The following is a 54,377-nucleotide window of genomic DNA, read 5'->3' on the forward strand; positions in this document are numbered from 1 at the left end:
GCTGAGTCCTGTGATGTACAGAACTCAGCCCTTAGCGGCCTAGCCCAAAACTGTCCAACTTTGCGGGGTCAGTTCAGTGCCGGGGTTTTTTCACATGGAGCGCCGTGGCGATATCACTGCGAGCCGTCGCCCGCCATCATGCGCGCCTTGACCGCCTCACCAAGCTGATACACCGCGAGCGCATAGAAGAAGCTACGGTTATAGCGCGTGAGCACGTAGAAGTTCTTGAGCCCGAGCGTATATTCGGTCGCGCGGCCGGGCGTCGGCAGATCGACGACGGTGAGCGGCGTCGGCGCTTCGGCTGCGATATTCAGGCCCGGCTCGTTGAGCAGCATGCCCGCCTTGGTCAGTTGCGCGAGCGACCATTTCGGTTCCGGCGATCCATCCGCGGCGGCTTGCGCAATACCCTGACTGCCTTCGTCCCCCGCGATACGCCACACGACCGGACGGCCCGGCGCCCAGCCGTTCTGCTTCAGATAGTTCGCGACGCTGCCGATGGCGTCCGCCTGGCTCGTGCGCAGATCGATGCGGCTGTTGCCGTCGAAATCGACCGCATATTGCACGATGCTGCTCGGCAGAAACTGCGGAATGCCGATCGCGCCGGTGTACGAACCGAGCACGGTGGAGGGATCGATCTGCGAATCGCGCGTCCACACGAGCAGATCTTCGAGATTCTTGCGGAATGTCGCCATGCGCTCGGCGCGGTTCGGCGTGTTCGGATAATCGAAGGTGAGCGTGGTGAGCGCATCGAGCGCGCGGAAGTTGCCCATGTACTTCCCGTAGATCGTCTCCACGCCGATGATGCCGACGATGATTTCCGGCGGCACGCCGAACTGCTCGGCCGCGCGCTGCAGCGTGGCCTGATTCGCGCGCCAGAACTTCACGCCCGCGTTGATGCGCACCGGCTCGATGAAGCGCGACTGATACGCGCGCCAGTTCTTCGTCTGCGGTGTCGGCGAGGGCAGGACCAGCTTCGCCGCCGTCGCCGAATAGCTCACGTGCGCGAACAGGTTATGGAGCGCGGCCGAGTCGAAGTCGTAGCGCGCGACCATGTCATTGATGAACGCCTCGACATTCGGATTGTTCGCGTAGCGCTGCGGCACAATTTCTTCTTCGAACATCTGCCCTTGCGGCGTCGCGGTCTGCGGCTGCTGCGACTGCGCAAAGGCACTGTTGCTGGAGAGAACGCCGAGCGCGTAGAGGAGGGAAACGAAGAGCGCGCGCTTTACCGGCTTGAAGGAGGCCGTGAAGTCGAACGGAGCAAACTGGAAAGTCATAGTGTGCGTGGTTGGGGACGGTTGGGGCGATGCCGGATTCGCGAGCGGCCGAAACGCCTGTGAAATCGAATCGATCTGCAACGATTCTCAACGGAACGCAACAGCCTGCAACATGCCGCGCGCAAACGCTCGGCCGGCAAGGCGTCGGGGCAGTATAACCGACGCTTCGCGCCCGTACTGCCCGTGCGGCCGGGCGAGCGCGGCCGTATCGAACGGTGTGGTAACTTAACGTCAAATGCGCGACACGCGGTCGCGTCTGACGAAAAAACACAAGACGAGAGCCGACGAAAGCGGCATTGCGAGACATCATGGCCACCGGCTTTTACTCCCACCCCGACTGCCTGCAGCACGACAACGGCCAGTGGCATCCCGAATGCCCGGCGCGTTTGCAGGCGATCGAAGATCAGCTCATCGCGAGCCGGATCGATTCGCTCATCGAGCGCGAGGAAGCGCCGCTCGCCGAGGAAACCGAGCTCGCGCGCGTGCACACGCAGGCGCACATCGATTACATCAAGAGCCGCTCGCCCGAGCAGGGCCGCAGCGAGCTCGATCCGGACACGTCGATGTGTCCCGAGTCCTACCGGGCCGCATTGCGCGCGGCGGGCGCGGCGATCGCGGCCACCGACGCGGTCATGGAAGGGCGTTACGACAACGCGTTTTGCAGCGTGCGCCCGCCCGGCCATCACGCGGAGCCCGCGCGCGCGATGGGCTTTTGCCTCTTCAACAACGTCGCGATCGCGGCGCGCCATGCGCTCGAAGTGCACGGCCTGGAGCGCGTCGCGATCGTCGATTTCGACGTGCATCACGGCAACGGCACCGAAGCGGCCTTCAGCGGCGACTCTCGCGTGCTGATGTGCAGCTTCTTCCAGCATCCGTTCTATCCGTTTTCCGGCGCCGAGAATCACGCTCCGAACATGGTCAACGTGCCGCTGCCCGCGCGCACGAAGGGCATGCAGGTGCGCGAGGTGGTCGACATGATGTGGCTGCCGCGGCTCGACGAATTCAAGCCGCAGATGATCTTCGTGTCAGCCGGCTTCGATGCGCATCGCGAAGACGACATGGCCAACATGGGTCTCGTCGAGGACGATTACGCGTGGATCACCGAGCAGATTCGCGCGGTCGCGAAACGTCACGCGCAAGGGCGCATCGTGAGTTGTCTGGAGGGCGGCTACAACTTGTCGGCGCTCGGGCGCAGCGTCGTCGCGCATCTGCGGGTGCTCGCGGAAATCTAGCCCAACGTGCTTTCCAGACGCGCTAGCCGCGCGCATGCGTGCGCGCGTGATCGGCGCGCACAAGCGTCCAGTCGATCAGCTCGCGAATCACGCGGTCGCGGTCGAGATCGTTGAGCGTCTCGTGGGCGCTGCCTTCATAAATGGCGAGCGTGCTGTCGGTCGAACCCGCGTGCGCTTCGAATTCGCGGCTGCCGGCGGGATCGCAGATCGTATCGTTCGAGCCATGAAAGACGTAGAGCGGCAACGCGATCGCGCCGCGCCGGGCCGCCACGCGCTCCATCCCGGCGAGAATCTGCGCGGCGGTGCGCGCGGGAACGGCGCCATGATGCACGAGCGGATCGCGCTGGTACGCAACGACGACGCCCGGCGCGCGCGAGAGCAGCGACGGACCGATGCGAAATGCGGCCACGCGCGGCGCGACCGTGCCCACGATGCGGCTCAGCTTCGCCTTCCAGCGCGGCGTGTCCGCGCCGATCTTCAGCGCGGGGCTCGAAAGAATCAGTCCGGCCAGCTTGGTGCCGGGCGCCCGTTCGGCGACGTAAAGCGCCGCGATCGTGCCGCCCATGCTGTGGCCCATCAGAAAGAGCGGCGTATCGGCGGGCGATGTCGCGGCGCAGGCTTCCAGCAGCACGTCCGCATCGCGCAAATAGTCGGTGAAGACGCGCACCCACCCGCGATCGCCTGACGACTTTCCGTGCCCGCGCAGGTCGATCGCGATCAGTTCGATGCCCGCCGCGGTCAGCGCGGTGGCGAGCGCATCGTAGCGGCCCGCGTGCTCCCCTAGACCGTGAACGAGCGCAATCCGCGCCTTTGTATCGACATCCGGCGCGCTCTGCCAGCGATGCAGGAACAGTTCGACACCCTGCCGCGTCGTGACGGCGCTCGTCGAATAAATAGTGCGTGACATGACCCGGTAAATATCTCCACGTTATTAGCCGATCCGAATTCATTATTAAACAGAATGTAACGCGTCCTGTAAAATCGCGGGCGACGGTACAACAGCTACAACCAACTACGATGAGCGGCGGCCGGCTGCGCGGGTGCTTCGACCCGGCGAGCCTTCCGCCGTTTGCATTTTCATGATCGAAATACGCAATCTCTCCCAGCGCTTCGCCAGCCCCCGGGGCTGGGTCGAAGCGCTGCACAACGTCAGCCTGACGATTCCCGCCGGCGAAGTGTTCGGCATCATCGGGCGCAGCGGCGCGGGCAAGAGCACGCTGGTGCGCACCATCAATCTGTTGACGCGGCCGAGCGAAGGCAACGTGATCGTCGACGGGCGCGATCTCATGACGCTTTCCAGCGACGATCTGCGCGCCGCACGCCGCGACATCGGCATGATCTTTCAGCACTTCAATCTGCTGAGCTCGCGCACGGTGTTCGACAACGTCGCGCTGCCGCTCGAACTCGCGGGCAAGAAGCGCGCGGAGATCGAAGCCGCGGTGCTGCCGCTGCTCGAACTCGTCGGCCTCACGACGCACAAGGACAAGTATCCCGCGCAGATCAGCGGCGGGCAGAAGCAGCGCGTGGGCATTGCGCGGGCGCTCGCGAGCAATCCGAAGGTGCTGCTATCCGACGAAGCCACGTCCGCGCTCGACCCCGAAACCACGCGGGCGATTCTCGACCTGCTGCGCAAGATCAATCGCGAGCTGGGCTTGACGATCGTGCTCATCACGCACCAGATGGAAGTCATCAAGCAGGTGTGCGACCGCGTGGCGGTGCTCGATGCGGGGCGCGTGGTCGAGGAAGGCAAGGTCGTCGATGTCTTCATGCAGCCGCATCACGAAGTCACGCGCGCGCTGATCGGCGATGTCATCGCGCACGAGTTGCCGCCCGCACTGAAGGCGCGCGTGATCGAGCGGCTGAAGACCGGCAGCGGCCATCTGCTGCGGCTCGCGTTCACGGGCTCGGGCGTCGATCAGCCGATTCTCTCCGAGACGATCCGCCGCTACGAGCTCGATTTCAACATCCTGCACGGCCAGATCGACGAGATTCAGGGGCAGGCGTTCGGCTCGCTCGCGGTGCTCGCGGGCGGTCAGCCGGTGAAGATCGCCGAGGCGATCGAATATTTGCGCACGCAAGGCGTGGTGGTGGAGGAGTTGTCCCATGTTGAGTGAAATGTTCGACATGTTCGTCCAGTCATTCTGGGAAACGCTGATCATGGTCGGCATCTCGGGACTCGTCGGCGCGGCGATCGGTCTGCCGCTGGGCGTCTTGCTGTATCTCACCGATCGCGACGGCGTGCTGCACAACCTTCCGGTGAATCGCACGCTCGGCGGCGTCGTGAATGCGGTGCGTTCGACGCCGTTCATCATCCTGCTCGTCGCGGTGATTCCGTTTACGCGGCTCGTCGTCGGCTCGTCGATCGGGACGGCTGCAGCCGTGGTGCCGCTGACGATCGCCGCCGCGCCGTTCATCGCGCGTCTCGTCGAGACGGCGTTGCGCGAAGTGGATCGCGGACTCATCGAAGCCGCACAGGCCATGGGCGCGACGACATCGCAAATCGTCTTCAAGGTGCTGTTGCCGGAATCGCTGCCGGGCGTCGTCGCGGGATTGACGATCACCTTCGTGTCGCTCGTCGGCTACTCGGCGATGGCGGGCGCGATCGGCGGCGGCGGGCTCGGCGATCTCGGCATCCGGTACGGGTATCAGCGCTTTCTGCCTGAAGTGATGATCACGGTCGTCGTGATCCTCATCGTTTTCGTGCAGCTCGTGCAGTCGTTCGGCGACTGGCTCGTGCGCCGCCTTAGCCATAAATAAGTCATCCATAAGAGACCACACCATGCAACGTCGATTCATTCTGAAGTTCGCCGCCGCGCTGCTGAGCGCTTCGCTGTTCAACGTCGCGCACGCCGAAGACGCCATCAAGTTGGGCGTGACGGGCGGCCCGCACGCGCAGATCATGGACGTGGTGAAGCAGGTCGCCGCGAAGAACGGCCTGAAGATCACGGTCGTCGAGTTTTCGGATTACGTGCAGCCGAATGCCGCGCTCGCCGCCGGCGATCTCGATGCGAACAGCTATCAGCATTTGCCGTATCTCGACGCGCAAGTGAAGGATCGCGGCTACAAGCTGATTCGCGTCGCCGATACCGTTACGTTCCCGATGGGCATCTATTCGAAGAAGCTGAAGTCGCTTTCGGCGCTGCCCAACGGCGCGCGCATCGCGGTGCCGAACGATCCGACCAACGGCGGGCGCGCGTTGCTGCTCCTGCAAAAGCAAGGTCTCATCAAGCTGCGCGCGGACGCGGGCCTGAAGGCAACGCCGATCGACATCGTCGAGAACCCGAAGAAGCTGAAGATCGTCGAACTCGACGCGGCGCAGATTCCGCGCTCGCTCGACGACGTCGACGCTGCCGCCATCAACACCAACTTCGCGATGGAAGCGGGCCTGAAGCCGAAGTCCGATGCCATCGCCATCGAAGATCCACGCGGCCCGTACGTGAACATCATCGCGATTCGCGCGGCCGACAAGGACAAGCCGTGGGTCGGCAAGCTGATCGCGGCGTATCACTCGCAGGAAGTGAAGCAGTTCGTCGAAGGAAAGTACGCAGGGGCGGTGATCACGGCCTGGTAAACGTTTTCTGGCGGCGGATTCGGGTTTTCGTGGATATAAATAGAACGACCGTTCGATAAAATAGCCGCATTCCTATTGCACGACGACCCGACCCACCCGCTTGTGGAGGGGCGAGCCGACGCGTCACTCGTATAATGACGCTGGGTTGACGTAATCGTAACTTTGGAGCGTGTGCATGAAAATTCTGGTGCCAGTCAAGCGCGTGGTCGACTACAACGTGAAGGTCCGGGTGAAGTCGGATAACACGGGCGTCGATATCGCCAACGTGAAGATGTCGATGAACCCGTTCGACGAGATCGCCGTGGAAGAGGCGGTGCGTCTTAGGGAAGCGGGTGTTGCTACGGAAGTGATCGCCGTGTCGTGCGGCGTGACGCAGTGTCAGGAGACGTTGCGCACGGCGCTGGCGATTGGTGCGGATCGCGCGATTCTCGTCGAATCCGCCGATGAATTGCAGCCGCTGGCGGTCGCGAAGATCCTGAAGGCGCTGGTCGATCAGGAAAAGCCCGAACTCGTGATTCTGGGCAAGCAAGCGATCGATGACGATTCGAATCAGACCGGTCAGATGCTGGCCGCGCTGGCGGGTCTGCCGCAAGCGACGTTCGCATCGAAAGTCGTAGTCGCCGATGGCAAAGCCACGGTGTCGCGTGAAGTCGATGGCGGCGCGGAAACGCTGTCGCTGAAGCTGCCGGCTGTTGTCACGACCGATTTGCGCCTCAACGAGCCGCGCTACGTGACGCTGCCGAACATCATGAAGGCCAAGAAGAAGCCGTTGACGACGGTGAAGCCTGCTGATCTGGGCGTCGATGTCGCGCCGCGCCTGAAGACGCTGAAAGTCACGGAGCCGCCCAAGCGCAGCGCCGGCATCATGGTGCCGGACGTGAAGACGCTGGTCGAGAAGCTCAAGACCGAAGCCAAGGTGCTGTAAAGGAGACGCGAAAAATGACGATTCTGGTAATTGCGGAACACGATAGCGCGTCGATCAAGGCAGCGACGCTGAACACGGTTGCGGCTGCCGCGAAGATCGGTGGCGATATTCATGTGCTGGTTGCGGGCTCGAACGCGCAAGGCGCGGCGGACGCAGCGGCGAAAATCGCGGGCGTGGCAAAAGTGCTGCTCGCCGATGCGCCCCAACTCGCCGATGGCCTCGCCGAAAACGTCGAAGGCACGGTGCTGAACATCGCGAAGAATTATTCGCACATTCTGGCTCCGGCGACGGCGTACGGTAAGAACATTGCGCCGCGCATCGCCGCGCATCTGGATGTCGCGCAAATCAGCGACATCACCGCCGTCGATAGCCCCGATACCTTCGAGCGCCCGATCTACGCAGGCAACGCGATCGCGATCGTGCAGTCGATCGATCCGATCAAGGTCATCACCGTGCGTGCGACGGGCTTCGATCCTGTGGCAGCGGAAGGCGGCAACGCAGCGGTCGAGAAGATCGAAGCGGCAGCCGACGCAGGCATCTCGCAGTTCGTGAGCCGCGAAGTGACGAAGCTCGATCGTCCGGAATTGACGAGCGCGCACATCATCGTGTCGGGCGGTCGTGGCTTGGGAAGCGGCGAGAACTACACGAAGACGCTGGAGCCGCTCGCCGATAAGCTCGGTGCGGCGCTGGGCGCATCGCGCGCGGCGGTCGATGCGGGCTATGTGCCGAACGACTTCCAGGTCGGTCAAACGGGCAAGATCGTCGCGCCGCAACTGTACGTGGCAGTCGGCATCTCGGGCGCGATTCAGCACTTGGCCGGCATGAAGGACTCGAAGGTCATCGTCGCGATCAACAAGGACCCGGAAGCGCCGATCTTCAGCGTGGCCGACTACGGTCTCGTCGGCGATCTGTTCGCGCTCGTGCCCGAACTGGTGAAAGAACTCGGCTAGACCGCGCCGTGTAGTTCGGACATTCGCCAATAAATAAAAAAAGGGCGCGACGCACGTTGCGCCCTTTTTTTGCGCCAATATTTTGATGGAGGAGACAGACAAATGACTTATCAAGCCCCAGTCAAGGACATGCTGTTCGTGATGAAGGAACTCGCGGACATCGACCGCATCGCCGCGCTGCCCGGTCACGAGGACGCGGGCTTCGATACGGCGCAGGCCGTCGTCGAGGAAGCCGCGCGTTTCTGCGGCGAAGTCATCGGGCCGCTGAACGTGGCGGGCGACCGCAATCCGAGCGCCTGGGCGAACGGCGAAGTCACGACGACGCCCGGCTTCAAGGACGCGTTCCGCCAGTTCTCGGAAGGCGGCTGGCAAGGCGTCGTGCATCCGGCGGATTTCGGCGGCCAGGGCTTGCCGAAGCTCGTCGCGACGCCGTGCATCGAAGCGCTCAATTCGGCGAATCTCGCGTTCGCGCTGTGTCCGCTCTTGACCGACGGCGCGATCGAAGCGCTGCTCACCGCGGGCAGCGACGAGCAGAAGGCGCTTTATCTGCCGAAGTTCATCGGCGGTGAATGGACCGGCACGATGAACCTGACCGAGCCGCAGGCAGGCTCCGATCTGGCGCTCGTGCGCACGCGCGCCGAGCCGCAGGGCGATGGCAGCTACAAGATCTTCGGCACGAAGATTTTCATCACGTACGGCGAGCACGACATGGCGAAGAACATCGTGCATCTGGTGCTCGCGCGCACGCCCGACGCGCCCGAAGGCGTGAAAGGCATTTCGCTCTTTCTCGTGCCGAAATTCCTCGTCGGCGACGACGGCTCGCTCGGCCCGCGCAACGACGTGCATTGCGTCTCGATCGAGCACAAGCTCGGCATCAAGGCGAGCCCGACGGCCGTGCTGCAATACGGCGATCACGGCGGCGCGATCGGCTATCTGATTGGCGAGGAGAATCGCGGCCTCGAATACATGTTCATCATGATGAACGCGGCGCGTTTTGCCGTGGGCATGCAGGGCGTCGCGATCGCCGAGCGCGCGTATCAGCAGGCGGTCGCGTATGCGAAAGAACGCGTGCAGAGCCGCCCGGTCGATGGCAGCGCGAAAGAGCCGGTGACGATCATCCATCATCCCGACGTGCGCCGCATGCTCGCGACGATGCGCGCTTACACCGAAGGCGCGCGCTCGCTCGCCTATGTCGCGGCGTCGCACAGCGATCTCGCGCACGGTCTTGCGGACGAGGACGCGCGCCAGAGCCATCAGGCGATCTACGAGTATCTGGTGCCGATCGTGAAGGGCTTCAGCACGGAAATGTCGATCGAAGTCGCGAGCCTCGGGGTGCAGGTGCACGGCGGCATGGGCTTCATCGAGGAGACGGGCGCGGCGCAGCACTATCGCGATGCGCGCATTCTGACGATCTACGAGGGCACCACGGCGATTCAGGCGAACGATCTCGTCGGCCGCAAGACGGTGCGCGACGGTGGCCGTGCGGCGCAGGCGCTGCTCGCGCAGATCGACCAGACCATTGCGGCGCTCGCCGAAGTGGACGGCCAGGCGTTCAAGTCGATGCATCGGCACTTGAGCGCGGCGAGCCTGTCGCTCGCGCGCTCGATCGAGTTCGTCGTCGCGAAGTTCAAGAGCGATCCGAATGCCGTGTTCGCGGGCAGCGTGCCGTATCTGCGGCTTGCGGGCATCGCGCTGTGCGGCTGGCAAATGGCGCGCGCGATGCTCGTTTCGCACGCGAAGCGCGCGGAGGACGAGCGCTTCCACACGGCGAAGATCGCGACGGCCGAGTTCTTCGCGGAGCACATTCTGTCGCTCGCGCCGGGGATCGAAGCGTCGATCGTCAGCGCGAAGGGCAACGAAGGCGTGCTCGCGCTGAGCGAAGATCAGTTCTGAAAACGACAAACGGCGCCTCGCGGGCGCCGTTTGTCATTGAACGGGGACGAACTCAGGCGTTCGCGTATCCCGGACGGCGATTCACGCCGACATCGCCGAAATAGCGATGCACCGACAGATCGTCCGCGCGGATGGCCGGCTGCTTGCCCGACATGAGATCCGCGAGCAACTGGCCCGAGCCGCACGACATGGTCCAGCCGAGCGTGCCGTGGCCGGTGTTCAGGAACAGGTTCGGCACCGGCGTGCGGCCGACGATCGGCGTGCCGTCCGGCGTCATCGGGCGCAGGCCGGTCCAGAACGTGGCGCTCGCGGTGTCGCCGCCGCCGGGGAACAGGTCGTTCACGCACATTTCGAGCGTCTCGCGGCGCGCCGCTTTCAGCTTCTTGTCGTAGCCGACGATTTCCGCCATGCCGCCCACGCGGATACGGTCGTCGAAACGCGTGATCGCGATCTTGTAGGTTTCGTCGAGCACGGTCGATACCGGCGCACGCTTCGCATCGACGACTTGCGCGGTGATCGAGTAGCCCTTCAGCGGATAAACCGGAATCTTGACGAGATCGCCGAGCAGTTTCGGCGAGTACGAGCCCAGCGCGACGACGTACGAATCCGCCGTCACCAGTTCCTTGCCGCACTGCACGCCCGCGATCCGGCCGTTGGCGACGGCGAGCGCGTCGATCGACGTGTTGTAGCGGAACTTGACGCCGAGCGCTTCGGCCATCGCGGCGAGGCGCGTGGTGAACATCTGGCAGTCGCCGGTTTCGTCGTTCGGCAGGCGCAGGCCGCCCGTCAGCTTGTGCGATACCGCGGCGAGCGCGGGTTCGGCTTGCTTCAATTCATCGGCGGTGAGCAGTTCGAAGGGCACGTTGGCGTCCTTCAGCACGGCGATGTCCTTGCCCGCGCCATCGAATTGCTGCTGCGTGCGGAACAGTTGCAGCGTGCCGCCGGTGCGGCCTTCGTACGAAATGCCGGTGTCGGCGCGCAGCGCCTGCAGGCAGTCGCGGCTGTATTCGGCCAAGCGCACCATGCGGCCCTTGTTCACCGTGTAGCGGTCTTGCGTGCAGTTGCGCAGCATCTGCCACATCCACTGCAACTGGTTCATCGTGCCGTCGAGGCGGATGGCGAGCGGCGCGTGCTTTTCGAACATCCACTTCACGGCCTTGAGGGGCACGCCCGGCGCGGCCCACGGCGACGCATAGCCCGGCGAGATCTGTCCGGCGTTCGCGAAGCTCGTTTCGAGGGCGGGGCCGGCTTCGCGGTCGATGACCGTGACTTCGTGGCCAGCGCGAGCAAGGTAATACGCACTCGTTACGCCGACGACGCCGCTTCCAAGAATAACGATTCGCATGAGATCTCCGATTCGATTTCGCTGGACAGTCCACCGATGCTGCGGCAGCTTGTCCGTCTAGTGTTATCGCCTATAGTATTGATATCGAGCCAGTTTTAGTTATTGTATTTGGTCGATTTTCAGGAAAAACCAATGAGAACACAGCGAAATCCGGTCCGCGCGCTCGATAAGCTCGATCACAAGATCCTGAACATCCTTCAGGACGACGGCCGCATCGCGATGAAGGACCTGGCCGAGCGCGTTGGACTGTCTGTTACGCCTTGCATCGAGCGCGTGAAACGCATGGAGCGGGATGGCGTGATCACCGGCTACTACGCGCGGGTGAACCCCATGGAATTGGGCGCGGCGCTGCTCGTATTCGTGGAGATCACGCTGGATCACAAGAGCGGCAACATGTTCGAGCAGTTCCGGCGCGAAGTGCAGAAGATTCCCGAAGTGCTCGAATGCCATCTGGTTTCGGGCGACTTCGACTATCTGATCAAGGCGCGCATCGGCGAAATGGCGGACTACCGCAAGCTGCTCGGCGACATCCTGCTGCAACTGCCCGGCGCGGTGCAGTCGAAAAGCTATGTGGTGATGGAGGAGATCAAGGAGACGCTGAGGATCTTCGTCGAGGCGTGATTTTTCGCTTGCGACGACGCGGCGATACTGTATATTTATACAGTATCGAACGTAGGATTTCGTCGCAATGTCATCGTCTGATCGTGAGTTTCCCGTCGCGCCGCCCGCTCCGTTGAAGGGGCGAGGCGCGGTCACGAACATTCAGGGCCGCTACGAGAAAGACGAGCGCGAACGCGTCGACGACGGCTGGCTGCATGCCGGCGATCCCGACGAGGAAGGCGCGCCGCCGCTGCGCACGCAAGTGTTCGAGGAGCGCGCGAAGAGCATCCTCACGCGCAATAGCTCGCCGGACATTCCGTTTTCCGTTTCGCTCAATCCGTATCGCGGCTGCGAGCACGGCTGCATCTATTGCTTCGCGCGCCCGACGCACAGCTATCTCGGTCTGTCGCCGGGGCTCGATTTCGAAAGCCGCATCTACGCGAAGATCAACGCGCCCGAGTTGCTCGAACGCGAACTGGCGAAACCGAATTACGAACCGGAGCCCATCGCGCTCGGCGTGAACACGGACGCGTATCAACCCGTCGAGCGCGAACTGCAAATCACGAGGCGCGTGATTCAGACGCTGCACGACTGCGGCCATCCGTTCGCGGCAATCACGAAGTCCTCGCTGATCGAGCGCGATATCGATCTGCTCGCACCGATGGCCGAGCGCGGGCAGGTGATGGCCGCCATCACCGTCACGACGCTCGACGCCGAGATCGCGCGCACGCTCGAACCGCGGGCGGCCACGCCGTCGCGGCGCCTGCGCACGATCCGCACGCTCGCCGAGGCGGGCATTCCGGTGGGCGTGAGCATCGCGCCGGTCATCCCGTTCGTGACGGAGCCGGACATGGAACGCGTGCTGGAGGCGTGTGCAGAAGCGGGCGCGACGAGCGCGAGCTATATCGTGCTTCGCCTGCCATGGGAAGTCGCGCCGCTTTTCAAGGACTGGCTCGCGGCGCATTTCCCGGATCGCGCGGATCGCGTAATGAGCCGCGTACGCGACATGCGCGGCGGCAAGGACTACGACTCCAACTTCTCCACGCGCATGAAAGGCGAAGGCCTATGGGCCGACATGCTGAAACAGCGCTTTCAGAAAGCGACGAAGCGCCTCGGCCTCAACGCGCGGCAGCGCGGCATTTTGGACATGTCGGAGTTCAGGCAGCCAGACACGCGCGCCGCGCCGCCGCCTGCGAATCCGCAACTCGACTTGTTCTGAATCTCACTGAGACAGCGTCTTCGCCGCTTCGATCTGACTCTCGAAATACGTCTGGAACGTGAGCGCGAGGCCGGTCATCAGCAAGAACGCGCCGATCAGCAGCGAGAAAATCACGACGAAGATGATCGTCCAGCCGGAGCGGCTGTTGCGGCCGGTATGCGCATTGAACTGCGTGTCCCATTTGGCATCGGGGCGCAGCCCGTAGACGATCGCCGAGAGAAAGGCGGCGAGCAGGGAGATCGCGCCCGGAAAGGCCAGCACCCAGCCGAGCATCGACGTGCGCTCCGTCTCCTTGAGCAGAAGATAGCCGAACGCACCCAGAATGATGCCGACGATATGCGCCCAGCCGTACTTGTCGCGGATTCCATACAGATAGAAGCGATGCAGGCCGATGGAGCCGAACAGGAACGCAAGCGCCGCGGTGAGCGTCTTCGAGCGGAAATAGGGCGGGGCCTGCTTGCCGGCCGGCTTCGAGCCGGGTTGCGTGGCGACGGACGAGGAAGTCATCAGCGAAAGCGGTGGTGGAGGGAGGCGGCCGTGAGCCGGACGCCGGTATCTCATTTTACGCCGACGACCCGGTGCTCCACCAAGGTCACGTTGCCGCGGCGGGACAATACCCGGTATGCGCGAATGCGCGCGCCCGTGTCACGAAAAACGCCTTTCATCCAAAAAATGCGTTAAGTGTTTGTTCGGGCGTCTGATTCCAGCTATAATCGCCTGTTCTCGTTGTTCCGAACCCCGGTTTTCAAGGATTTCAGCATGGTCATCATCCGCTTGGCTCGTGGCGGCTCGAAGAAGCGCCCGTTCTACAACATCGTCGCAACCGATTCGCGTAGCCGCCGTGACGGCCGCTTCATCGAGCGCGTGGGTTTCTACAACCCGGTCGCGACCAAGGGCGAATCGCTGCGTATCTCGCAAGATCGCCTGACGTACTGGCAAGGCGTTGGCGCGCAACTGTCGCCGACGGTCGAGCGTCTGGTCAAGCAAGCTCAGCAAGCCCAGCCGGCTGCTTGAGCGCGCTGAGTCGACGCTGCAACAAACGCTCGAAACCTGCCCAAAGGTTCGCTGATGTCTTCGCGTGATCCACAAAACGGCCGCGACGGCGCCATCAGCCGACCGAAGCCGGGGCAAGACGAAGGTGCCGCCACGTTTGGCGCGTTTGTCCGCAAGCCGGGCACGCGTCGCGTGGCGGTCGACGTTTCGAGCGCGACGAACGAAGACGCCATCGAGGCGGTCGATAAGTTGCCCGAGGACGCGGTCGAAGTCGGCTATATCGCCGACGGATACGGTCTCAAAGGCTGGGTCAAGATCATGCCGCACGCGAACGGCAAGCAGGGCGGCGACGCACTGCTGACGGCCAGACGCTGGTGGCTGACCAAGGGCCGCGAACGCAAGTCCGCGCGCTGCGTGCAGTCGAAAACGCATGCGGACACCATCGTGGCGCGCTTGGGCGGCTGCAACGATCGCAACGCGGCCGAGGCGTTTAAAGGCTACGCGGTGCATATCGCGCGCAGCGATTTCCCGAAGCTCGACAGCGAAGACGAATTCTACTGGGTCGATCTGATCGGCCTGGATGTCGAAAACGAGGCGGGCGTGGCTCTGGGCCGCGTCGCCGACCTGATCGACAACGGCGCGCATTCCATCCTGCGGATCGAGTATCCGGCAAGCGACAAGGATGGCAAGCCCGTCACCGGCGAGCGGTTGATTCCGTTCGTCGGCGTGTATGTGAAAACGGTGGACCGGGCGGCGAAGCGTATCGTCGTCGACTGGGACGCCGACTATTAATTGGCATCGAAGCGAGGAGAGAGCACGATGCAGTTCGATGTCGTGACGCTCTTCCCCGAGATGTTTCGCGCGCTGACCGACTGGGGCATCACCAGCCGGGCGGTGAAGCGGGAGCGGTTCGGTCTGCGCACGTGGAATCCGCGCGATTTCACCACGGACAATTACCGCACCGTCGACGATCGCCCGTACGGCGGCGGCCCCGGCATGGTCATGCTGGCCCGCCCGCTCGAAGACGCGATCCACGCGGCGAAGGCTGCGCAGCGCGAGCAGGGCATCGCGTCGACGCGCGTCGTGATGATGTCGCCCCAAGGCGCGAAGCTCGACCACGACCGCGTGATGCGGTTTGCGCAGGAACCGGGTCTCGTGCTGCTGTGCGGCCGTTACGAAGCGATCGACCAGCGCCTGATCGACCGCGAAGTAGACGAAGAAGTGAGCCTCGGCGACTTCGTGCTGTCCGGCGGCGAGCTGCCCGCCATGGCGCTGATGGACGCCGTAGTGCGCCAGTTGCCCGGCGTTCTAAACGACGCGCAATCGGCGGTGCAGGACAGTTTCGTCGACGTACTGCTCGATTGTCCGCACTACACGCGGCCGGAAGAGTACGAAGGCGTGCGCGTGCCCGATGTGCTGCTCGGCGGCCATCACAAGGAAATCGACGCCTGGCGCAGGCGCGAAGCCTTGCGCAATACGTTCGACAAGCGGCCCGATCTGATCGAGCGGGCGCGCAGAAACAAGATGTTGAGCCGTGCCGACGAGGCGTGGCTCGCAGAACTCGCGAAAGACGCGTCGAAGCCTGCATAGGTTTTGGGCGGACGAGCGGGAAAATGGGGGCGTCGAGCCGTATCGGCGCCTGAAGCAAACCCATCCTCTACCGGGGCCTGACTCAGTTCAAGGCACACAACTCCGGCAAGATGGCACAAGGAGTCAGTAATGAATCTGATTGAACAACTCGAGAAGGAAGAGATCGCACGCGTTCTGGGCGAGAAGACCATCCCCGACTTCGCGCCGGGCGATACCGTCATCGTCAACGTGAACGTGGTCGAAGGCACGCGTAAGCGTGTCCAGGCTTACGAAGGCGTCGTCATCGCGAAGCGCAACCGTGGCCTGAACTCGAACTTCATCGTCCGCAAGATCTCGTCGGGCGAAGGCGTCGAGCGTACGTTCCAGACCTACTCGCCGCTGCTCGCAAGCATCGTCGTGAAGCGCCGCGGTGACGTTCGTCGCGCGAAGCTCTACTACCTGCGCGAGCGTTCGGGCAAGTCGGCTCGAATCAAGGAAAAGCTGGTGTTCAAGGACAAGTCGGCTGCTTCGGCCGAGTAAGTCCACTGAACAGGCAGGACGGAAAAAGCACCCATGCGGGTGCTTTTTTCTTTGGTGTGGTCAAATTGAGACTTCCATAGCCCGCAATCCGACCGTGTCCACCGGCAAGACTTCAACTCCCCGCATCCTCGAACCCGAAAAGATGCCCGTCCTCTCGACGGGTGAGACTCTCCCGCCCGTTCCGCCCGAGCGCCTCACGCCCGACGGCCTGCGTGCGCGCTTCAAGCTGGAGCTCGACTGGACGCAGGAAGAGCGCGAGCAGCGCATCAAGGCGATTGGCGGCGATCCGCGCGTCGCGTCCGTGCTCGTGGCGCTCGTCGTGCGCGAAGGCGGGCTGACCGTGCTGCTGACGCAGCGCGCCGATCATCTTTCCGACCATGCGGGGCAGATCAGCTTTCCGGGCGGGCGCCGCGAGCCCGAAGACGCCGATGCCGCCGCGACCGCCTTGCGCGAGGCGCGCGAGGAAGTGGGCCTGGGCGCGGAGCATTGCGAAGTGATCGGCGCGATGCCCGACTATCTGACGGGCACCGGCTTCAAGGTGACGCCGGTCGTCGCGCTCGTCCATCCGCCCTTCGAACTGCAGGCCGACACCTGCGAGGTCGCCGATATCTTCGAAGTGCCGCTCGACTGGCTGATGAATCCGGCCAATCACGAAGTGCGCGTATTTCGCTGGGAAGGCGGCGAACGTCGTTTTTTTGCCATGCCGTATTCGCCGGGTGAACGTAAGGCTCCTTATTTCATCTGGGGTGCAACGGCCGGCATGTTGCGCAATTTCTATCGCTTTCTCGCAGCTCGTGCGTGACGGCGCGGCAAGTGCGCGTGGCCGCGATCGCATGCGCAATGGCTTCGTGCGCAAAACGGCACAGGCGCTGTGCTATCGTTACGCGAAACTCGAAATAAACCGACCGTTTCGGCGCTTCGCATGACTTTCTTCTCCGTATTGCTGGCTCTCATCATCGAGCAAGTTCGCGCGCTGTCGCCGCATAATCCGGTTTCGGCGTTGCTTCACTATCATGCGGAATCCGCCGCGCACGGGTTCGACGCCGGCAAGGAAAAGCACGGCCTCGTCGCGTGGCTCGTCGTCGTGCTGCCGTGGACGCTCGCCGTCGGCCTCGTCTATTACGTCCTGTACCAGATCAACTTCGCGCTCGCGTTCCTGTGGAACGTGGTGATCGTGTACTTCACGCTCGGCTTTCGCCAGTTCAGCCACTATTTCACCGACATCCATCTCGCGCTCAATAACGACGACGTGCCGCGTGCCCGCGAAGTGCTGACGGAATGGACCGGCATGGATACGGTCGACATGCCCGTCAGCGAGATCGTGCGGCACACGCTGGTGCATGCGGTGGTCGCGTCGCATCGGCACGTGTTCGGCGTGTTCTTCTGGTTCCTGATTCCGATCGGCCCGGCGGGCGCAGTGCTGTATCGCATCGCAGAATATCTGGCGCGCGCGTGGTCGAAGCCGAATCCCGAGCGCACCGCCGAGTTTTCGTCGTTTGCGCAGCGCGCGTTTTTTTACATCGACTGGGTGCCCGCGCGTCTCACCGCGCTCGGGTTTGCGATCGTCGGCAACTTCGAGGATGCGATCTACGCGTGGCGCAATCACGCGCGCCAGTGGCCTGACGCCAACGAAGGCGTGCTGCTCGCGGCGGGCAGCGGCGCGCTCGGCGCGCGCCTCGCGGGGCCGCTTGCCGAGCCGCTGTCGGTCGAAGCGCTTGCCGTCGGCGATGCGAGCCCGCTGCCGGTCGGCGACGACTGCACGCCGCGCACGCTGCAATCCGCCGTCGGCCTCGTATGGCGCGCCGTCATTCTGTGGATGTTGCTGCTGCTCATGCTGACCATCGCGGTCTGGCTCGCGTGATCAGTCGTCGAGCGGATCGCGCGCTGTCTGACACTGCCAGCAGACGGTGAACTGCGGCTCCAGCCATTCTCCGCATTGCCTGCATTTCCACGGCCGGGCGTTCGCGTCCGGTCCGCTTCTCGCGCGCTCGATCAGGCGCATCGCCAGCGCCTCGTCGCGATCGTCGACGATCCATATCTCCGGCGCGCATTGATCCGCCGGAATCTCGCCCAACGCGCCATTCAGATAGCGATTGTGCAACTCGCACGGCACGCCCGCGGTGGTGAGGACGTTCACCCAGTGCTGCGCCGTGATCAGGTTGGGAGCGCGCGTGAGCCGCTTCATCGAACGATCTGGCTGGCTTCGTGCACGAGTTGCGCGTAGAGCGCATGACGCTCGCGGCGGATCTTGCCGCTCTCGACGGCTTCGAGCACGGCGCAGCCCGGCTCGTGCAGATGATGACAGTTGTAGAAGCGGCAATGACCGAGATACGGCCGGAAGTCCGCAAAGGCGCGTTCGAGCTGGCCTTCGGACAGGTGATGGAGGCCGAATTCCTGAAAACCCGGCGAATCGATCAGCGCGCCGCCGCCGGGCAGCGCGTAGAGGCGGGTGAACGTGGTCGTATGACGGCCACTGTTGAGCGCCGATGAAATCTCGCGCGTCGCGGCGTCCGCGTCGGGGACGAGCAGATTCACGAGCGTCGATTTGCCCATGCCGGACTGGCCGAGCAGGATCGTCGAACGGTCTTTGAGGCGCGCGTCGAGTTGCGGATGGACATCGCCGGGCGCCCGCTTCGCCGAGAGTTCGATCACCGTGTAGCCGAGCGCGCGATAAGGCGCGAGGCGTTCGCGCGCAAGCGGCAACGCGCTTTCCACGTCGATTTTGTTGAGCACGATGAGCGATTCCAGCCCGTGCGCCTCCGCCGCGATCAACGCGCGCCCGAGCAGGTCTTCGCTGAAATGCGGTTCGGTCGCGAGCACGATCAGCAACTGATCGAGATTCGCGGCGAAGAGCTTCGACTTGAACTGATCCGAGCGATAGAGCAGATTGCGCCGCTCGCCGATCCCGACGATCACGCCCTGATCCACCGACGACTGCTCGTAAATCACGCGATCGCCGACGGCGACTTCGCTCTTCTTGCCGCGCGGGAAGCACTGAAGCATCGCGCCGCCGTCTTCCGGCGTGACGAGATAGTGCCGCCCGTGTGCCGCGATGACCGTGCCTTCGAGACGCGCGCCCGCGTCGGAACCCCTGAAACCGCGCGTCATGCGGCGTGTTGCATCAGGCGATCGATGCGCTGCGAGGCGGGGGGATGCGAGTAATAAAACGCGGTGTAGATCGGATCGGGCGTGAGCGTGGACGCGTTGTCCTCGTAGAGCTTCACGAGCGCGTTCACGAGATCTTTCGGATCGGTCTGGCTCGCGGCGAAGGCATCGGCTTCGAACTCGTTCTTGCGCGAAGTCAGGCTGCCGAGCGGCGTGATGAAGAACATGAACACGGGCAGCACGAGCATGAAGAGCACGAGCGCGAGCCCGTTGTTGCTGCCCACGAGCGACGGCCGCACGCCGAGCCCTTCGTAGAACCACGTCGTTTGCACGAGCCAGCCGAGCAGCGCGAGCATCGCGAGACTGATGCCGAACATGACGATCATCAGCTTCAGCACGTGACGGCGCTTGAAGTGGCCGAGTTCGTGCGCGAGCACCGCTTCGATTTCGCTGCCGGACAGACGCGCGAGCAGGGTGTCGAAGAACACGATGCGCTTGGCCGCGCCGAAGCCGGTGAAATACGCGTTGCCGTGCGCCGAGCGGCGGCTGCCGTCCATCACGAACAGGCCCTTGGCCGCGAAGCCGGTGCGCGACATCAGGTTCGTGATGCGCGCGACGAGCGCTTCGTCTTTCAGCGGCTCGAACTTGTTGAAGAGCGGGGCGATGAAGGTGGGATAGATGACCATCGCGAGCAACTGGAACGCGACCCAGACCATCCACGTCCAGAGCCACCAGTACGTGCCTGCGCGGTCCATCAGCCAGAGCGTGAGCAGCAGAAGCGGCGCGCCGATCACGATCGCGAGCACGGCGCCCTTCACGAGATCGACGAAAAAGAGTTTCTTCGACATGCGGTTGAAGCCGAACTTTTCTTCGATCACGAAGTGCCGAATGTAGTCGAAAGGCAGATCGATGACGCTCGTGATGACGATGACCGACGCCACCAGCGCAATCTGCCCGAGATAGCCGCGGCCGAGCCAGTCCGTGATGGCGAGATCGAGCGCCTGGACGCCGCCCAGCAACGTGAGCGCGACGAGCACGACCGCGCTCGTGACGACTTCGATCATCGTGAGACGCGTGCGCTCGACGGTGTAATCCGCGGCGCGTTGATGCGCGGTGAGCGGAATGGTGCCGGAAAACTGCGCGGGCACGCCGTTGCGATGCGCGGCGACGTAGCGGATCTGCCGCGACGCGAGCCAGAGCTTGGTCGAAACCATGGCGGCCAGGGCGACGACGAAGATCGTCGAGAAGGCGAGAGTGAAGTTGGTCATCCGGGAATTCCGATTGGACTATGCGAGAATTATAGGTTCTTGGCTGTGCCGCCGTCGTCAGATCCTGCAATGGCGCCGATAGCGGCTTTTCCTATTTCTCAGGTTTCTCACATGACCGATATCTCACCATCGCCCGAACCCGCCGAAACTGTTTTGGTGCGCAGCGACATGAATCTCGTGTGGCTCGACATGGAGATGACCGGTCTCGATCCGGACAACGACCGCATTATCGAAATCGCGGTGGTGGTGACGAATTCCACGCTCGACAAGATGGTGGAAGGCCCGGTGCTCGCGATTCATCAGACGGACGAGGCGCTCGGCCGCATGGACGAGTGGAACCGCAACACGCACGGCCGCTCGGGGCTGACGGAGCGCGTCAAGGCATCGACCGTGGACGAAGCCGAGGCCACGCGCCAGATCCGCGATTTCCTCGGCCAATACGTGCCGCCCGGCAAGTCGCCGATGTGCGGCAACTCCATCTGCCAGGACCGCCGCTTCATGGCGCGCTGGATGCCGGAACTGGAAACGTTCTTCCATTACCGCAATCTCGACGTGAGCACGCTGAAGGAACTGTGCCGCCGCTGGCAGCCGGCCATCTACAAAGGCTTTCAGAAGCGCGCGATGCACACGGCGCTCGCCGATATCCACGAGTCCATCGACGAGCTCAAGTACTATCGCGAGCACTTCCTGATTCCGTCGGCGCCCGCTGTCTGATCAGCTTTTCGGCGGGCGGATCGCGCTTTTCGGGCGAAACGCGGCGACCACGTCCGGCCGCGTTTCGATATACGGCCCGCCGATCAGATCGATGCAGTACGGCACCGCCGCGAAGATGCCCGGCACGGTCGTCCTGCCGTCCGCGTCTTTCAGGCCTTCGAGCGTTTCGCGAATCGACTTCGGCTGCCCCGGCAGGTTGATGATGAGCGCGGCGTGATCGTCCGTTTCGCGGATCACCGCGACCTGGCGCGAGAGAATGGCCGTCGGGACGAAATTCAGGCTGATCTGGCGCATCTGCTCGCCGAAGCCGGGCATCGGCTTCGTGGCGACGGCGAGCGTCGCCTCGGGCGTCACGTCGCGGCGCGACGGGCCGGTGCCGCCGGTCGTCAGCACGAGATGGCAGCCGAGCGTGTCGACCAGCTCGACGAGCGTCGCGGAAATGGTCGCCGCGTCGTCGTGGATCAGGCGCGTTTCGGCGCGGAACGGTGTCGCGAGGGCCGCGCCGAGCCAGTCTTGCAGCGACGGCAAGCCCTTGTCCTCGTACACGCCGGACGACGCACGGTCGCTGATCGACACCAGTCCGACCACCAGCTCATTGCCCGTCGTCATCGCGCTCGTCCTCGTCGTCTTCGATATCGTCTTCGTCCGCACCCGCCGCGTTCTTGATCCACTGGAACAGCTCGCGATAGTAGCGCGGCGGCTTTTGCTGCTCGCGCTCTTTACGCGCATTGCGGATCAGCGTGCGGCCTTCCTGCGGATCGACGCCCGGATGATTGCGGATGAATTCGGTGAGCGCGGCGTCGTCGGCGAGCAACTGTTCGCGCGTGCGCTCGATCCAGTGCAGTCGCGCGGTTTCGCTCTTGTTCACGCCGCGATGCGTATCGAGCGCGGTGCGCAGCGCCGCGACTTCCTCATCGACGAGCGAGCGCATCAGCTTGCCGACGTATTGCAACTGACGGCGCTTGCCTTCGTGATCGGTGATGCGGCGCGCCTCGCGCACGGCGTCGCCGAGATGCTCGGGCATCGGCATCTTTTTCAGCGCGTCTTTCGGCAACGCGATGAGCGCTTCGCCCAACTCCTGCAGCGCGTGCATGTCGCGCTTGAGCTGGGATTTGCTCGGACGGTCGTAGCCGTGTTCGTCGGTCTCGCGCGCGTCGTCGCGGCCGGAATCGATCGGTTGAATGCGGGTTTTACGGTTCATCCCGACATTGTAGCTTGCGGGTGCATCGTGACCTGTGCATCGCGCCCGGCGATGCGACAAAGCTTGGCGGGTGAATGCACGCCGTCCTTGCTATGATCGCGAGACAGGCCCATCCCGCTGGTTCGTGCCCGATCGCGGGCGCATCGGCCGGAATTCCGAAGCAACCACGACATGCGCGGGCGCCCGCCGCCCGACTTCCAAAGGCAACCCAAAATGGCAGCAGACATGGACGTCAAGCAACGCTACTTCCCGCATACGCAGGACGAGCTGAAGGAGATCGCCTCCGACATCCTGCGCTACGCGAAGGAACTCGGCGCGACCGATGCCGCCGCCGAAATCTCCGAAGGCGATGGCCTGTCGGTGAGCGTGCGGCGCGGCGATGTCGAAACCATCGAGCACAACCGCGACAAGATGGTCGGCGTGATGGTGTTCATCGGCAAGAAGCGCGGCAACGCGAGCACGGCCGATTTCACGCGCGAGGCGCTGCGTGACACGGTCGCCGCCGCGTATAACATCGCGCGCTTCACGGCCGAGGACAACGCGGCCGGTCTCGCCGACGAAGACCTGCTGGAGAAGGCGCCGCAGGATCTCGATCTCTATCACCCGTGGGACATCGACGCGGAAGAAGCCGCCGAGATCGCGCGCCGCGCCGAGGCCGCCGCGTTCGCCGTCGACAAGCGCGTGAGCAACTCGGAGGGCGCGAGCGTCTCCGCGCAGCATTCGCAGTTCGTGCTCGCGACTTCGCGCGGCTTCATGGCGGGCTATCCGTACTCGCGCCATTACATTTCGTGCGCGCCGATCGCGGCGGCCGGCCGCGACATGCAGCGCGACGACTGGTACACGTCCAAACGTGACGCCGCCGGTCTCGCCGCGCCGGAAGCGGTGGGGCGCTACGCGGCCGAGCGCGCGCTCGCGCGTCTCGGTGCGAGAAGCCTCGACACGCGCAAGTGCCGCGTGCTGTTCGAAGCGCCGCTCGCGGCCGGCATCCTCGGCTCGTTCGTGCAGGCGGTGAGCGGCGGCGCGCTGTATCGCAAGACCTCGTTTCTCGTCGACAGCCTCGGCAAGCCGGTGTTCGCGCCGCATATCCAGATCGTCGAAGATCCGCACGTGAAGGGCGGCATGGGCAGCGCGCCGTTCGACGAAGAAGGCGTGCGCACGCAGCGGCGCAACGTGGTCGAAGACGGCGTCGTGCAGGGCTATTTCCTGTCGATGTATTCGGCGCGCAAGCTCGGCATGAAGACGACCGGCAACGCGGGCGGCTCGCACAATCTCACGATGAAGAGCGCGCACACGAAGCCCGAGGACGATTTCGAAGCGATGCTCAAGAAACTCGACACGGGCTTGCTGCTCACGGAACTGATGGGCCAGGGCGTCAACTACGTGACGGGCGATTATTCGCGCGGCGCGTCGGGTTTCTGGGTCGAGAACGGCAAGATCGTGCACGCGGTGGAGGAAATCACGGTGGCGAGCACGTTGCAGGAAATGTTCCGCCATATCGAGGCCATCGGCGCGGATACGGTCGTGCGCGGCACGAAGGAAATCGGTTCAGTGCTGATCGAGCGGATGACCGTCGCGGGGCAGTAATCGGCGCAGCACGCACCGCGTGAAACGCAATGGCCCCGGACGCGTCCGGGGCCATTTTCTTTCAGACGCGAATGCGCTCGTAAGCGACGAAGGCGAAATCGAATGCGTTCGGCGGCGCGGCGCGGTGCGTCTCGCGCGACACCTCCCGCCAGTGCGCCGGATCCGGCGCGGGGAAACGCGTGTCGCCGTCGAAGTCCGCGTCGATTTCGGTGACGATCAGCTTGTCCGCGCGTTCGAAGCCGTCGCGATACAACTGCGCGCCGCCGATCAGAAATGCTTCGTCGGCCGGAGCCAGCGCGAGCGCGGCGTCCAGGCTCGTGACGACATCGCAACCGTCGTAGCGCCGCGACGCATCTCGGGACACGACGATATTGCGCCGCCCGGGCAGCGGCCGGCCGATCGATTCGTGCGTCTTGCGGCCCATGATGATGGGCGCGCCCATCGTCGTGCGCTTGAAGAACGCGAGGTCTTCGGGCAGCCGCCAGGGGAGTTGGTTGTCGCGTCCGATCACGCCATTGCGCGCGCGGGCGACGATCAGAGTCAGCGTCGTCATCGAAAAGAGGTCGGGCAGATGGGCGCGCGGGTCGCGCCGCCGGGGCCTCGATTCTAACCGACACGCTCGCCGGAGCCGCCGCGCAGGGTCACGCCTCGGGCGAGTCGTCGTCGAGCGGCGGCGGCCCGTGGGCGTGCGTGGGTGCGACCTCGTCCCACAGCGTGACGCTGATCGCCGATCCCGCCGGACGCGCGGCGGATGCGCAGCCGGCTTCGTCGGCGGTCTCGCCTTTTTGATGCGCGTCGGATGCATCGCCGCGGCTTAATGAACTGTCGAGAGCCATTCTGACTACATAATCCGAGGTAACTATTCCCGGAACGGAAAAATCCGGAAATAAAGTGATCGCGCAGCCGGTAAGAAAGAATAAGCAAAACCGAATGCGACGCTAAAACAGAACGCTCGTTCTGCTCGGAGAATTTCTTACCTTCTGATGCGCTAAAAATAGCGAATTATGTGCCACCGCGCTGGAACCATTGCCAGGCAAAGGCCCTTCGTTTTCAGGGGGGACATAGGTGCGGCAATCCGGGCAAAAACGTTTCACCGTTGAAACACAAAGGCAGAAAAGCATGAACTTCTCGCGAAAGCGGTATAAGATTTTGTCTTATTAAATTGTGCGCAAAGTTTTTAATAACCGTGTGAGAAATTCACGTCAGCCCCGTCCTGTCAAGGTTTTGTGGCTAATAGGGCGGTTCCCGCGATATTTGTTTCCGGGGCTTCTGGGTTATAGTAGTCTCTCAAAAACAGCACAGAATCAGACATAAAGGGTTTCGTGGAAGGGTGCGCGACGTTTCGCGCCGTGTCCCGGGGGCGACGTATCGAATGGCAAGTCCCTCTCCAGACGTTTTCCGCAAACGTGCGAGGGCAACGAAGTCTGCGATGTAGCGCGAGCCTAACTACGTGACCTTTTCAACGAATGTTGAACAAAGGATCTGAATAATGGACGTCGCTCGGCGGCAACTCATCTATGTGACTCGCGATCCAAGCGAGACGCTATGCGCGCGATTCGAGGAGCGCGGCTGGCACATCGAGATCGTCGCGAGCGCGCGCGACACGCGCAAGGCATTGCGAAACGATCTGGCGACCGGGGGGTTGCTGGATCTGTCGAGCCATTTCGAATCTCATGAACTGGCGGCGTTCGAATCGTCGCTGACGATGACCAATGTGGGCTGGGTCGCCACCACCGTTGCCGGACAACTCGAAGACGCCGCCGTGCGGCGGCTGATCCGCGACTACTGCTTCGATTACGTGACGTTGCCGACGTCGAACGACCGCATCGTCGATTCCGTCGGTCATGCATACGGCATGGTGGCGCTGCACGACGCCGCGTCGAACGACGCGCGCAGCGAAGGCCGCGCCGAGGGCGAAATGGTCGGTTCGTGCGACGCGATGCTCGCGCTCTTCCGCTCGATCCGCAAGGTCGCGATGACCGACGCGCCCGTGTTCATTTCGGGCGAATCCGGCACCGGCAAGGAACTGACGGCGGTCGCCATCCACGAACGTTCCGCGCGCCGCGATCAGCCGTTCGTCGCGATCAACTGCGGCGCGATTCCCGCGCATCTGCTGCAATCGGAGCTCTTCGGCTACGAACGCGGTGCCTTCACCGGCGCGAATCAGCGCAAGATCGGGCGTGTCGAAGCGGCCAACGGCGGCACGCTGTTCCTCGATGAAATCGGCGATCTGCCTCTGGAAAGCCAGGCGAGCCTGTTGCGCTTCCTGCAGGAGCGCAAGGTCGAGCGGCTCGGCGGACACGGCTCGACACCCGTCGATGTGCGCATCATCTCGGCGACGCACGTCGACATGCAGACCGCGATGATCGAAGGCCGGTTCCGCGCGGACTTGTATCACCGCCTGTGCGTGCTGCAGATCGACGAGCCGCCGCTGCGCGCGCGCGGCAAGGATATCGAACTGCTGGCGAAACACATGCTCGACCGCTTCAAGAAAGACGCGAGCCGGCGTCTGCGCGGTTTCTCGCCCGATGCGATCGCGGCGATCCACAACTACGGCTGGCCGGGCAACGTGCGCGAGCTCATCAACCGCGTGCGGCGCGCGATCGTGATGTCGGAAGGGCGTCAGATCACCGCGCGCGATCTCGAGCTCGGCGAGTATGTGGAAGTCGCGCCGGTGTCGCTCGCGCAGGCGCGCGAGGCCGCCGAGCGGCAGGCGATCGAACTCGCGCTGCTGCGGCATCGCGGGCGGCTGGGCGATGCGGCGCAGGAGCTCGGCATTTCGCGCGTGACGCTGTATCGCCTGCTGTCGGCGCACGGCATGCGTCATATCGAGGTGGATGCGCCGTCGGAGCACGCCACGCGCGGCTGACGCATTCATCAGCCGAATTTCACCCGGACGGGCGCTTGCAGGCGCCCGTTTTTTCGTGCCGTTGCGTTAGAGCGCCCAACTCCGCTGCTTGCTAAAATCTCCCGTTTACGCCTTCCGTTCGCGAGGGCGCGCAGCATACCCAGGGAACATTGAATGAAACAGTATCTCGAGCTCGTCCAGACGATCCTCGATACCGGCACTTGGCAGGAAAACCGCACGGGTATCCGCACGATCAGCATTCCCGGCGCGATGCTGCGCTTCGACTTGCAGCAAGGCTTCCCCGCGGTGACGACGAAAAAGCTCGCGTTCAAATCCGCGATCGGCGAGCTGGTGGGCTTTCTGCGCGCGTCGAAGAGCGCGGCGGACTTTCGCGCGCTCGGCTGCAAGGTGTGGGACGCCAACGCGAACGAGAATCCGCAATGGCTCGAGAACCCTTACCGGCAAGGGCCGGACGATCTCGGCGACGTCTATGGCGTGCAGTGGCGCAAGTGGCCCGCGTACAAGCTGATCGACGCCAGTGCGAACGACCAGATTTCCGACGCGACCAATCGCGGCTTTCAGCTCGTCACGAGCTTCGTCGAAAACGGGCGCGAGCAGGTGCTGCTCTACAAGGCGATCGATCAGTTGCGCCAGTGTCTCGACACCATCATCGAGCGCCCGACCGACCGGCGCATTCTGTTTCACGCGTGGAATCCCGCGAAGCTCGACGAGATCGCGCTGCCCGCGTGCCATCTGCTGTACCAGTTCATCCCGAACGCGGTGACGCGTGAAATCTCGCTGTGTCTGTATATCCGCAGCAACGATGTCGGGCTCGGCACGCCGTTCAATCTGACCGAGGGCGCGGCGCTGCTGCATCTCGTCGGCAGGCTGACGGGATACACGCCGCGCTGGTTCACGTATTTCATCGGCGATGCGCATATCTACGAGAACCAGCTTGGCATGCTTGAGGAGCAGTTGAAGCGCGAGCCGTTGCCGTCGCCGCAGCTCATCATCTCGGACCGCGTGCCGGATTACGCGGTCACGAAGCGCTACGAGCCGGAATGGCTGGAGAAGATCGAGCCGAAGGATTTTGCGCTCGAAGGGTACAAGCACCACGAGCCGCTCACCGCGCCGATGGCGGTGTAGCCACGCCGCTAGCGCACCGGGCGCGCAGACAGAAAGTCTTCGAAATGCCGGTGCCCGGCGGGCGTCACGCGCAGCACGCGGCGCTTCGCCGTGTGCTCGATCCAGCCGTGCGACTCGCACGCTTCCAGAAACGCCGCGCCGAGCGCGCCGCCGAGATGCGGCCTGCGCTCGCTCCAGTCGATGCACGTACACGCGAACCGACGGCGGCGTGCGCGCTGCGCTTTCATATCGATGCCGAGTTCGGCGAATGCCTGCGCGCCTTCGGGCGTCGTGTCGAGCGCGGCGGGGCCGTGGGTTTGCGTCTGCGTCTGGGATTGCGATTGCGTCCGATCGTCGGCCGCCGCGAGCCAGTTGCGCGCGATCATCCGGTCGAAAAGCTGCACCGCAAGTTCGCCCGCGAGATGGTCGTAGCACGTGCGCGCGAAGCGCATCTCCACCGGCACGGCGGAAGGCGGCCGCTCCGGCGTGCGCTGCGGCGCGCTCGCCCGCGCGAGATTCGCGAGCGCTTCGATGGCGGCGGCAATGTCGGGCGTCGCGATGCGGTAGTAGCGATGCCGTCCGCTCACTTCGAGCGCGAGCAGGCCGCCTTCGGTCAGCCGCGCGAGATGCCCGCTCGCCGCCGAGGGCGACAGTCCCGCGATCATCGTCAGCTCGCCGGCCGGGCGCGCGGTGCCGTCCATCAGCGACCAGAGCATCGCGGCGCGGCCCGGATCGGCGATCAGCGCGCCGATGCGCGACAGGCCGGGAAAATGGCGGACGCGCGAGTCCGTATCGTCGAGCAGCGAGTTCATGGCGATGTCCTTTTTGTCGATGCGTTCATGCTAGCGCGCCATCGCAACCGATGTTTCACCGTGCGCCGAAATGTCGATGCGCGGGGCCGGCGCTAGAATGGCTCTTTGCGTTTGAATGCGGCCGAGGTCATCACATGTCCAGATTCCTACTTGCCAGCGTGCTCGGCGCGCTGATGCTTTGCGCGGGATGCGCGGGCGCACCGTCGTCATCGGCGGGCGGCGGCGGCAGCATCACGATGTACGGCACGATCGATCAGGGCATCACCGTGCACGACTAGGGTCTGTTCACCTATAAAACGTGCATGCGAACGCCCGAAATCGGCTGCAGTGCAAGGAGCGCGGCGCGCCGTTTGGCCTTCCCAAACAAGCGCCGCGCGACGCCGCAATGCGGCCGATTTCGGGCGTTCCCCTGATTGGAATTTATAGCTAGGGGTTGCCCCGTAAAGGGCCGCTCGCCGCGTCATGCTCCTCGCGAAGACGCCCGGTCTTAGCTTCGTCGCATTCCTTGCGATCGGCCCTTTACGGGGCAACGCATGCACGTTTTATAGGTGAACAGACCCTAGGCTTTCTCGCTACTTATAATCGGCGTCACATTCCCCAAAACGATGACGCCCCCATGAACACGCCAGCCTCGTCTCCCGCTCCCGCTGCGCCGAAAAGCCGCGCCGAAACCACTTTCCGCTTTCTTGCCGAGCCTACGTCGGTGAATTTCGGCGGCAAAGTGCACGGCGGTGCGCTGATGAAATGGATCGACGAAACCGCCTACGCCTGCGCCGCGATGTGGTCCGGCCGCTATGCGGTGACGGTGAGCGTCGGCAATATCCGTTTTCGCCGGCCGATTCTCGTCGGCAATCTGGTCGAATTGCGCGCCCGCGTGGTCACGACCGGGCGCACCAGCATGCACATTCACATTTCCGTGCACGCGGGCGATCCCAAAGTCGGCGAATTGCAGATGACGACGGATTGCCTGATGGTTTTCGTCGCCGTCGACGAGAAAGGGCAGCCCACGCCCGTGCCGTCCTTCGTGCCCGAAACGGACGAGGAAAAGCGCCTCGCCAAATATGCGATGGACGTGAAGGACGCGCTCGACGCGATCGTCGAGCTGAAGCCGGAAGAGGTGGCGGCGGGGAGGGTCTAGGCCCGCCGCGTCAAGCGGGACCTACTTCTTCCCCACCATATCCCCCGGCTTGACCCACTCGTCGAACTGCTGCTCGGTCACGTGCCCGAGCGCGAGCGCGGCGGCCTTGAGCGTCGTGCCTTCCTTGTGGGCCTTCTTCGCGATCTGCGCGGCCTTGTCGTAGCCGATGTGGGGATTCAGCGCCGTCACCAGCATCAGCGATTCGTTGAGCAGGCTGTCGATGCGCTTCTCGTTCGGCTCGATGCCCACCGCGCAGTTGTCGTTGAAGCTCTGCGCGCCGTCCGCGAGCAGGCGCGCGGACTGCAGCACGTTATGCGCGATCATCGGCCGGAACACGTTCAGCTCGAAGTTGCCGCTCGCGCCGCCGAAGTTCACCGCGACGTCGTTGCCGAAGACCTGGCAGCACAGCATGGTCACGGCTTCGGACTGCGTGGGGTTCACCTTGCCGGGCATGATCGAGCTGCCCGGCTCGTTCTCCGGAATCGACAATTCGCCGAGCCCGCAGCGCGGTCCGCTCGACAGCCAGCGGATATCGTTGGCGATCTTCATCATGCCCGCGGCCACAGTTTTCAGCGCGCCGTGCGCGGCGACGAGCGCGTCGGCGGCGGCCATGACCTCGAACTTGTTCGGCGCGGTCTCGAAGGGCAGACCGGTGAGCTTGCCGATCGCGGCCGCCACCTTCGCGGCGAATTCCGGATGCGCGTTCAGGCCGGTGCCGACCGCCGTGCCGCCCTGCGCGAGCTGGTACAGATGCGGCAGCGTCGCCTCGACATGCCGGATGCCCTGATCGAGCTGCGCGACGTATCCCGAAAATTCCTGGCCGAGCGTAAGCGGCGTCGCGTCCTGAAGATGCGTGCGGCCGATCTTCACGATCTTGTCGAAGGCCTTGGCTTTCTTGTCGAGCGTATCGCGCAGCGTCTTGAGCGACGGAATCAGATGCTTGACGATGGCGTACGCCGCCGCGACGTGCATCGCCGTCGGGAATACGTCGTTCGACGACTGCCCGCGGTTCACGTCGTCGTTCGGATGGACGAGACGCTCCTCGCCGCGCGGTCCGCCCAGGATCTCGCTCGCGCGATTGGCGATCACCTCGTTCAGGTTCATGTTGGTCTGCGTGCCCGATCCGGTCTGCCACACGGCGAGCGGAAATTCATCGGGATGCTTGCCGTCGATGATTTCCTCGGCCGCCTGCATGATCGCGCGGGCCTTCTTCGAATCGAGCACCTTCAGCCCTTCGTTCACCTCGGCGGCGGCGTGCTTGACGATCGCAAGCGCGGTGATGAGTTCGGGCGACTGCTTTTCCGTCGAAATCTTGAAGTTCTGCAGCGAGCGCTGAGTTTGCGCGCCCCAGAGCTTGCCGTTCGGCACGGCGATCTCGCCGAACGTGTCCTTCTCCATCCGTACGCCGTCCTTCGCGTTCTGTGTCATGGCCTGAGATTCCCTCGAAATTGGATCAGAGCTGCTTGTCGACGGGCAGCAGCGTGAAGATGCCCGTCATCAGATTGCGATAAAAACCCGCCTCGGGATCGAAGTTCCAGGTGACGAGGCTGCCGTTTTCCTCGGCGGTCCAGACGAGGCCCGACCGCGGCGCGCCCGTGCGCCGCATCTCTTCGTCGACCGCCGCGCTCGCGAGTTGCACCCGCCAACTGACTTTCGGCGAAATGGCGTCGGCAAAAAGGCCGGCGGCTTCGCTGGCGATGGCCTTGTCGTGAATCACGAGCGCGAGCTCGGTGTTCAGCTTCGACGAACGCGGATCGAGATTCATGGAGCCGATCACGAGGATACTCCGATCGATCACATAAGCCTTCGCATGCAGGCTCGCGCGCGATTGCGAACCGAACAGGCCCGCGCGCGGACTGGCTTCGCCTTCGGCCTGGATCGGCTTGAATTCGTACAGCTCGACACCGTTTTTCAGCATCGGCACGCGATACGGCGCGTAGCCCGCCTGCACGGCGACGGCGTCGGTTGCGGCGAGCGAATTGGTCAGCACCGCGATCTGCACGCCACGCTTCGTGAGATCGCCGAGCGCTTTCACGCCCGCGTCGTGCGGCACGAAGTAGGGCGAGATGATCAGGAATTCGCGCTGCGCATCTTTCAGCAGATCGACGAGGCGCGTCATCGGCGGGCTCTTGTAGTCGTCGCTAGGACGTTCGATCTTCGACGGCGAATCGACCCAGAACTCCGTCGGCGCCCAGACGAGGCCCATTTCCCCGCGCGCGATCTGCTGCGCGAGCGGCGTCGCGTTGAGCGGCTTCGCGTTCAGCGGATCGGCCTGCTTGCGCCAGTGCGCGCGCAGATCGTCGCGGGTCTTGTCGAGCTCGGACGGATCGAACTTCTGCTTGTTCAGCCCGCGCAACGGATACGCGAGCGAGCTGTTCCAGTAATCGTCGAAGCTCGCGGAAATCTTGTGCGTGACAGGGCCGGCGGCGAAGACGTCGAGATCGCGGAATTGCAGCGTGGGGCTTGCGCTGAAGTACTCGTCGCCGAGATTGCGCCCGCCGACGATCGCGATCTGGTTGTCCGCGATCATCGCCTTGTTGTGCATGCGGCGCGTGAAGTGGCTCAGGTTCGTGAAGACGTTCTGCGTGCGCTCGGACAAGCTGCGCTGCGCGCTGCCGAACGGGTTGAACACGCGAATCTCGATCTTGTCGTGCGAGTTGAGCGCCGCCATGATGCGGTCGATGTCTTTGAAATTCAGATCGTCGACGAGCATGCGCACGCGCACGCCGCGATCCGCCGCATGGAGCGCGGCACCGAGCAGCAGCTTGCCGGTGTTGTCTTCCTCGGCGATGTAGTACTGCATGTCGAGCGTCTTGGTCGCCGCGCGCGCGAGCGCGACGCGGGCCTGCAGCGCGTCCGTGCCGGTGCGCAGAAGGCGCACGGCGGACTCGTCCGGATGCTGCTGTTCCAGCGGCGCGAGCGCGGCCGCGAGCGGCGTCGCTTCGTTCGTGGAGAGCGCCTGGCTCGACGGACGGTCGAACGCCGTCGCGGGCGGTCGCTCCGCGCAGGCGGCGAGCGCCGCCATCATCATGACGATGGCCACATTGCGCACGGCGGCGCGAAATCTTCCTTCGATGCTTGCGCGCGTCCCGTCACGCCCGGCCGCTTCCCACATCCCCCGGCTTTCCGACACTTCGATCCCTCTTTTTAGTGGTCGCGACCCGTACGTCGCGACGCGTTTTCAGGACGACACCAAGCAAGAAGCGTTCTCGCGCGGCGCGTCTCAAATTTATTGTATGGGAAATCGGGAAATGGCCGTGCGCGACACCGCGCGGTAGAGAGCAATGAACCGTAGGGACGAAAAAAAGCCCGCTTGGCTGAAGCGGGCTGACAACCCCTGTCACAGATGTCTCAAGGAGGAGACGGGTTCATCCTAGCAATGCGCCTCGCGCGCACCAACCAAGCATTCCTGCTATGCATATCGGCGCGCGGCTCGGGTGCTTATCAAACGTGGCCGTGCGGCGCGGCGTCCGGGGCGCCGGCGTCGTCGGTCGTGGGCGCGACGCCCGTTTCGATGAACCGCCGGCTGATGCGATGGAACCGCAAGGTCATCAGCGCGGCGACGCTCGCGAGGCCCGCCGCGAGCCCCCACCACAGGCCCTTTGCGCCAAGCTCGAAGTGAAACGCGAGCACGTAGCCGGTCGGAAAGCCGACGCCCCAGTAGCCGAACGCGGCGGCGAGCATGGGGATGCGCGTGTCCTTGAGACCGCGCAGGCAGCCGGAGCCGACCGTCTGCATGCCGTCGACGATCTGGAACACCGCCGCGACGCTGAGGAGCGATGCGGCGAGCGCGACGGTAGACGCGTTGGCGGGATCGTCGAGATTCAGATAGAGGCCGACGATCGCATGCGGCACGGTGATCAGCACGAGGCCCGAGCACATCATGAAGCCGACGCCCAGCGCGATCGCGACGAAGCCCGCATGCCGCGCCGCGACGGACACGCCCGCGCCGACCCAGTAGCCCACGCGCACGTTCGCCGCCTGGCCGATCGCAAGCGGCACCATGAACGCGACCGACGCGACGTTGAGCGCGATCTGATGCGCGGCGAGGGGCGCTTCGCCGAGCAGGCCGACCATCATGCCGGTGGCGAGAAAGAGCGTCGATTCGACGCCGTACGTGATCGCGACCGGCCAGCCGATGCCGAACAGTTCGCCCATCAAGGGCAGGCGCGGGCGGGCGCGTACGACGAAATGCTTGTAGCGCGGCCGCAGATGCAGCACCGCGACGAGCGCCGCCGCCGTCAGCCAGACCGTGATGGTCGTCGCCGCCGCGGAACCGAGGAAGCCTTCGCGCGGCAGGCCATACGCGCCGTGAATGAGGCCGTAGTTGAGAAAGCCGTTGACGAAGACGCCGCCGATGGAAATCCACAAGAGTCTGCGCGCCGCGCCGATCGCGGGAAGGAACGCGCGCATCATCCCGATGCCGATGAGACTGCCGGGCGTCCCCCAGCGCAGCACCGCGCAATACTCGCCGACGTTCTTCGCGAGCGTCGCGGGCTCGTGGAACGCGAGCAGGATCGGTTCGGCATAGCTCAGCAGCACGAACGCCGGCACGGCGAGCAGCACGGACAGCACGAGGCCCGTCCAGTAGATGCTCGGCACGCGGTCATCGGCATTCGCGCCGCGTGCATGCGCGACCGACACGGACACCGAGGTCAGCACGCCCTGCAAAAGCGTCACGACGACGAAGAAGAGATTCGCGCCCAGGCCGCCCGCGGCGAGCGCGTCCGGGCCGAGCGAGCCGAGCAGGATGGTGTCGGTGACGCCCATCGCCATCTGCGAGAGTTGCGCGATGGCGAGCGGCGCGGCGAGGCGCGCCGTATCGACAGCGTGACGCGAGAGGCTCGGCGGTCCTTGATGCGCGCGTGTGGCGCGCGTGGCTTGCGGTTGCATGGTTGACCGGATCGAAACGATGACGGCGCATCAGTCAGTGCACTGAGCGCCGTGGACTGGAAAGCGAAGGGGCAAAGATCGAAGCGCAGACGCGCTGACGGGAACCGACGCTGAAACCAGAACGAAAGACGACTAGCTTATTGCGTCGCGCGCGCCGTGTCGATGACGCGTTCGCTTATGGCCGGGTTTTGGCAAGCGCGCGGCGTGTGCGCGCAAGTGCGCGCGACACTATTTGGGCGCGCGAACGTGGATGGTCTGGCCGTCGATCTTCACTTTCTGGCCCGCGCGGATCTTGCAGGTCTTGCGCATCTCGACCTGGCCGTTGACGGTGACATCGCCCATTGCGACGCGCGCCTTCGCCGAGCCGCCGCTGTCCGCGAGACCCATGATCTTGAGCAGGTTGTGAAGTTCGATGTAGTCGCCCGTGAGGGTGAAGTGCAGTGCAGGCATGGAGCGGGTGAAACAGGAAAGGCCTCCATGATAAACCACGGCCGCCGCCGCTTCGGGCATGCGCCGTGCTGTTCGCTGTGCGGACGCCGGTAATCCGGTCGCAAGCGGGTCGATTGGCAAATGTAGCCAGATGAAACGGTCGGTAACAATGACTGGTTTTCGCGAACTCGCCCGATCGCACGCCGGTCCGACCTGTTGATCGATGCAGCTTCGGTCATCTTGCCAATCGACAAAAGTCGCGCGGACGCCTGCTTCACGTCGTTCGGGCGCCGCCGACGCCAACTAAAGAGAGGACTAGCTCATGACTCGCGCACGAATTCTTCTGATCGGTTCCGCCATCGCCACCCTCGCCGCGTCGGGCGCTTACGCGCAGACCGCGACGCAACCCGCGCCGGTGCAGGCGCAGACGCAAATGCAGGCCCAGATGCAGCCCGCGCCGGATGCCGCGGCAACCGGGCAGATCGCGGGCCAGGCGCCTGTGACACCGCCGCAGCACAACGTCGTCGCGCCCGCGCCGACCGATCCGCTCGTCCAGCGCCGCAACGCGAACGCGGAGGCGAACGCCGAATACAGCGCGTCGAAGAAGGCGTCGAAGGCCGAACTGAAGGCGCAAAACCAGCAGGCCAAGGCGCAGTACAAGGAGGAAGTCAAGAACGCGAAGATCAACCGCAAGGCGGACAAGGACGCCGCCCGCGCGGAACTGAACGCGACGGAGCCGCGCGCGCCGAAGGACACGGGCCTGCAGCACTGAGCGTGAAGCGCCGCGAAGCCGTCATGGCTTCGCGGCAATGCATTGGGAAAGGGAGGACATCATGAATCGAAAAGCACATGCACTACTGGCCGCGCTGATCGCGGGAACGTTCGCGAGCGTAAGCGTGGCATCGATCGCGCAGACGACGAGCGACGCCCCGACGAAGGCGGATCAGAAGGCCGCGAAGAAGCAGGCCGAAGCCGACAAGGACGCCGCCGTCGCGCAGGCCAAGGCCGACAAGAAGAAGACGGAGGCGCAATCCGAAGCCAACGAAGCCGCCGCCGACGCCAAGGTGAAGAACGCGAAGAAGGCGCAATAACCCTGTTTGCGAGAACGATGCGAGCCCGGTTCCCCTGCGGACCGGGCTCCTTGCATTTGGGGCCAAAAGCCTAGCCAAGCCAAGGACTTGCGCGCGCGGGTTGTATGGATATACAGTGTGCGTCACCTTTTCCCGCCGTCTCTCTCCGTGCTCACGCTTCCTGACACCGTTGCCGAATCCGCCGCACAGCAGGCCGCCGACTATCTTGCCAAGCTCAACGAGGCGCAGCGCGCGGCCGTCGAATTCGGCGTCGATGAACCCGGCCATCGCGGCGGGCCGCTGCTCGTCATCGCCGGCGCGGGTTCGGGCAAGACGAACACGCTTGCGCATCGCGTCGCGCATCTGCTGGTCAAGGGCGCGGACCCGCATCGCATCCTGCTGCTCACGTTTTCGCGGCGCGCGGCGCTCGAAATGACGCGGCGGGTGTCGCGCATCGCCATGAACGCGCTCGGAAAGAGAAGCGCCATCGCGCAGGGTCTGACGTGGTCCGGCACCTTCCATAGCGTCGGCGCGCGGCTGTTGCGCGATTACGCCGATCTCGTCGGCCTCGCGCCGTCGTTTACGATCAACGACCGCGAGGATTCCGCCGATCTCATGAATCTCGTGCGGCACGAGCTCGGCCTGTCGTCGAAGGAAAAGCGCTTTCCGGCGAAGTCGACGTGTTTCGCGATCTATTCGCGCGTCGTCAATACGGGCGCATCGCTTGGCCGCGTGCTCGACCAGTCGTATCCGTGGTGCCGCGAGTGGGAAGCCGACCTCAAACGCCTTTTCGCCGCCTATGTCAGCGCGAAACAAGCGCAAAGCGTGCTCGATTACGACGATCTGCTGCTCTACTGGTCGCATCTCGCGGCGGAGCCATCGGTGGCCGCGGATCTCGCGAGCCGCTTCGATCACGTGCTCGTCGACGAATATCAGGACACGAACCGTCTGCAGGCGTCCATTCTTCTCGCGATGAAACCGGACGGCCGCGGCCTCACGGTCGTCGGCGACGACGCGCAGTCCATCTATTCGTTTCGCGGCGCGACGGTGCGCAACATCCTCGATTTTCCCGGCCATTTCGATCCGCCCGCCGCGACTGTCACGCTGGATCGCAACTATCGCTCGACGCAGCCGATTCTCGAGGCGTCGAACGCGGTCATCGGCATGGCGAGCGAGCGCTACACGAAGAATCTGTGGACCGACAAGGCATCGGCGCAAAAGCCGCGCGTCGTCTCCGTCGCGGACGAGGCCGATCAGGCGCGCTATGTCGTCGAGAAAGTGCTGGAGGCGCGCGAGGCGGGCATGAAGCTCAAGGCGCAGGCGGTGCTTTTTCGCGCGGCGCATCACAGCGCGACGCTCGAAATCGAGCTTACGCGCCGGAACATTCCGTTCGTGAAGTTCGGCGGGCTGAAGTTTCTCGATTCGGTCCACGTGAAGGACGTGCTTGCGGTGCTGCGCTGGGCGGAGAATCCGCGCGATCGCGTAGCGGGCTTTCGCGTCGCGCAACTGTTGCCGGGCGTCGGTCCCGCCATTGCCGGGCGCTTGCTCGATAGCGTGAGCGCGCCGGACGCGGTCGCATCGAGCGCCATTGCAGCGTTCCAGGCGCCTGCACGAGCGAGCGACGACTGGCCACGCTTCGTCGGCCTGATGGCGAAGCTCTGTGGCCACGCGACGGGCTGGCCCGCCGAGTTCGAGATGATCCGGCGCTGGTACGAGCCGCATCTGGAACGCAATCACGAGGACGCGGCGATCCGCATCGGCGACGTCTTGCAGATGGAAAGCATCGCGGCGACGTATCCGACGCGCGAGCGCTTTCTCACCGAACTCACGCTCGATCCGCCCGATGCGACCAGCGACGAATCCGGCGTGCCGCTGCTCGACGAGGATTATCTGATTCTCTCGACCATCCATTCGGCGAAGGGTCAGGAATGGCGCAACGTGTTCGTCCTGAACGGCGTGGATGGCTGCATTCCGTCCGATCTCGGCACGGGCAGCGACGAGGAAATCGACGAAGAAAGGCGTCTGCTCTACGTCGCGATGACGCGCGCGAAGGAAGATCTGCACATCGTCACGCCGCAGCGTTTCTACGTCCACAACCAGACGCATCTCGGCGACCGGCACGTGTGGGCGCAGCGCACGCGCTTCATTCCGCCGCATCTGATGCAGAACTTCGAGGCGGCGGCGTGGCCGCCGGTGATCGCGCCCGCCGCGCCGACGGCGGCGGGGCTCGCGGCGGCCGCGAAAGCGAAGCTCGATATCGCGGCGCGCCTGAAGGGAATGTGGGACTGAAAAACGAGCAGCGCTTACCGCTGCGCCCGCGACGTGCTCGGCGCGCGCGGCGCCGGCGCGAAGATGCTGCGCAGCCACGCGGCGAAGCGCGTGAAGCCGTCGTGAGGCTCTTCGACGAAAAGCTCGGGCCGCAGCGAGCGCAGATATTCCAGCACCTGCTGCGCTTCCTGCTTCTGAATCGAACCGTAGACGATGCCCAGACGCAGCAGGCAGCGCAGTTCGCCGAGCTTCTCGCGCGCCGTCGAGCCCACGCTCGTTTCCACCGAAATCTTCGTTTCGTACACGCGCTGGCGCAGCGAATCGGCGAGACGCCATGCGGGCGTCTGCATCTTTTCCTCGACTTCGCGGATATCCGCCGCCGCCGACTTGATTTGCGAGGCGAGCATGTCCACTTGCGACAGGTCGCCCTTCGCTTCGGTGACGATCGCCGTCGCCCATTCGCGCGACGCCTTCACGAGATCCTCCGCGGTCCAGTCGGCGCGGATCGCGAACGCGAAGCCGTGCTCGGCGGCCTGACGGATCAGGATTTCGACGACGTCGGGAAACTCCTTGTCGAGCGCGCGCTTGGCCCAGGCGTACTGGCCGTGCGTGAGCATGCGCTGCACGGCCTGCTCGGTGAGCGGCGTGTTGTTGTCGAGCAGCTTCGCGCGCAGGAAGTCCTCGAACGACGGCGTGACGAATTGTGGATCGAGCTTCAGCGACAGACGCAGAAACGCTTCGAAGTCGCGTTCCAGCGAAGCGATCGTCTCGTCGCGAAGCGACAGGGTGATTTGACGCATGTTGGTTCCCGGTTCCGCTCTCCAGTGTCCCGGAGGCGGGAAATGCTGGCGGCGCCGCGTTTCAGGCGGAGTCCATTCGTTTCTGATATCGGCGCGATTTCCGGGAACTTGAGGCTTCTTCGAGGCTTTTTGAAAGCCGATCGGCAGTGGATCGGCGGAAAACGTTTAGCCCAGCACGACGAACTGCCACAGGAAAAATACCGCGAGCGACACCGCAATCGTCACCAGCGGCCGTTTCGTGAACACGCAAACGATAACCGCGACGAGCGCCGCCACGAGCTGCGGATTGCGCCATGTGATTTCGGCGCCGTCGCCGTGCGGCGAGACCGTCATCGGCACGATGATCGCGGTGAGCACCGTCACCGGCACGAACGAGAGCGCGGTGCGCACGACCGGCGGAAACGGCAGGCGCTCGCCCAGCACGAAGACGGCGGCGCGGATCACGTACGTCACCAGCGCCATGCCCAGGATCAGCCAGACGTAGTTCATTGCGTGCGCTCCTTGGCGTTCTTGAGGCGCTGCTTCGTCTGCGGCCGGTTTTCCATGAGCGAGAGCACCATGCCGACCGCGACGCCCACGAACACGGCGGCGAGCAGCCCGAGCTTGTACGGCCAGCCTTGCCACGCGAACGACAGCACGCCCGAAGCCGCCGCCGCCGCGATGAAGCGCACCGCGACGAGCTGCGGAACGATGATGGCGATGAACGTCGCGACCATCGCGAAGTCGAGGCCGAGCGACTTCAGGCCGGGAAACGCCGCGCCGAACAGCAGGCCGGCGAGCGTCCACAACTGCCAGTTCAGATACATCGCGACGCCGGAGCCGAGGAAGTAGTGCGGACCGGTTTCGCCCGGCGCGCGCTTCTGATAGTGCGCGTAGACGACGGCAAAGACTTCGTCCGTCATGAGGCCCGCGAGCGCCCAGCGCCAGCGGCGCGGCAGATGCGCGACATACGGCGAGAGCGTCGCCGAATAGAGCACGTGACGCAGATTGACGACGAGCGTCGTCGCCCAGATGACGGCGAAGCTCGCGTGCGATGCGATCAGCCCGACCGCGATGAACTGCGCCGAGCCCGCGAACACGGCGAGCGACATGAGCTGGCCGTGCCAGAGCGTCAGCGGGCTCGCGGTGACGAGCGTGCCGAAGATCACGCCGAAGGGCGCGGCGCCGATCATCATCGGGATGGTGTCGCGCGCGCCAGCGGCGAATTCGCGCAAAGGTGATGCGTTCAAGATGGTCCTCCTATGAAAGCGGAGGATACGCAACGCGCCGCCTGGGACGCTTGTACGTTCTTGCGCTCATCGGGTTCAGGGTGTGAATTCAGCGCCAGCGGCCGGGCGGCACGCCGAACGTGCGTTTGAAATGCCGCGTGAAATGGCTCTGGTCGGTGAAGCCGCTCGCCGCGGCGACGTCCGTCACGGATGCGCCCGCGCGCAAGGCGGGCAACGCGCGCACGATACGCATCTGATTGCGCCACGCGTGCGGCGCGAGGCCGGTTTCGCGCGTGAAGAGGCGCGCGGCGTGGAAGGTCGAGAGACCGACGGTTTGCGCCAGATCGGCGAGCGTGAGCGGTTCGAGCAGATCGTCGGCGAGGCGCGATTTCATCGTTGCGACGCGGCGCGCGTCGGCGGCGAGCGGCGCGACGGCCGGACGTTCGAGCGCGTGGCGGGCGAGCAGCGTGCTCGTGGCATCGACGAGGGCCAGTTCCGCGGCGAGCGGGTCCGCGCCGTTTTCCAGCAGCCGGTGCGCGATCACCAGACGCCGCGCGAGATCGGGATCGCGAATGATATCGACCGGAAACCACGGCGACGCGGCCTTCTGCGCCGACATCGCGTGCGCGAGATCTTCGACGAACGGCACCGGCAGATAGAACACGCGATAGCGCCAGCCCGCATCGACCGCCCGCGCGCCCGTGTGCAGTTCGCCCGGATTGATGACCGGCACAGAGCCCGCTTCGGCCACGTGATGCGCGCCGCGATAGTCGTAGCATTCCGCGCCCGCCTCGATCACGGGCACCGTATAGGCGTCGTGCCAGTGCGGCGTGAATTCGTGATCGTAGTATTCGGCCGTGACCATGTCCGCGTCCGGCACGAGCGGCGAGCGCCAGTAGCGTGCGGCATTGCGGAAGCGGGCGGCGTTCATGGTTCACGAATTTCGGGACGGGCGGAACCGCCTAGTTTACAACTTTGCTTCGCGCCGCACCGGACAGTTGCGCGTCACTTCACCGGTATGGTCGTGCCTTCGGGCACGGGCACCGCCGTCACGCTGTTCTTCGGGCTGCCGGTCGCGATGCGGTCGCTGTAGGTCATGTAGACGAGCGTGTTGCGCTTCGCATCGACGATGCGCACCACGTGCAGCGTCTTGAAGATGAACGACATGCCGGCCGAAAACACGTCGGTTTTCTGCTTGAGCGGCTGCGTGATCTTGATCGGCCCGACCTGGCGGCAGGCGATGGACGCTTCGGACGGATCTTCCGCGATGCCGAGCGTGCCTTTGACGCCGCCCGTGCGCGCCCGCGACACATAGCAGGTCACGCCTTGCACCAGCGGATCGTCATAGGCCTCGACGGTCACGCGGTCCGAACCGGTGAAACGGAAGTTGGTGTTGACGCTGGCGATTTCCTCGGCATGCGCGAGTCCCGCGCCGGAAATCATCATGAGCGGTGCGGCGAGCGCGAGAAATAAGCGTTTCATCGGCTTCCTTCGGAAAAAGAGAAAGGGCGTCGTATTGTATCGACGCCCCTGGCTCTTTTTGATACATCGCCGCGCTGCCGGTCAATGAAAGATCAGATACAGAATCACCAGAACGATCACCGGCACACCGAGCAGCCATCCGAGCAGGTAAGGCATGTTGTCCTCCATCGCGTGTTGTTGTTGACGGTTTCAGTATCGCGAAGAAGCTTGGGGCGCGTTAGCCGTGTGCGTCCGAAATCCATGTAGGCCAAGTCCTATCATCACTTTCTTGCGGCTTACAAATTCGTAATGTGATCGGACGTATCGGCTTTGATCACGCGGCGCGATTCTTCTTCGCCAGCCGGTCGCGGTAGAGCGTGCGCACGTAGTCGAGATGCGCGCCCGCGCACTCGCGCGCCCGCGCCGGATCGCGCGCGACGATCGCGTCGAAGATCGCGCGATGCTGCGTCATCAAGTTTGCTTCGACTTCGTCGTCGTAATCGACGAGACGGTGCGACGTGAGCATCGATTCGCGGACCAGTTCGTCGAGCCCATGCATCACGTGCGCGAGCGCGATATTGTGCGTCGCGTCCGCGATCGCCAGATGGAAGGCCGCGTCTTTCTCCGCGATACGCGTGCTTTTCTCGGCGACGGCGTTCTGCAGCGCGTCGAACGCGGCGGCGATGCGCGCGAGATCGGCCTCGGTCGCGCGCTCGGCGGCGTAGGCGGTGGAAAGCGTCTCCAGACCGTGGCGCAGTTCGAGCACGTCGGCGCTGGCGTTCGGCTGTGCTTCGAGCAGCGCCGCGAGCGGATGCGACACGAGCGGCGCCGTCACGTCGGAGACGACGAAGCCGCCGCGTCCTGCCGCACGGATGAAACCGTCCGATTCCAGCCGGATGAGCGCCTCGCGCAGCGACGGGCGCGACACGTTCAACTGCTCCGCCAGATCGCGCTCGGCCGGCAGGCGCTGGCCCGGCAGCAGCGCGCCGTTCGAGATCAGCTCGCGAATCTGCCCCGACACGATATCGGAGAGACGCACGCGGGCGTAGGAGTGGGCATGGACAGGCTGGAAAGTCATCGTTCGGCGCGAAAGCAGGGTGAATACATGGGATTGCCCCGAGTTTGACACGAAAGGCGCATCTCTTTAAAGTCTTGGTCAGACCAAGCTTACCAAATTCCCCACGTTTGGAGCGCCATGAAAGTCGCTTTGTTCGTCCCCTGTTTCATCGACGCGTTTTATCCTCAGGTCGGCATCGCCACGCTGGAGCTGCTGGAGCGGCTCGGGCTCGATGTCGACTATCCGCAGGACCAGACTTGCTGCGGCCAGCCGATGGCCAATAGCGGCGCGCACAAGCAGGCTGCGGGCGCGGAGCGCGTGTTCGCCCGCAATTTCGCCGACTACGATTACGTCGTCGGGCCGTCGGCGAGTTGCGTGCATCACGTGCGCGAGCATTTCACCGCGATCGAGCAGACGAGCGCGGTGCAGAAGGTGCGCCGCAATACTTACGAGCTGGTCGAGTTCCTGCACGACGTGCTGAAGGTGCGCGAGTTTCCGTGGGCCGAGTTTCCGCATCGCGTCGGGCTGCACAACAGTTGCAGCGCGGTGCGGCATCTGCGTGAGACATCGAACTCGGAAGTGGCGGCGACGCCGTTTTCGAAGCCGCGCGCGCTGCTCGAAGGCGTGAAGGGCATCGAGTTCGTTTCGCCCGCGCGCCCCGACGAATGCTGCGGCTTCGGCGGCACGTTCTCCGTGACGGAAGAGGCCGTCTCCGTGCGCATGGGGCAGGACAAAGTGCGCGATCACGTCGGCGCGGGTGCGCAGTACATCGTGTCGGGCGACATGTCGTGTCTCATGCATCAGCAAGGCTGTGCCGAGCGCATGAAGCTCGACGCGAGGTTCATTCATATCGCGCAGGTTCTGAACGGAGCCCGAGGATGAGCAAAACCGTCCGTATCGATCACGCGAAAGCGGCGGGCGCGTTCCTGCAAAAACCCGATCACGTCGCGTTCCACGACAAGCGTCTGTGGGACTTGCGCACGAAGCGCGATGCGCAGGCGCACGGCATCCCCGAATGGGAGACGATGCGCGAGCTCGCGTCGGGCATCAAGGAACACACGCTGTCCAATCTCGCGGACTACATCGCGCAATTCGTCGATGAGGCCGAGAAGAACGGCGTCGTCGTGCATTTCGCGGCGAATGCGCAAGAGCACAACGCGCTCGTCTACGAGCTGATGAGCGCGCGCGGCATGACCTCGCTCGTGAAGAGCAAGTCGATGCTCACCGACGAGTGCTACATGCGCGACTATCTGGAGCCGCGCGGCATCACCGTGATGGAAACCGATCTCGGCGAGCGCATTCAGCAGCTCGATCATCAGGACCCGAGTCACATGGTCGTGCCGGCGGTGCACAAGCTGCGCGCGGACGTGGCGGAACTGTTCGGCAAGACCATCGGCACCGATCCGAAGAACAGCGACATCCACTATCTCGCCGAAAGCCAGCGCATGAACACGCGGCCGTATTTCGTGCGCGAAAAGACGGCCGGGATGACCGGCTGCAACTTCGCGGTGGCGGAAACGGGCACGGTCGTCGTCTGCACGAACGAGGGCAACGCGGATTTGTCGGCGAACGTGCCGCCGCTGCATATTGCGTCGATCGGCATCGAGAAGATCATTCCGACGATCGCCGATCTCGGCGTGTTCGTGCGCATGCTGTCGAGAAGCGCGCTCGGCTCGCCGATCACGCAATACACATCGCACTTTCGCAAGCCGCGGCCGGGCACGGAGATGCATTACATCCTCGTCGATAACGGCCGTTCCGAGCGCCTCGCGATGGACGACTTCTGGTTCTCGCTCAAATGCATCCGCTGCGGCGCGTGCATGAACACGTGCCCGGTGTATCGGCGAAGCGGCGGCCTGTCGTACGGCGGCACGTATTCGGGGCCGATCGGCGCGATCATCAACCCGACCTACGATCTGAAGCGCTACAGCGCGCTGCCGTTCGCCTCGACGATGAACGGCAGCTGCACCAACGTGTGTCCGGTGAAGGTGAACATCCACGAGCAGATCTACAAGTGGCGGGCGGTCATCGCCGAGAAGCACGAAGTGCCGTTCGTGAAGCAGGAAGTCCTGAAGATGGCGGGGCGGCTGCTCGCGAGCCCGACGCTTTATCGCGCGACGGTCGCATCGCTCGGCGGCGCGTTGAAGCGCCTGCCCAACTTCGTGCTCTATAACCCGCTCAACATCTGGGGACGTCAGCGCGATCTGCCCGAAGCGCCTGTCGAGACGTTTCACGAGTGGTATCGCAAAAACCGGAAGGACGCCCGATGACGACCCGCGAAGCTTTTCTCTCGAAGATCCGTGCTGCGCAACCGGCGTCGCGGCCGCGTCCCGATGTGCCTATTTTTCCGTCACCCCGCGGCGAACCGAAGACGCGTTTCACGACCGCGCTCACCGCGATGGGCGGCACGTGCGTCGATGCAGCTTCGCTAGGCGATGTGCAGGCGATGATCGCCGCGCGCTTTCCGGACGCGAAGGTGATCGCGTCGGCGGTGGCGGGCGTCGAAGGGAATCGTGAGTTGTCGGCGGAGACGATTCCCGCGTCGCTGGAAGATGTCGACGTGGGCGTCGTGAGAGGGCGCTTCGGCGTCGCGGAAACCGGCTCGGTGTGGTTCAGCGAAGACGAGTACGTCGTGAATTCGATCGGCTATCTGGCGCAGCACCTCGTCGTGCTGCTCGATCCGGCATCGCTCGTCGATGGCTTGCAGCAGGTGTACCGGCGGCCCGATTTCAAATCGGCGCGCTATGCGGTGCTCGTGACGGGACCTTCGGCGACGGCGGATATCGAAGGCGTGCTGATTCGCGGCGCGCAGGGCGTGCGGTCGCTGACCGTCGTGTGGCTCGCCTAAGGAATCCAGCGTGCAAAAGCAAAAAGCCCAGTCGCGTGACTGGGCTTTTTGAGTGAAGCTCTTGGCTCCCCGACCTGGGCTCGAACCAGGGACCTACGGATTAACAGTCCGGCGCTCTACCGACTGAGCTATCGGGGAACAACTGAAACAGGTGCAACTGAGATAAAAAACCCAGCCTATTGACTGGGTTTTTTTGAAACCGACTTGCTGGAGTTTTTGGCTCCCCGACCTGGGCTCGAACCAGGGACCTACGGATTAACAGTCCGGCGCTCTACCGACTGAGCTATCGGGGAACATCTACAGCAGAGAAGCGAAAGTATAGGGTGCTGTTGCTAACGTGTCAACGCCCAATCTTCATTCGATACGCAATTTAGCAATCGAACGAGGCCGGTTGCGCGCACCGATGCGCGAGCCATGCCCGAATCAACGTTCGAGCAGGTTCAGCTTCTCTTTGACGTCCTTGAACTCGTCCGCCTCGGGAAGCGATCCCTTGGTTTTCGTGATGCTCGGCCAGTTGCGCGCGAGATCGGCGTTCAGTTCGGTGAAGTGCTGCTGGTCCGAGGGCACGTCCTCTTCGGCGTAGATCGCGTTCACCGGGCATTCGGCGACGCACACGGCGCAGTCGATGCACTCGTCGGGATCGATCGCGAGAAAGTTGGGACCTTCGCGGAAGCAATCCACCGGGCACACGTCCACGCAATCGGTGTACTTGCACTTGATGCAGCTTTCGGTCACAACGTGAGTCATTCAGGCTCCTGCATGCGGAATTCGTGGGGGTGGCGCCCTGAACGGCTGCATAGGCCGAAGGTGCGCTTGCCAAAACGCATATTGTAGCGTAACGGTAAAAGCGGGCGCGACCGGCGCGACGCGCCTTTTATATCGATTCGTGATGTATGTATGCGCGGCTTCGAGAAAGGGCGGTGCATGGTCATGCGCCGGCGGACATTCGGGTAACATGGCCCTAAAGGCATGAAGGCCCGCGCGGCCTCTTTGGTGGATGTTCCAGTCAGAACCATGATCATCAATTCGCTGCTCGATACCGACCTCTACAAGTTCACGATGATGCAGGTCGTCCTGCATCATTTCCCCGCGGCGCACGTCGAATACAAGTTCCGCTGCCGCACGCCGAACGTGGATCTCGTCCCGTACATCGACGAAATTCGCGACGAGGTGCGGCAACTGTGCAATCTGCGCTTCAAGGAAGAAGAGCTGGATTACCTGCGGCGCATGCGCTTCATCAAGAGCGATTTCATCGACTTCCTCGCGCTCTTTCATCTGAACGAGAAGTCGGTGCGCATCTCGCCGTCGCCAAAGAAAAATGGCGAGATCGATATCGAAATCGAAGGGCCGTGGCTGCATACGATTCTCTTCGAGATTCCGGTGCTCGCGATCGTCAACGAGGTGTATTTCCGCAACACGCAGCGCAAGCCCGAGTACGAAACCGGCCGCGAGCGCCTGCGCGACAAGATCAAGCTGCTCGCCACGCCGCCCGAATATTCCGACTGCAAGATCGCCGATTACGGCACGCGCCGCCGCTTTTCCGGGCAGTGGCACGAGGAAGTGGTGCTCACGCTGAAGGACAAGCTCGGCGCGCAGTTCGCGGGCACGAGCAACGTGTTCTATGCGATGAAGCACGGCTTGCGGCCGCTCGGCACGATGGCGCACGAGTATCTGCAGGCGTGCCAGGCGCTGGGTCCGCGCCTGCGCGACTCGCAGATCTTCGGCTTCGAGATGTGGGCGAAGGAATATCGCGGCGACCTCGGTATCGCGCTGTCGGACGTCTACGGCATGAAGGCGTTCCTGCGCGACTTCGACATGTATTTCTGCAAGCTCTTCGACGGCGCGCGCCACGATTCCGGCGATCCCTTCGACTGGGGCGAGCGCCTCATCCGGCATTACGAGGAAAACCGCTGCGATCCGCGCACCAAGGTGCTCGTGTTCTCCGACGCGCTCGATATTCCCAAGGTGCTGCAGTTGTACGAGCGTTTTCGCGGACGCTGCCAGCTTGCGTTCGGCGTCGGCACGAATCTCACCAACGACCTTGGCTATCAGCCGCTGCAGATCGTCATGAAGATGGTTCGCTGCAACGGTCAGCCGGTCGCGAAGCTCTCGGATTCTCCCGGCAAGAACATGTGCGACGACAAGGCTTATCTCGCCTATCTGCGCCAGGTTTTCGGCATCGAGCAGCCGGCGGGCGACGACTGATTCTCGCGCGTTCGTGCATGCGGCCTATGCCGTTCGGCCGAGGTTCTTGCGCGAACATCGCTCGCTATAATTCGGACGCGTCGATCGATCCGGCGCGCACGATCCCAGAGCACGCAACCACGAGGACGGCACCCATGGACACATCGGCTGCGCGCCGCAATATTCTCGCGCGCATTCGCAGCGCGCAGGGCCGCCGTGGCTCGCCGACGGACGCCGAATACAGCGCCGCGCGCGAATACGTCGAGCGGCATCCGGCGGGCCCGCGTCCGCCGCTGCCCGGAACGCCCGACGAACTCGTCGCGCGGTTCACGCTCGAAGCCGAACGTCTCGCCACGACCGTCGCCGAAGTGCAATCGCTCGCGGAAGCGCCTGCCGAAGCCGCGCGCTATCTCCAGTCGCTGAATCTTTCCGCCGATGTCGTCGCGTGGCCCGCGCTCGCCGAACTTCCGTGGGCCGAGGTCGGCATTCGGGCCGCGTTTCGCAAGCCTGCCGACGCCGATCTCGTCGGCATCACCGGCTGCTTTTGCGCGACGGCTGAAACCGGCTCGCTCGTGCTGCTGTCCGGGCCGGACACGCCCGCATCCGGCGCGCTGCTGCCGCAGACGCATATCGCGATCGTGCCGGCCTCGCGCATCGTCGCGGCGCACGAAGACGCGTTCGCGCTGATGCGCGCCGAGCGGGGCGAACTGCCGCGCGCCGTGAACTTCGTCTCCGGACCGTCGCGCACCGGCGATATCGAACAGACCATCGTGCTCGGCGCGCATGGGCCGTATCGCGTGCACGTGATCGTCGTGCGCGGGGCGTGAGTTCGATGCGGCGTTTCCTTGCAGGCGTCGTGGCGTGCACCGCGGCGTCCGGCGCTTCGGCGGCGACGTTCGACGGCGCTTCGTTGTCCGCCGCGTGGGGCATTCCGTTTATCGGCGTTCTGCTGTCCATCGCCGTGTTTCCGCTCGTCGCGCCGAAGCTGTGGCACCACCACTTCGGCAAGATCGCGGCGGCATGGACCATCGCGTTTCTCGCGCCGTTCGCGCTCGCGTTCGGTGCCGGAACGGCGGCCGGCGTGCTGATCCACGCGCTGCTCGAAGAGTATGTGCCGTTCATCATTCTGCTCGCCGCGCTCTATACGGTGGCGGGCGGCATTTGCGTGCGCGGCAATCTGCACGGCTCGGCGCATCTCAATACCGGACTGCTTGCGCTCGGCGCGGCGCTCGCGAGCATCATGGGCACGACGGGCGCGGCCATGTTGCTGATCAGGCCGCTCTTGCGCGCGAACGACAACCGCAAGCACGCTGTGCATGTCGTCGTGTTCTTTATCTTTCTCGTCGCGAACGCGGGCGGCTCGCTCACGCCGCTCGGCGATCCGCCGCTCTTTCTCGGCTTTCTGAACGGCGTCGGCTTCTTCTGGACGACGCTGCATCTTGCGCTGCCGATGCTCTTCGTCTGCGTCGCGCTGCTCGCCATCTTCTACGCGCTCGACCGCCATTACTGGCGCACGCACGACGCGAAGCACCCGTTCCTCGATCCGACGCCCGACACCCCGCCGCTCGGCATCGACGGCAAGATCAACTTCGCGCTGCTCGCGGCGATCGTCGCGCTCGTGCTGATGAGCGGCATCTGGAAGCCCGGCGTCGAATTCGACGTGCTCGGCACGCACGTGCAATTGCAGAACCTCGTGCGCGACGGGCTGCTGGCCTGCGTGCTGCTGGCCTCGCTCGCGCTCACGCCGAAAAGCGCGCGCGCGGGCAACGCGTTCGACTGGGCGCCGATCGAGGAAGTCGCCAAGCTCTTCGCGGCCATCTTTATCACTATCGCGCCGGTCATCGCGATCCTGCGCGCGGGCGAGGCGGGCGCATTCGCGGGCATCGTGCACGCGGTGTCGGACGCGCAGGGCAAGCCGATCGACATCGCCTACTTCTGGGCGACGGGTCTGCTGTCTTCCTTTCTCGACAACGCGCCGACCTATCTCGTTTTCTTCAATCTCGCGGGCGGCGACGCGCGCACGCTCATGACCACCGACGCCACCACGCTCGCCGCCATCTCCGCGGGCGCGGTCTTCATGGGCGCGAACACGTATATCGGCAATGCGCCGAATTTTATGGTGAAGGCGATCGCCGAATCGCGCGGCGTGCGCATGCCGAGTTTCTTCGGCTATATGGCATGGTCGGGCGCGATCCTTCTGCCGCTTTTCGCCGTTCTGGGCTGGCTATTTTTCTAGGAGCAATCGATGAAGAAAGTCCTTGTCGCGCGTCCCACTTTTCCCGATGTGATCGAGCGCCTGAAACAGTATTTCGAAGTCGATGCGAATCCCGGCGACGTGCTCCCGCAAGACGAATTCGCGCGCCGTCTCGCCGATAAGGACGGCGCCTTCACCGCGGGCGAATGGGTCGGCGAGAAGGAACTGACGGGCGCGCCGAATCTGAAAGTCGTCGCGAACATGGCGGTCGGCTACAACAACTTCGACATGCACGCGTTCGACGCGCACGGCGTGCTCGGCACCAACACGCCGAACGTGCTCAACGAAACCACCGCCGACTTCGGCTGGGCGCTGATGATGGCGGCGGCGCGCCGCGTCACCGAGTCCGAGCACTTTCTGCGCGCGGGCAAGTGGCAGAAGTGGTCGTTCGACTCGTTCCTCGGCGCGGACGTGCACGGCTCGACGCTCGGCGTGATCGGCATGGGACGTATCGGCCAGGCGCTCGCGCGGCGGGCGGCTGGCTTCAACATGCGCGTGATGTATCACAACCGTTCGCGCGTCGCGCCCGAGATCGAGGCGGAGCTGAACGCCGAATATGCGTCGAAGGAAGATCTTCTCAGGCGCGCGGATCACGTCGTGCTCGTCGTGCCTTACTCGAAGGAGAGCCATCACACGATCGGCGCGGCCGAGCTCGCGCTGATGAAGCCGACCGCGACGCTCACCAATATCGCGCGCGGCGGCATCGTCGATGACGCGGCGCTCATCGTTGCCTTGCGCGAGAAGCGCATCGCGGCGGCGGGCATCGACGTGTTCGAAGGCGAGCCGAACCTCAACCGCGATTTCCTCGCGCTCGACAACGTGGTGCTGACGCCGCACATCGCGAGCGCGACCGAGGGCACGCGCCGGGCGATGGCCAATCTCGCCGCCGACAATCTCATCGCCGCGCTGGGTGAAGGCCCGCGCGCCGGCAATCCCCCGAACCCGATCAATCCGGACGTACTGAAGAAATGACGCAAATGTTGGTTGGCGCGCTCGCCGTGCTGGCGATCGCGCTGGTGGCCGCGCTCATCGCGCTCGTCATGTCGATGCGGCGCAACTCGAACGCATTCATCCTCGACGAATTCGAAGCGCTCACCGATCGCGTGAACGACATGGGCGAGGCGCACGCGCGCGCGCAGGAGCGGCTCGAACGCGGCTTGCGCGGCGATATCGCGGAGAGCGCGCGCGTGTCGCGCATGGAATCGCAAGGCGGTTTCGCGCAGTTTCATCAGACGCTGTCCACGCAGCTCGCGAATACGTCGAGCGTGCAGAACGCGCAGTTCGACGCGCTCGCGCAACAACTCGCGCAGCAGAGCCAGCAGGCGCGCGAGGATCAGGGCAATGCGCTGAAGCGCTTCGCCGATTCGATGTCGCTGCATCTCGCGCAGTTGTCCGAAGCGAACGAGCGGCGGCTCGGCGAAGTGCGCGCGACGCTCGAAGCGCGTCTGAAAGACATCGAGGCGAACAACGCGACGAAGCTCGAAGAGATGCGCAGAACCGTCGATGAAAAGCTGCACGCGACGCTCGAACAGCGGCTCGGCGAATCGTTCAAGCTGGTGTCGGACCGGCTGGAGCAGGTGCATCGCGGGCTCGGCGAAATGCAGACGCTCGCGGCAGGCGTCGGCGATCTGAAGAAGGTGCTCACCAACGTCAAGACGCGCGGCATCTGGGGCGAAGTGCAGCTCGAATCGCTGCTCGAACAACTGCTCACGCCGGATCAGTACGCGAAGAACGTGGCGACGGTGCCGAACCGGGGCGAACGCGTCGAATTCGCGATCAAGCTGCCCGGCCGGCACGATGCGCCAGGCGCGCCGGGCGATGCGGCCACGCCCGTGTGGCTGCCTATCGACGCGAAATTTCCGCGCGAGGACTACGAGCGTCTGATCGATGCGCAGGAGCGCGCGGACCCGGTCGCGGTCGAGGACGCGTCGCGCGCGCTCGAAGGGCGGCTGCGCGCGGAGGCGAAGTCGATCGCGCAGAAGTACGTCGCGCCGCCTCACACAACGGATTTCGCGCTGCTCTTTCTGCCGACGGAAGGGCTCTACGCCGAAGTGCTGCGCCGTCCGGGCCTGAGCGATGCGCTCCAGCGCGAGTATCGCGTGAGCGTCGCCGGGCCGACGACCCTGACCGCGATTCTCAACAGCCTGCAAATGGGTTTTCGCACGCTTGCCATCGAAAAGCGTTCAAGCGAGGTGTGGCAGGTGCTGGGCGCGGTGAAGACCGAGTTCGGCAAGTTCGGCGAAGTGCTCGCGAAGACGAAGTCGCAGCTCGAAACCGTCGCACGCTCGATCGACGCGGCGCAGACGCGCACGCGGCAGATGGGCAAGCGCCTGCGGGATGTCGAGGCGCTGCCGGGAGAACAGGCCGCGGGGCTTTTGGGACATGCGCCCGGCGAGACGTCGCCCGACGACGACGAAATCTGAGTTACCGGGCGAGGCGTTCGAGCGGTTCGCCCGTCACGCGCACGATGCGCCAGTCGGGCAACACGGTCGCGCCCATCTTTTCGTAGAAGTCGATCGCGTTCTGATTCCAGTCGAGCACCGACCACTCGAAGCGGCCGCACTGGCGCTCGACCGCGAGCGCTGCGAGCTGCTTCAGCATCAGCGTGCCGAGGCCGCTGCCGCGCATCGACGGACGCACGTACAGGTCTTCGAGATAGAGGCCGCGCTTGCCGAGGAAGGTCGAGAAGTTCTGGAAGAAGAGCGCGTAGCTCACGATTTCGCCTTCCTGCTCCGCGACGAGCGCTTCAGCGGCGGGGCGCCCGCCGAAGAGCGCCTCATGTACGCCCGCTTCGGTCGCGATGAACAGATGCGTGAGCTTTTCGAACTCCGCGAGCTCGAACATCAGGCCGAAGATCGCGGGGACGTCGGCGGGCGTGGCCGCGCGAATCGTTGCACCGCGGTTCGCGGCGCTCACGCTTCCTCCGGCGCGTCGGACAGCACGATCTCGATGCCGCCGAAACGCGACGCCACCCAGTTATAGGCGTGGCACGCGATCCACAGCAGGATGAAACCGAGAATCGCGTTCAGCAGCAGCGCGCTCGTCACGGTGCTCACTTCCACCGAGCCATAGCGCACGAACGCGACCACCACGCCGAGCAGCACGATCGGCACGCTGAAAGTCAGATACACGAGGATCAGCGCCTTGGCGGTCTGTCCCGGTGCGATGAATGAAATCTGCTTTTTCATGGAAGAAAGCCCCGTCTATCGGTGTAGGAATGTATGGTCTGGCGGCGTTCGATCAGATCAAGCCGTCGAACGGCACGATCTCGACTTCGTCGCCGGCGTCGATGTCGCCGCGCGCGTGCTCCAGCACGATGAAGCAATTCGCTTCGCTCATCGAACTGAGCACGCCGGAACCTTGCGGACCCGTGGTGACGACGCGCCAGCGGCCGTCGTCGCCGTCACGTGTGGCGATGCCGCGCTGGAACTCGGTGCGGCCCGCGCGCTTTTTCATCGGCTCGACGCTGTTCGCGCGGATCGCCGTGAGCGGCTGGCGCGTCGCGCCGGACATCGCCAGAAGCGCCTCGCGCACGATGAAGTAGAACGTGGCCATCACGGCGACCGGATTGCCCGGCAAACCGAAGAACAGCGCCGATTCGCCCGTTCCCGCGCGCTCGCCCGACCACAGGCGGCCGAATGCGAGCGGCCGTCCGGGGCGCATCGCGATTTTCCAGAAGGCGACGTCGCCGAGCGAATTCATGAGCTCGCGCGTGAAGTCCGCATCGCCGACCGAGACGCCGCCCGAACTGATGACGACGTCCGCGCGTTCCGTTGCCTCGCGCAGCGCTTTTTCGAGCGACGCGCGGTCGTCGCGGACGATGCCGAGATCGACGGTTTCGACGTTCAGCCGCTTCAGCATCGCGAAGAGCGTGTAGCGATTGCTGTCGTAAAGGCTGCCCGGGCTCAGCGGTTCGCCGACCGAGCGCAATTCGTCGCCCGTCGAAAAAAACGCGACGGTGAGGCGCTTGTGCACGGCCACTTCGCCGATGCCGAG

Annotated in this window: 58 protein-coding genes and 2 tRNA genes (1 of these 60 running past the window's edge); 32 read left to right on the plus strand and 28 right to left on the minus strand. The window is 64.2% G+C overall.

Features of this window, described 5'->3' with window-relative positions:
* Window positions 1–113 precede the first annotated feature (113 nt).
* A complete protein-coding gene (mltB, locus tag AWB70_RS30620) occupies window positions 114–1,277 on the minus strand; it encodes a lytic murein transglycosylase B (RefSeq protein WP_053568606.1) in 1,164 nt (387 codons plus the stop codon).
* A gap of 308 nt (window positions 1,278–1,585) precedes the next feature.
* On the opposite strand from mltB, the gene AWB70_RS30625 reads away from it, so the two are divergent.
* Window positions 1,586–2,509, plus strand: a complete 924-nt coding sequence (locus tag AWB70_RS30625) for a histone deacetylase family protein (protein ID WP_053568605.1) — start codon at window positions 1,586–1,588, stop codon at window positions 2,507–2,509.
* 22 nt (window positions 2,510–2,531) lie between these two features.
* On the opposite strand, the gene AWB70_RS30630 is transcribed toward AWB70_RS30625, so the two are convergent.
* Window positions 2,532–3,416 (minus strand): alpha/beta hydrolase, encoded by an 885-nt coding sequence (locus AWB70_RS30630; protein ID WP_053568604.1) that lies wholly within the window; start codon window positions 3,414–3,416, stop codon window positions 2,532–2,534.
* A 172-nt stretch (window positions 3,417–3,588) separates the two neighbouring features.
* Here AWB70_RS30630 and AWB70_RS30635 point away from each other — a divergent pair, with 172 nt between their 5' ends.
* The 6 genes from AWB70_RS30635 to AWB70_RS30660 all read left to right on the plus strand — a co-directional run bounded on the left by AWB70_RS30635 (window position 3,589) and on the right by AWB70_RS30660 (window position 9,848).
* The gene (locus AWB70_RS30635) at window positions 3,589–4,623 is read left to right on the plus strand and encodes a methionine ABC transporter ATP-binding protein (protein ID WP_053568603.1); all 1,035 of its coding nucleotides are present in this window, start codon (window positions 3,589–3,591) and stop codon (window positions 4,621–4,623) included.
* Window positions 4,613–5,266, plus strand: a complete 654-nt coding sequence (locus tag AWB70_RS30640; protein WP_014192026.1) for a methionine ABC transporter permease — start codon at window positions 4,613–4,615, stop codon at window positions 5,264–5,266. Before AWB70_RS30635 ends, AWB70_RS30640 begins: the two co-directional genes overlap by 11 nt.
* Window positions 5,267–5,288: 22 nt before the next feature.
* Window positions 5,289–6,080 carry a MetQ/NlpA family ABC transporter substrate-binding protein gene (locus AWB70_RS30645; RefSeq protein ID WP_053568602.1) on the plus strand — a complete coding sequence of 264 codons (792 nt, stop codon included), beginning with the start codon at window positions 5,289–5,291 and terminating at the stop codon, window positions 6,078–6,080.
* A gap of 175 nt (window positions 6,081–6,255) precedes the next feature.
* Window positions 6,256–7,005, plus strand: coding sequence for an electron transfer flavoprotein subunit beta/FixA family protein (locus AWB70_RS30650; protein WP_060854240.1), 750 nt, complete (start codon window positions 6,256–6,258; stop codon window positions 7,003–7,005).
* Between the two features lie 14 nt (window positions 7,006–7,019).
* A complete protein-coding gene (locus tag AWB70_RS30655) occupies window positions 7,020–7,955 on the plus strand; it encodes an electron transfer flavoprotein subunit alpha/FixB family protein (RefSeq protein ID WP_060854241.1) in 936 nt (311 codons plus the stop codon).
* Between the two features lie 102 nt (window positions 7,956–8,057).
* Window positions 8,058–9,848: an acyl-CoA dehydrogenase gene (locus AWB70_RS30660; RefSeq protein ID WP_053568601.1), complete on the plus strand. Its 1,791-nt coding sequence runs from the start codon at window positions 8,058–8,060 to the stop codon at window positions 9,846–9,848.
* Window positions 9,849–9,900: 52 nt separating this feature from the next.
* On the opposite strand, the gene AWB70_RS30665 is transcribed toward AWB70_RS30660, so the two are convergent.
* Window positions 9,901–11,193 (minus strand): D-amino acid dehydrogenase, encoded by a 1,293-nt coding sequence (locus AWB70_RS30665; protein ID WP_053568600.1) that lies wholly within the window; start codon window positions 11,191–11,193, stop codon window positions 9,901–9,903.
* Between the two features lie 132 nt (window positions 11,194–11,325).
* On the opposite strand from AWB70_RS30665, the gene AWB70_RS30670 reads away from it, so the two are divergent.
* Entirely contained in the window at window positions 11,326–11,814 is a 489-nt protein-coding gene (locus AWB70_RS30670) for an Lrp/AsnC ligand binding domain-containing protein (RefSeq protein ID WP_014192020.1), read from the plus strand.
* A 67-nt stretch (window positions 11,815–11,881) separates the two neighbouring features.
* Window positions 11,882–13,012: a PA0069 family radical SAM protein gene (locus tag AWB70_RS30675; protein WP_053568599.1), complete on the plus strand. Its 1,131-nt coding sequence runs from the start codon at window positions 11,882–11,884 to the stop codon at window positions 13,010–13,012.
* Between the two features lie 3 nt (window positions 13,013–13,015).
* Here AWB70_RS30675 and AWB70_RS30680 read toward each other — a convergent pair whose 3' ends face one another.
* Entirely contained in the window at window positions 13,016–13,519 is a 504-nt protein-coding gene (locus AWB70_RS30680) for a stage II sporulation protein M (protein WP_053568598.1), read from the minus strand.
* A 252-nt stretch (window positions 13,520–13,771) separates the two neighbouring features.
* Here AWB70_RS30680 and rpsP point away from each other — a divergent pair, with 252 nt between their 5' ends.
* The 6 genes from rpsP to AWB70_RS30710 all read left to right on the plus strand — a co-directional run bounded on the left by rpsP (window position 13,772) and on the right by AWB70_RS30710 (window position 17,975).
* Window positions 13,772–14,026, plus strand: a complete 255-nt coding sequence (gene rpsP / locus AWB70_RS30685; protein ID WP_053568597.1) for a 30S ribosomal protein S16 — start codon at window positions 13,772–13,774, stop codon at window positions 14,024–14,026.
* A gap of 54 nt (window positions 14,027–14,080) precedes the next feature.
* The gene (gene rimM / locus AWB70_RS30690; RefSeq protein ID WP_053568596.1) at window positions 14,081–14,797 is read left to right on the plus strand and encodes a ribosome maturation factor RimM; all 717 of its coding nucleotides are present in this window, start codon (window positions 14,081–14,083) and stop codon (window positions 14,795–14,797) included.
* Window positions 14,798–14,824: 27 nt separating this feature from the next.
* The gene (trmD, locus tag AWB70_RS30695; RefSeq protein WP_053568595.1) at window positions 14,825–15,595 is read left to right on the plus strand and encodes a tRNA (guanosine(37)-N1)-methyltransferase TrmD; all 771 of its coding nucleotides are present in this window, start codon (window positions 14,825–14,827) and stop codon (window positions 15,593–15,595) included.
* A gap of 129 nt (window positions 15,596–15,724) precedes the next feature.
* Window positions 15,725–16,114: a 50S ribosomal protein L19 gene (rplS, locus tag AWB70_RS30700; protein ID WP_014192015.1), complete on the plus strand. Its 390-nt coding sequence runs from the start codon at window positions 15,725–15,727 to the stop codon at window positions 16,112–16,114.
* A 142-nt stretch (window positions 16,115–16,256) separates the two neighbouring features.
* A complete protein-coding gene (locus tag AWB70_RS30705; RefSeq protein ID WP_045450905.1) occupies window positions 16,257–16,916 on the plus strand; it encodes a CoA pyrophosphatase in 660 nt (219 codons plus the stop codon).
* A 120-nt stretch (window positions 16,917–17,036) separates the two neighbouring features.
* Complete coding sequence (locus AWB70_RS30710) at window positions 17,037–17,975, plus strand: CobD/CbiB family protein (RefSeq protein WP_053568594.1); 939 nt, start codon at window positions 17,037–17,039, stop codon at window positions 17,973–17,975.
* Here AWB70_RS30710 and AWB70_RS30715 read toward each other — a convergent pair whose 3' ends face one another.
* Genes AWB70_RS30715 through AWB70_RS30725 form a run of 3 tightly spaced genes read right to left on the minus strand, consistent with a single transcriptional unit; the run spans window position 17,976 to window position 20,487 of the window.
* The gene (locus AWB70_RS30715; protein WP_053568593.1) at window positions 17,976–18,299 is read right to left on the minus strand and encodes a putative signal transducing protein; all 324 of its coding nucleotides are present in this window, start codon (window positions 18,297–18,299) and stop codon (window positions 17,976–17,978) included.
* Window positions 18,296–19,222 carry a ribosome small subunit-dependent GTPase A gene (gene rsgA / locus AWB70_RS30720; RefSeq protein ID WP_053568592.1) on the minus strand — a complete coding sequence of 309 codons (927 nt, stop codon included), beginning with the start codon at window positions 19,220–19,222 and terminating at the stop codon, window positions 18,296–18,298. Before rsgA ends, AWB70_RS30715 begins: the two co-directional genes overlap by 4 nt.
* Window positions 19,219–20,487 carry a M48 family metallopeptidase gene (locus tag AWB70_RS30725; RefSeq protein ID WP_045450902.1) on the minus strand — a complete coding sequence of 423 codons (1,269 nt, stop codon included), beginning with the start codon at window positions 20,485–20,487 and terminating at the stop codon, window positions 19,219–19,221. Before AWB70_RS30725 ends, rsgA begins: the two co-directional genes overlap by 4 nt.
* Before the next feature lie 111 nt (window positions 20,488–20,598).
* Between AWB70_RS30725 and orn the strand changes: the two genes are divergently transcribed.
* Window positions 20,599–21,201, plus strand: coding sequence for an oligoribonuclease (orn, locus tag AWB70_RS30730; RefSeq protein ID WP_053568591.1), 603 nt, complete (start codon window positions 20,599–20,601; stop codon window positions 21,199–21,201).
* Here orn and mog read toward each other — a convergent pair whose 3' ends face one another.
* Window positions 21,202–21,810: a molybdopterin adenylyltransferase gene (mog, locus tag AWB70_RS30735; RefSeq protein ID WP_053568590.1), complete on the minus strand. Its 609-nt coding sequence runs from the start codon at window positions 21,808–21,810 to the stop codon at window positions 21,202–21,204.
* On the minus strand, window positions 21,794–22,402 hold the full coding sequence (gene yjgA, locus AWB70_RS30740) for a ribosome biogenesis factor YjgA (protein ID WP_053568589.1): 609 nt from the start codon (window positions 22,400–22,402) through the stop codon (window positions 21,794–21,796). The genes mog and yjgA overlap by 17 nt, the downstream gene beginning before the upstream one ends.
* Before the next feature lie 213 nt (window positions 22,403–22,615).
* Here yjgA and pmbA point away from each other — a divergent pair, with 213 nt between their 5' ends.
* Window positions 22,616–23,986 carry a metalloprotease PmbA gene (gene pmbA / locus AWB70_RS30745; protein WP_014192006.1) on the plus strand — a complete coding sequence of 457 codons (1,371 nt, stop codon included), beginning with the start codon at window positions 22,616–22,618 and terminating at the stop codon, window positions 23,984–23,986.
* Window positions 23,987–24,047: 61 nt separating this feature from the next.
* Here pmbA and AWB70_RS30750 read toward each other — a convergent pair whose 3' ends face one another.
* Window positions 24,048–24,539 carry a dihydrofolate reductase gene (locus tag AWB70_RS30750; RefSeq protein WP_053568588.1) on the minus strand — a complete coding sequence of 164 codons (492 nt, stop codon included), beginning with the start codon at window positions 24,537–24,539 and terminating at the stop codon, window positions 24,048–24,050.
* Window positions 24,540–24,627: 88 nt separating this feature from the next.
* Window positions 24,628–24,822 carry a hypothetical protein gene (locus AWB70_RS30755; protein WP_045450898.1) on the minus strand — a complete coding sequence of 65 codons (195 nt, stop codon included), beginning with the start codon at window positions 24,820–24,822 and terminating at the stop codon, window positions 24,628–24,630.
* Between the two features lie 653 nt (window positions 24,823–25,475).
* Between AWB70_RS30755 and AWB70_RS30760 the strand changes: the two genes are divergently transcribed.
* Complete coding sequence (locus AWB70_RS30760; protein WP_014192004.1) at window positions 25,476–26,855, plus strand: sigma-54 dependent transcriptional regulator; 1,380 nt, start codon at window positions 25,476–25,478, stop codon at window positions 26,853–26,855.
* 153 nt (window positions 26,856–27,008) lie between these two features.
* A complete protein-coding gene (locus AWB70_RS30765; RefSeq protein WP_045450897.1) occupies window positions 27,009–27,980 on the plus strand; it encodes a thymidylate synthase in 972 nt (323 codons plus the stop codon).
* 8 nt (window positions 27,981–27,988) lie between these two features.
* Here AWB70_RS30765 and AWB70_RS30770 read toward each other — a convergent pair whose 3' ends face one another.
* On the minus strand, window positions 27,989–28,771 hold the full coding sequence (locus AWB70_RS30770) for an ArsR/SmtB family transcription factor (protein WP_053568587.1): 783 nt from the start codon (window positions 28,769–28,771) through the stop codon (window positions 27,989–27,991).
* Between the two features lie 134 nt (window positions 28,772–28,905).
* Here AWB70_RS30770 and AWB70_RS39135 point away from each other — a divergent pair, with 134 nt between their 5' ends.
* Together AWB70_RS39135 and AWB70_RS30775 are read left to right on the plus strand one after the other, a co-directional pair.
* Window positions 28,906–29,049 (plus strand): hypothetical protein, encoded by a 144-nt coding sequence (locus AWB70_RS39135; RefSeq protein WP_167350987.1) that lies wholly within the window; start codon window positions 28,906–28,908, stop codon window positions 29,047–29,049.
* A gap of 338 nt (window positions 29,050–29,387) precedes the next feature.
* On the plus strand, window positions 29,388–29,909 hold the full coding sequence (locus tag AWB70_RS30775; protein WP_053568586.1) for an acyl-CoA thioesterase: 522 nt from the start codon (window positions 29,388–29,390) through the stop codon (window positions 29,907–29,909).
* A 21-nt stretch (window positions 29,910–29,930) separates the two neighbouring features.
* On the opposite strand, the gene fumC is transcribed toward AWB70_RS30775, so the two are convergent.
* The 4 genes from fumC to AWB70_RS30795 form a co-directional block, all read right to left on the minus strand.
* The gene (gene fumC / locus AWB70_RS30780; protein WP_200826453.1) at window positions 29,931–31,337 is read right to left on the minus strand and encodes a class II fumarate hydratase; all 1,407 of its coding nucleotides are present in this window, start codon (window positions 31,335–31,337) and stop codon (window positions 29,931–29,933) included.
* 25 nt (window positions 31,338–31,362) lie between these two features.
* Complete coding sequence (locus AWB70_RS30785) at window positions 31,363–33,024, minus strand: phospholipase D family protein (protein ID WP_053568585.1); 1,662 nt, start codon at window positions 33,022–33,024, stop codon at window positions 31,363–31,365.
* Window positions 33,025–33,353: 329 nt separating this feature from the next.
* Window positions 33,354–34,802: an MATE family efflux transporter gene (locus tag AWB70_RS30790; protein ID WP_053568584.1), complete on the minus strand. Its 1,449-nt coding sequence runs from the start codon at window positions 34,800–34,802 to the stop codon at window positions 33,354–33,356.
* Between the two features lie 228 nt (window positions 34,803–35,030).
* The gene (locus AWB70_RS30795) at window positions 35,031–35,252 is read right to left on the minus strand and encodes an RNA-binding S4 domain-containing protein (RefSeq protein WP_014191995.1); all 222 of its coding nucleotides are present in this window, start codon (window positions 35,250–35,252) and stop codon (window positions 35,031–35,033) included.
* A 301-nt stretch (window positions 35,253–35,553) separates the two neighbouring features.
* Here AWB70_RS30795 and AWB70_RS30800 point away from each other — a divergent pair, with 301 nt between their 5' ends.
* From AWB70_RS30800 to AWB70_RS30810, 3 genes are all read left to right on the plus strand, one after another.
* The gene (locus AWB70_RS30800; protein ID WP_053568583.1) at window positions 35,554–36,003 is read left to right on the plus strand and encodes a hypothetical protein; all 450 of its coding nucleotides are present in this window, start codon (window positions 35,554–35,556) and stop codon (window positions 36,001–36,003) included.
* 61 nt (window positions 36,004–36,064) lie between these two features.
* Window positions 36,065–36,322 (plus strand): hypothetical protein, encoded by a 258-nt coding sequence (locus AWB70_RS30805; RefSeq protein WP_041730558.1) that lies wholly within the window; start codon window positions 36,065–36,067, stop codon window positions 36,320–36,322.
* A 147-nt stretch (window positions 36,323–36,469) separates the two neighbouring features.
* Window positions 36,470–38,590, plus strand: a complete 2,121-nt coding sequence (locus tag AWB70_RS30810) for an ATP-dependent helicase (RefSeq protein WP_053568612.1) — start codon at window positions 36,470–36,472, stop codon at window positions 38,588–38,590.
* Window positions 38,591–38,604: 14 nt separating this feature from the next.
* On the opposite strand, the gene AWB70_RS30815 is transcribed toward AWB70_RS30810, so the two are convergent.
* The 6 genes from AWB70_RS30815 to AWB70_RS30840 all read right to left on the minus strand — a co-directional run bounded on the left by AWB70_RS30815 (window position 38,605) and on the right by AWB70_RS30840 (window position 43,116).
* Window positions 38,605–39,369, minus strand: a complete 765-nt coding sequence (locus AWB70_RS30815) for a DUF4088 family protein (protein ID WP_014191992.1) — start codon at window positions 39,367–39,369, stop codon at window positions 38,605–38,607.
* 165 nt (window positions 39,370–39,534) lie between these two features.
* Window positions 39,535–39,858 (minus strand): branched-chain amino acid transport AzlD family protein, encoded by a 324-nt coding sequence (locus AWB70_RS30820; protein WP_045450887.1) that lies wholly within the window; start codon window positions 39,856–39,858, stop codon window positions 39,535–39,537.
* Entirely contained in the window at window positions 39,855–40,544 is a 690-nt protein-coding gene (locus tag AWB70_RS30825; RefSeq protein ID WP_231927740.1) for an AzlC family ABC transporter permease, read from the minus strand. The genes AWB70_RS30820 and AWB70_RS30825 overlap by 4 nt, the downstream gene beginning before the upstream one ends.
* 142 nt (window positions 40,545–40,686) lie before the next feature.
* The gene (locus AWB70_RS30830) at window positions 40,687–41,508 is read right to left on the minus strand and encodes a helix-turn-helix transcriptional regulator (RefSeq protein WP_053568582.1); all 822 of its coding nucleotides are present in this window, start codon (window positions 41,506–41,508) and stop codon (window positions 40,687–40,689) included.
* A gap of 74 nt (window positions 41,509–41,582) precedes the next feature.
* The gene (locus AWB70_RS30835) at window positions 41,583–42,059 is read right to left on the minus strand and encodes a CreA family protein (protein WP_014191988.1); all 477 of its coding nucleotides are present in this window, start codon (window positions 42,057–42,059) and stop codon (window positions 41,583–41,585) included.
* Between the two features lie 313 nt (window positions 42,060–42,372).
* Window positions 42,373–43,116: a FadR/GntR family transcriptional regulator gene (locus tag AWB70_RS30840; protein WP_014191987.1), complete on the minus strand. Its 744-nt coding sequence runs from the start codon at window positions 43,114–43,116 to the stop codon at window positions 42,373–42,375.
* Window positions 43,117–43,233: 117 nt separating this feature from the next.
* On the opposite strand from AWB70_RS30840, the gene AWB70_RS30845 reads away from it, so the two are divergent.
* From AWB70_RS30845 to AWB70_RS30855, 3 genes are read left to right on the plus strand one after another with little or no spacing between them, the layout of a single operon-like run.
* Window positions 43,234–43,977, plus strand: a complete 744-nt coding sequence (locus AWB70_RS30845; RefSeq protein ID WP_014191986.1) for a (Fe-S)-binding protein — start codon at window positions 43,234–43,236, stop codon at window positions 43,975–43,977.
* Window positions 43,974–45,365, plus strand: a complete 1,392-nt coding sequence (locus AWB70_RS30850; RefSeq protein WP_045450883.1) for a lactate utilization protein B — start codon at window positions 43,974–43,976, stop codon at window positions 45,363–45,365. Before AWB70_RS30845 ends, AWB70_RS30850 begins: the two co-directional genes overlap by 4 nt.
* Window positions 45,362–45,943, plus strand: coding sequence for a LutC/YkgG family protein (locus tag AWB70_RS30855; RefSeq protein ID WP_053568581.1), 582 nt, complete (start codon window positions 45,362–45,364; stop codon window positions 45,941–45,943). Before AWB70_RS30850 ends, AWB70_RS30855 begins: the two co-directional genes overlap by 4 nt.
* A gap of 62 nt (window positions 45,944–46,005) precedes the next feature.
* Here the strand turns inward: AWB70_RS30855 and AWB70_RS30860 are convergent.
* From AWB70_RS30860 to fdxA, 3 genes are all read right to left on the minus strand, one after another.
* Window positions 46,006–46,081, minus strand: a tRNA-Asn gene (locus tag AWB70_RS30860).
* Between the two features lie 79 nt (window positions 46,082–46,160).
* Window positions 46,161–46,236 (minus strand) — tRNA-Asn (locus AWB70_RS30865).
* 130 nt (window positions 46,237–46,366) lie between these two features.
* Window positions 46,367–46,690: a ferredoxin FdxA gene (fdxA, locus tag AWB70_RS30870; protein ID WP_014191983.1), complete on the minus strand. Its 324-nt coding sequence runs from the start codon at window positions 46,688–46,690 to the stop codon at window positions 46,367–46,369.
* A gap of 267 nt (window positions 46,691–46,957) precedes the next feature.
* Here fdxA and pncB point away from each other — a divergent pair, with 267 nt between their 5' ends.
* From pncB to AWB70_RS30895, 5 genes are all read left to right on the plus strand, one after another.
* Window positions 46,958–48,148 (plus strand): nicotinate phosphoribosyltransferase, encoded by a 1,191-nt coding sequence (gene pncB / locus AWB70_RS30875; RefSeq protein WP_014191982.1) that lies wholly within the window; start codon window positions 46,958–46,960, stop codon window positions 48,146–48,148.
* A 134-nt stretch (window positions 48,149–48,282) separates the two neighbouring features.
* Window positions 48,283–48,954: a LutC/YkgG family protein gene (locus tag AWB70_RS30880; protein WP_053568580.1), complete on the plus strand. Its 672-nt coding sequence runs from the start codon at window positions 48,283–48,285 to the stop codon at window positions 48,952–48,954.
* A 5-nt stretch (window positions 48,955–48,959) separates the two neighbouring features.
* Entirely contained in the window at window positions 48,960–50,363 is a 1,404-nt protein-coding gene (locus AWB70_RS30885; protein WP_053568611.1) for a sodium:proton antiporter, read from the plus strand.
* 9 nt (window positions 50,364–50,372) lie between these two features.
* Entirely contained in the window at window positions 50,373–51,353 is a 981-nt protein-coding gene (locus AWB70_RS30890) for a 2-hydroxyacid dehydrogenase (protein WP_045450881.1), read from the plus strand.
* Complete coding sequence (locus AWB70_RS30895; protein WP_053568579.1) at window positions 51,350–52,804, plus strand: DNA recombination protein RmuC; 1,455 nt, start codon at window positions 51,350–51,352, stop codon at window positions 52,802–52,804. The genes AWB70_RS30890 and AWB70_RS30895 overlap by 4 nt, the downstream gene beginning before the upstream one ends.
* A gap of 1 nt (window position 52,805) precedes the next feature.
* On the opposite strand, the gene AWB70_RS30900 is transcribed toward AWB70_RS30895, so the two are convergent.
* From AWB70_RS30900 to moeA, 3 genes are all read right to left on the minus strand, one after another.
* A complete protein-coding gene (locus AWB70_RS30900) occupies window positions 52,806–53,225 on the minus strand; it encodes a GNAT family N-acetyltransferase (protein ID WP_053568610.1) in 420 nt (139 codons plus the stop codon).
* A gap of 68 nt (window positions 53,226–53,293) precedes the next feature.
* Window positions 53,294–53,569 (minus strand): hypothetical protein, encoded by a 276-nt coding sequence (locus tag AWB70_RS30905; RefSeq protein WP_008342276.1) that lies wholly within the window; start codon window positions 53,567–53,569, stop codon window positions 53,294–53,296.
* 52 nt (window positions 53,570–53,621) lie between these two features.
* Window positions 53,622–54,377 carry the 3' portion of a molybdopterin molybdotransferase MoeA gene (moeA, locus tag AWB70_RS30910; RefSeq protein WP_053568578.1) on the minus strand. Its footprint extends 549 nt past the window's final position, so 756 of the gene's 1,305 nt are visible here — the last part of the coding sequence; the start codon falls outside the window, past its right edge; the stop codon is at window positions 53,622–53,624.

Origin of the sequence: Caballeronia cordobensis (assembly GCF_001544575.2) — a bacterium.
Taxonomy (GTDB): Bacteria; Pseudomonadota; Gammaproteobacteria; order Burkholderiales; family Burkholderiaceae; genus Caballeronia; species Caballeronia cordobensis.

Coding starts and splice junctions, on each gene's coding strand:
- mltB (WP_053568606.1), bottom strand. CDS start 1,277: ATGACTTTCCAGTTTGCTCCGTTCGACTTCACGGCCTCCTTCAAGCCG.
- AWB70_RS30625 (WP_053568605.1), top strand. CDS start 1,586: ATGGCCACCGGCTTTTACTCCCACCCCGACTGCCTGCAGCACGACAAC.
- AWB70_RS30630 (WP_053568604.1), bottom strand. CDS start 3,416: ATGTCACGCACTATTTATTCGACGAGCGCCGTCACGACGCGGCAGGGT.
- AWB70_RS30635 (WP_053568603.1), top strand. CDS start 3,589: ATGATCGAAATACGCAATCTCTCCCAGCGCTTCGCCAGCCCCCGGGGC.
- AWB70_RS30640 (WP_014192026.1), top strand. CDS start 4,613: ATGTTGAGTGAAATGTTCGACATGTTCGTCCAGTCATTCTGGGAAACG.
- AWB70_RS30645 (WP_053568602.1), top strand. CDS start 5,289: ATGCAACGTCGATTCATTCTGAAGTTCGCCGCCGCGCTGCTGAGCGCT.
- AWB70_RS30650 (WP_060854240.1), top strand. CDS start 6,256: ATGAAAATTCTGGTGCCAGTCAAGCGCGTGGTCGACTACAACGTGAAG.
- AWB70_RS30655 (WP_060854241.1), top strand. CDS start 7,020: ATGACGATTCTGGTAATTGCGGAACACGATAGCGCGTCGATCAAGGCA.
- AWB70_RS30660 (WP_053568601.1), top strand. CDS start 8,058: ATGACTTATCAAGCCCCAGTCAAGGACATGCTGTTCGTGATGAAGGAA.
- AWB70_RS30665 (WP_053568600.1), bottom strand. CDS start 11,193: ATGCGAATCGTTATTCTTGGAAGCGGCGTCGTCGGCGTAACGAGTGCG.
- AWB70_RS30670 (WP_014192020.1), top strand. CDS start 11,326: ATGAGAACACAGCGAAATCCGGTCCGCGCGCTCGATAAGCTCGATCAC.
- AWB70_RS30675 (WP_053568599.1), top strand. CDS start 11,882: ATGTCATCGTCTGATCGTGAGTTTCCCGTCGCGCCGCCCGCTCCGTTG.
- AWB70_RS30680 (WP_053568598.1), bottom strand. CDS start 13,519: ATGACTTCCTCGTCCGTCGCCACGCAACCCGGCTCGAAGCCGGCCGGC.
- rpsP (WP_053568597.1), top strand. CDS start 13,772: ATGGTCATCATCCGCTTGGCTCGTGGCGGCTCGAAGAAGCGCCCGTTC.
- rimM (WP_053568596.1), top strand. CDS start 14,081: ATGTCTTCGCGTGATCCACAAAACGGCCGCGACGGCGCCATCAGCCGA.
- trmD (WP_053568595.1), top strand. CDS start 14,825: ATGCAGTTCGATGTCGTGACGCTCTTCCCCGAGATGTTTCGCGCGCTG.
- rplS (WP_014192015.1), top strand. CDS start 15,725: ATGAATCTGATTGAACAACTCGAGAAGGAAGAGATCGCACGCGTTCTG.
- AWB70_RS30705 (WP_045450905.1), top strand. CDS start 16,257: ATGCCCGTCCTCTCGACGGGTGAGACTCTCCCGCCCGTTCCGCCCGAG.
- AWB70_RS30710 (WP_053568594.1), top strand. CDS start 17,037: ATGACTTTCTTCTCCGTATTGCTGGCTCTCATCATCGAGCAAGTTCGC.
- AWB70_RS30715 (WP_053568593.1), bottom strand. CDS start 18,299: ATGAAGCGGCTCACGCGCGCTCCCAACCTGATCACGGCGCAGCACTGG.
- rsgA (WP_053568592.1), bottom strand. CDS start 19,222: ATGACGCGCGGTTTCAGGGGTTCCGACGCGGGCGCGCGTCTCGAAGGC.
- AWB70_RS30725 (WP_045450902.1), bottom strand. CDS start 20,487: ATGACCAACTTCACTCTCGCCTTCTCGACGATCTTCGTCGTCGCCCTG.
- orn (WP_053568591.1), top strand. CDS start 20,599: ATGACCGATATCTCACCATCGCCCGAACCCGCCGAAACTGTTTTGGTG.
- mog (WP_053568590.1), bottom strand. CDS start 21,810: ATGACGACGGGCAATGAGCTGGTGGTCGGACTGGTGTCGATCAGCGAC.
- yjgA (WP_053568589.1), bottom strand. CDS start 22,402: ATGAACCGTAAAACCCGCATTCAACCGATCGATTCCGGCCGCGACGAC.
- pmbA (WP_014192006.1), top strand. CDS start 22,616: ATGGCAGCAGACATGGACGTCAAGCAACGCTACTTCCCGCATACGCAG.
- AWB70_RS30750 (WP_053568588.1), bottom strand. CDS start 24,539: ATGACGACGCTGACTCTGATCGTCGCCCGCGCGCGCAATGGCGTGATC.
- AWB70_RS30755 (WP_045450898.1), bottom strand. CDS start 24,822: ATGGCTCTCGACAGTTCATTAAGCCGCGGCGATGCATCCGACGCGCAT.
- AWB70_RS30760 (WP_014192004.1), top strand. CDS start 25,476: ATGGACGTCGCTCGGCGGCAACTCATCTATGTGACTCGCGATCCAAGC.
- AWB70_RS30765 (WP_045450897.1), top strand. CDS start 27,009: ATGAAACAGTATCTCGAGCTCGTCCAGACGATCCTCGATACCGGCACT.
- AWB70_RS30770 (WP_053568587.1), bottom strand. CDS start 28,771: ATGAACTCGCTGCTCGACGATACGGACTCGCGCGTCCGCCATTTTCCC.
- AWB70_RS39135 (WP_167350987.1), top strand. CDS start 28,906: ATGTCCAGATTCCTACTTGCCAGCGTGCTCGGCGCGCTGATGCTTTGC.
- AWB70_RS30775 (WP_053568586.1), top strand. CDS start 29,388: ATGAACACGCCAGCCTCGTCTCCCGCTCCCGCTGCGCCGAAAAGCCGC.
- fumC (WP_200826453.1), bottom strand. CDS start 31,337: ATGACACAGAACGCGAAGGACGGCGTACGGATGGAGAAGGACACGTTC.
- AWB70_RS30785 (WP_053568585.1), bottom strand. CDS start 33,024: ATGTGGGAAGCGGCCGGGCGTGACGGGACGCGCGCAAGCATCGAAGGA.
- AWB70_RS30790 (WP_053568584.1), bottom strand. CDS start 34,802: ATGCAACCGCAAGCCACGCGCGCCACACGCGCGCATCAAGGACCGCCG.
- AWB70_RS30795 (WP_014191995.1), bottom strand. CDS start 35,252: ATGCCTGCACTGCACTTCACCCTCACGGGCGACTACATCGAACTTCAC.
- AWB70_RS30800 (WP_053568583.1), top strand. CDS start 35,554: ATGACTCGCGCACGAATTCTTCTGATCGGTTCCGCCATCGCCACCCTC.
- AWB70_RS30805 (WP_041730558.1), top strand. CDS start 36,065: ATGAATCGAAAAGCACATGCACTACTGGCCGCGCTGATCGCGGGAACG.
- AWB70_RS30815 (WP_014191992.1), bottom strand. CDS start 39,369: ATGCGTCAAATCACCCTGTCGCTTCGCGACGAGACGATCGCTTCGCTG.
- AWB70_RS30820 (WP_045450887.1), bottom strand. CDS start 39,858: ATGAACTACGTCTGGCTGATCCTGGGCATGGCGCTGGTGACGTACGTG.
- AWB70_RS30825 (WP_231927740.1), bottom strand. CDS start 40,544: ATGATGATCGGCGCCGCGCCCTTCGGCGTGATCTTCGGCACGCTCGTC.
- AWB70_RS30830 (WP_053568582.1), bottom strand. CDS start 41,508: ATGAACGCCGCCCGCTTCCGCAATGCCGCACGCTACTGGCGCTCGCCG.
- AWB70_RS30835 (WP_014191988.1), bottom strand. CDS start 42,059: ATGAAACGCTTATTTCTCGCGCTCGCCGCACCGCTCATGATGATTTCC.
- AWB70_RS30840 (WP_014191987.1), bottom strand. CDS start 43,116: ATGACTTTCCAGCCTGTCCATGCCCACTCCTACGCCCGCGTGCGTCTC.
- AWB70_RS30845 (WP_014191986.1), top strand. CDS start 43,234: ATGAAAGTCGCTTTGTTCGTCCCCTGTTTCATCGACGCGTTTTATCCT.
- AWB70_RS30850 (WP_045450883.1), top strand. CDS start 43,974: ATGAGCAAAACCGTCCGTATCGATCACGCGAAAGCGGCGGGCGCGTTC.
- AWB70_RS30855 (WP_053568581.1), top strand. CDS start 45,362: ATGACGACCCGCGAAGCTTTTCTCTCGAAGATCCGTGCTGCGCAACCG.
- fdxA (WP_014191983.1), bottom strand. CDS start 46,690: ATGACTCACGTTGTGACCGAAAGCTGCATCAAGTGCAAGTACACCGAT.
- pncB (WP_014191982.1), top strand. CDS start 46,958: ATGATCATCAATTCGCTGCTCGATACCGACCTCTACAAGTTCACGATG.
- AWB70_RS30880 (WP_053568580.1), top strand. CDS start 48,283: ATGGACACATCGGCTGCGCGCCGCAATATTCTCGCGCGCATTCGCAGC.
- AWB70_RS30885 (WP_053568611.1), top strand. CDS start 48,960: ATGCGGCGTTTCCTTGCAGGCGTCGTGGCGTGCACCGCGGCGTCCGGC.
- AWB70_RS30890 (WP_045450881.1), top strand. CDS start 50,373: ATGAAGAAAGTCCTTGTCGCGCGTCCCACTTTTCCCGATGTGATCGAG.
- AWB70_RS30895 (WP_053568579.1), top strand. CDS start 51,350: ATGACGCAAATGTTGGTTGGCGCGCTCGCCGTGCTGGCGATCGCGCTG.
- AWB70_RS30900 (WP_053568610.1), bottom strand. CDS start 53,225: ATGTTCGAGCTCGCGGAGTTCGAAAAGCTCACGCATCTGTTCATCGCG.
- AWB70_RS30905 (WP_008342276.1), bottom strand. CDS start 53,569: ATGAAAAAGCAGATTTCATTCATCGCACCGGGACAGACCGCCAAGGCG.